A 45,770-nucleotide genomic window follows, 5' to 3' on the forward strand; every position below is an offset into this window, starting at 1 on the left:
ACTGGGGGCGAGCCAGCAGGTGGCGCAGAGGGTGGCCAGTAACTCTCATCGCTGGTGGCGTAATAGCCGTTTTGAGTTGAATCGTGTGCTGAATATTGCGTGGTTCGACAGGCTGGGATTGGCGCGCCTCTCATAACCTCAATCTCTCGAACCGCCCGGTGCGGACCCGCATGCCGGGTGGTGTGGCAGGGGAGCGGCCTATGAAGGCCGTCCCCTATGCCGATGCCTGCCCAGAAGTGCGCGGTGCATCTCTGGAAGCCATCGCGAGCAGGCTCGCTCCCACATTTGGCTGCGATCCCTTGTAGGAGCGAGCCTGCTCGCGATGAGGCCAGTCGATTCGCTGAAGAGCTCACGGCGTAGCCACCACCCGGTTCCGCCCACGCTCCTTGGCCTGATACAACGCTTTGTCCGCTGCAAACAGCAACTGCTCCAGACTCACATCATTGGCAGTCGTCCACGTGCCCAGCCCGATACTGACCGTCACTGGTGACTCCACCCCCGCTGCAAACGGCAGCTGCTCCACCGCCACCCGAATATGTTCGGCAATCAGTTGCGCCCCCGCGCTGTCGGTTTCGGCCAATACCACCGAAAATTCTTCCCCGCCGTAGCGGGCGACCATGTCGGCCGGCCTTCGCACATTATCGGAAATCACCTTGGCGATCGCGCGCAAGGCATCGTCGCCGGCCTGATGGCCGTGCTGATCGTTAAAGGCCTTGAAGTGATCGGCGTCAATCATCAGCAGTGACAACGGCTGGCCGGAGCGCTGCGCCCGGAACCACTCGTGACGCAGGGTCAGGTCGAGGATTCGCCGATTTGCCACACCGGTCAGCGCATCGGTGGCCGCCAGTTGCGCCAGCTCCTTCTCGGCATGGCGGCGCAAGCGTAGCTCCCGGCAGAGCAAGCCGCTCAGCCACAGCAGACCGATACAGAGCACGCCAGTGGCGCCGCTGATGACGATCGCTGTGCGCTTCCAGGTGCCAAACACTTCGTCGCCGGACAGGGCGACGATCACGGTCAGCGGCAGATTGCCTACCCTGGCAAAGGTGTACAGACGCCGCTGGGCATCGATGCTGGAAACGCTGTCGAAACTGCCATTGCCGTCGCGCAGGATGCGCTCGACGTTGGGCCGCTTGGCGAAGCTCTTGCCAATGGCATCGTTCTCCAGGTCAGGCTTTTGCGCGAGCAGAATACCGTCGGCATTGATGATGCTCAGCGTGCTGCCAGTGCCGATGTCGAGGCTGTTGAAGAGCTGATCGAAGTAGCTCAATCGCATCGAGGCTACGGCCACACCGAGAAATCCTCCCGTGGAAGTGGAGATACGGCGGCTGAAGGTGATCCGCCATTCACCGTTGAGCTCACACTCGCACTGCAGCTTGAACGGTGGGCTGATGAACATGCGGGTGTCTGGCCTGGCGGCATGCTCAAGGAAAAAGTCCCGCTCGGCGTAGCTGCCCGTTCCGGGCTCGATGGCCGACGAGTCCGCGAGCACCTGGCCGTGCGGGTCCAGCAGGAGAACGTCGCCCTTGAAACGGGCCGTCGTCGAACGGTCGAACAACGCCATATGGCGGATCTGCGGGAATACCTGTTTGAGGTCATCACGCCGGGCAGCAGCGATCAGACCCTGCAGAGTGAGGTCATAGAGCTCGATCGTGCGCAGGACATCGGCGTTGATCAGCTGGACGATTGTGGTAGCGCTGCGGGTAGCCGCCTGCTGGGCGTTGGCATGTTCACGGATCAACAGGAAAGTGACGATGCACAGAATCGCAATCACGGTCAGCGTGCTAACGAGCATCACCATCAACTCAGGAAGCCGGGTCTTGCCTGAAACGTAGGTAGGGTGATGTGCGGTCATCGGGACACTGTCTGCATGAGCGATCAACGACAAAAAGCCAGCAAACGCGCTGGCCTTTCACTGATTGAAGCGTAGAAGACGTTCGGCGGGTAGTCAGATTTTCGGGACCGCTTCGCGGCCCAGCGGGAGCAAGCTCCCTCGCCACAACGGCGCGTGGGCCTCACACAGGCAAATGAATCCCGAAAGTATTCATGCCCCGATCACTGCGCACAAACACATCGCCGCCATGCATCAGCGCGATGGCCTTCACAATCGCCAACCCCAGACCGTGGTTGTTGCCGCTGTTGCTGCGCGATGCATCCACCCGGTAAAACCGTTCGAACAGGCGTGGCAAATGCTCGTTGGCAATCGGCGAGCCGGGGTTGGCAACGCCAATGCTCACCTGGAACTCGTCCACCTCGATCCGCACCTCGATAACCTGGCCGGGCTCGGTGTGCTGGACCGCGTTATTCAGCAGATTGATCAACGCCCGGCGCAAATGCGCGATTTCGATGTGCACTTGCGCATCACCACTGACCTGCACTTGAACGTGCGCGTCCTCAAGAATGAAATCCAGATACTCCAGGGTCGTCGCCACTTCATCGGCGAGGGAGGCAGAGGTCAGTTTAGTGGCCTTGCTGCCTTGGTCGGCGCTGGCGAGGAACAGCATGTCGTTGATGATCGAGCGCAGTCGCTCCAGCTCTTCGAGGTTCGATTGCAGCACCTCGAAATAATGCTCGGCCGAGCGGCCACGGGTCAACGCCACTTGGGTCTGACCGATCAGGTTGGTCAGCGGCGAACGCAGTTCGTGGGCGACATCGGCATTGAAGGATTCCAGCCGCGAGTAAGCCTGCTCGACCCGCTCTAGGGTTGAATTGAACGAGTTGACGAACTGATTGAGCTCCGGCGGCAGCGAGGCCAGGCGCAAACGCCCGGAGCGTAGCGGCGGTGCCAGTCGCTGGGCTTCCTGAGACAACTTTATCAGCGGCTTGAGGCCGATCCGCGCCACCCAATAACCCAGCGCCGAGGCCAGCAGCACGCCAACAATTGCCAGGCTGATCAGGGCAATCAGCAAATGATGCTGAGTCTGGTAGAACGTCTCGGTGTCGATGCCGATCATGAAGCGCAACGGCGGGCGCTGATCCTTGGCCGGGAACTGGCTGACCAGCACTTTCAGCGGGTAGGGCTGGCCGGGCAGGTCGAGGTCGCGCATGCCCAGCGGCCCTTCAGCGAACGCACGAATCTGCGTGGTGGCGTTGCCGTATTCGTACTGCGGGTCGCCGCTGATGACCCAGAAGCGGATGCGCTTGTCTTCCTCGCTCAGCAGCTTGAGCTTGTTGTTGATCTTCACCCAATGCTCGGGCGTGCCGAAACGGCCGACGGTGGATTCGAGCACGCTGTAGCGCGCGTCCAGTTCCGCTTCCGGCAGCAGGCCAAGGCCTTTGTCGACTTGTTGATACAACGCGCCGCCGATCAGCAGAAACACCACCAGGGCCACCAGCGTGAACATCCCGCTGAGGCGCAGCGCAATCGAATGGCTAAACACTGCGGCTCTCCAGCACATAACCCATGCCTCGGATCGTGTGCAGCAATTTCTCTTCGAAAGGCCCGTCGAGCTTGGCACGCAGTCGTTTGATCGCCACCTCGACGACATTGGCGTCACTGTCGAAATTGATGTCCCAGACCATTTCCGCAATCGACGTTTTCGAGAGGATTTCCCCTTGTCGACGGGCCAGCACGCTGAGCAACGAGAACTCCTTGGCGGTCAGGTCCAGGCGGGTGCCGGCGCGGGTGGCCTTGCGGCTGATCAAGTCGATCCACAGGTCTGCAACGCTGACCTGCACCGGTTCATGGCCGCCGCTGCGCCGGGTCAGCGCCTGCAGACGCGCGACCAGTTCAAGGAAGGAAAACGGTTTGCCGAGGTAATCGTCGGCGCCGTCGCGCAAGCCTTTGATGCGGTCTTCAACGCGCTCGCGAGCGGTCAGCATGATCACCGGCGTCTGCTTGCGCGCACGCAGCGCACGCAACACGCCAAAGCCGTCGAGGCCCGGCAGCATCACGTCGAGGACGATCACTGCGTGGTCGTTCTCCAATGCCATATGCAGGCCCTCGACGCCGTCACGCGCCAAGTCCACGGTGTAACCCTGTTCGGTGAGGCCGCGGTGCAAATAGTCCGCGGTTTTTTCCTCGTCTTCGATAATCAGAACGCGCATGACCCCGCCTCAGTCTATGGTCGCCAACACCGGCATCTGTGCTGGCGCGGGTTTAGGTCGATGGAATAGCCGCTCAAGCCACAAGTATATGACCGGAGTGGTAAACAGCGTCAGCGCCTGACTCACCAGCAGCCCGCCCACGACCGCGATGCCCAGCGGCTGACGCAATTCGGCGCCGGGGCCGTACCCGAACATCAGCGGCAGGGCGCCGAGCAGGGCGGCGAGGGTAGTCATGATGATCGGCCGGAACCGTGTGATGCACGCCTCGTAGATCGCCTCTTCGGGCGGCAAACCACGATTGCGCTGAGCATCCAGCGCAAAGTCGATCATCAGGATGCCGTTTTTCTTGACGATCCCGATCAGCAGCACCAGCCCGATCAGCGCCATGATCGAGAAATCCTGGCCACAGATCCACAGCATGATCACCGCCCCGAGCCCCGCCGAGGGCAAGGTCGAGATGATCGTCAATGGGTGCACGAAACTTTCGTAGAGCACGCCGAGAATGATGTACACCGCCACCAGCGCCGCCAGAATCAGCCACGGCTGGCTGGCCAGCGAACTCTGGAATGCCTGTGCCGCGCCTTGGAAATTGCCGCTCATGGCCGCCGGCATGCCGATCTCGGCCTTGGCCTGATCGAGCATGATCACCGCGTCGCCCAACGCCACGCCGGACGCGAGGTTAAAGGACAGGTTGGCGGCCGGAAACATACCGTCATGAGCGATGGACAACGGGCCAACGGTTGGCGCATCGAATCGCGCCAGTGCCGACAGCGGTACCATTTCCCCGCTCAACGGCGAGCGCAGGTAGAAATAGTTGAGACTTTCAGCCTTGCCGCGTTGTTTTGTGTCCAGCTCCAGAATCACGTTGTACTGGTTGGTCTGGGTCTGGAATTCGTTGATTTGGCGCTGGCCAAAAGCGTCGTACAGCGCTTCGTCGACATCGCTGGCGGTCAGGCCGAAACGCGCCGCTGCGCTGCGGTCGATGTTGATGTGAGTGATGCTGCCGCCCAGTTGCAGGTCATTGGAAATGTCGCGGAACGCCGGGTTGCTGCGCAGTTTTTCCGTGAGCCGTTGGGTCCAGGTGCTGAGGGTCGCGCCGTCGTTGCTCTTGAGTACGTATTGATATTGCGCGCGGCTCGGGCCGGAGCTGAGGTTGATGTCCTGACCGGCGCGCAGGTACAAGACAATGCCCGGGACTTTCATCAGTTGCGGGCGAATCCGGTCGATGAATTCACTGGCGGAGACGTCGCGGTCACCGCGTTTTTTCAGCGAGATCCAGAAGCGGCCGTTAGCAATGGTCTGGTTGCTGCCGGAGACGCCTACCGAGTGGGAGAACACATCGACGGCGGGGTCTGCCGCGACAATTTCTGCCATGGCCAGGTGTTTTTTCACCATGTCGCCGTAGGAAATATCGGCAGCGGCTTCGGTGGTGCCGAGGACAAAACCGGTGTCCTGCACCGGGAAGAAGCCTTTGGGTATGAAGATGTAACCGGTCACCGCTAACACCACCGACAGACCGAACACGCCGATCATCAATGTCTGATGGGCGAGGGCGCGCCGCAGGCCGCGTTCGTACCAGCCAAGCAAGCGATCACCAAAACCGGGTTTATCGTGGGCGCGATGCACCGGCGCTTTCATGAACAGGGCCGCGAGGGTGGGCGCGAGGGTCAACGACACCACCACCGAAATCATGATGGTCGAGGTCGCCGTCAAGGCGAATTCCTTGAACAATCGCCCGACCACGCCTCCCATGAACAGCAGCGGAATAAACGCCGCCACCAGCGAGAAGCTGATCGAGACCACGGTGAATCCGATTTCGCTGGAGCCCTTGATGGCGGCCTCGCGCATGTCGTCGCCGGCCTCCAGATGCCGGTGGATGTTTTCCACCACCACAATCGCATCGTCGACCACAAACCCCACGGCCACCACGATCGCTACCAGCGTCAGGTTGTTCAGACTGAAATCCATGATGTACATCAGAGCGAAACTGGCGACCAGTGACACGCCGAGCACGGCCGTCACAATCAACGTGGCTGACAACTGGCGCAGGAACAGCGCCATCACCGCGACCACCAGCATGATCGCGATGAGCAGGGTGATTTCCACCTCGTGCAGCGAAGCGCGAATGGTCTGGGTGCGGTCGACCAGGGTGCTGACCTGCACCGACGCCGGCAGCATCGCCGTAAGCGTCGGCAGCGCGGCCTGCACCCGGTCGACGGTTTCGACAATGTTGGCGCCGGGTTGGCGGAAGATCACCAGGTTCACGCCTGGGCGGTCGCCTGCCCAGGCCTGCACGTAGGCATCTTCTGCACCGTTGACGACTTTGGCGACATCGCGCAGGTGAACCGGGGCGCCGTCCTTGTAGGAAACGATGAGCTCGCTGTACTCCTCCGGGTGAAACAACTGGTCGTTGGTGGACAGGGTGGAAATGCTCGATTCGCCGTACAACGCACCTTTGGCGAGGTTAAGGCTGGTCTGCTGCAACGCCAGACGAATGTCCGCCAGGGTCAAACCGATGGCGGCGAGTTTGTCCGCCGAAGCCTGAACCCGGATGGCCGGACGTTGTTGACCGGTGATGTTGACCTGGCCTACACCGTCGATCTGACTGATCTGACGGGACAGCAGGGTTTCCACCAGATCGCTGAGTTCGGGGCCGGGCATCAGGGTTGAGTTGATGCTGAGGATAAGCACCGGGCTGTCGGCCGGATTGACCTTGCGCCAGGTCGGCAGGTTCGGCATGTCCCTGGGCAGTTTGCCGGCGGCGGTGTTGATTGCGGCCTGCACCTCCTGCGCGGCGGTGTCGATGCTTTTGTCGAGGGTGAATTGCAGAGTCAGGTTGGTCGAGCCCAAGGCGCTGCTTGAGGTCATTTGCGTCACGCCGGGGATGGCGCTGAATTGCACTTCCAGCGGCGTGGCTACCGACGACGCCATGGTTTCCGGGCTGGCGCCGGGCAACTGCGCGGCGACCTGGATGGTCGGAAATTCCGCCTCCGGCAGCGGCGCTATCGGCAACTTTGGAAAGGCAATCGCGCCCAGCAGCACCAAGGCGAACGTCAGCAGAATCGTCGCCACCGGATGATCGATGCACCAGGCTGAAATCGAACGGTGGCCTTTCATGGCTTCGGCTCCGCCTGCACCACTTGCGGCGGCTCGGTGAGAATCTGCACCGTCGCGCCGGGTTTGAGCCGCGACTGACCGTCACTGACCAGCACATCGCCCGATTTGACGCCTTTGACGATGTTCTGGTCGGCGTCCTGATACACCATCTGCACGTCGACGATCTCGACTTTGTCGCCGTTGATTCGATAGACGAAATGTTGATCGAGCCCACGTTGCACGACGGTGGGCGGCACCACCAGGGCGTCTTTCTCCAGAGCTGTCTGAATTTGTACCGTCACCAGCAAGCCAGGCCAGAGTTTTTGCTCGGCGTTATCGAATTCGGCCTTGGCGCGGATGGTCCCGGTGTTGGCGCTGATCTGGTTGTCGATCAGAGTCAAATGGCCTTCGCCAAGCAGGTTGCCGGTTTCGCCATCGGTGTCGGCGCCGATGTAAGCCTTGACCCGGGCCCGCTGCGGGTCACCAATCAAACTTTGCAAGGTCGGCAGCATCTGTTGCGGCAGGGAGAACTCCACGGCGATCGGGTCGATCTGGGTGACGGTGAAAAGACCCTGGGTATCGGTCATGCGCAGGAAATTGCCTTCGTCCACCGTACGAATCCCGACTCGTCCGGTCACCGGTGAGCGAATCTGCGTGTAGGAAAGTTGCACCTGAGCGGCGTCAATCGATGCCTGATTGCCTTGGGCGGTGGCCTTGAGTTGATTGACCAACGCCTGTTGCTGGTCAAACGTCTGCCTGGACACACCGTCATCGACACTCAGCAATTTATAGCGCTTGAGGTTGACCGTTGCTACTTGCAGCTGCGCCTGGCTTTCGCCCAATTGCGCACGGGTCTGATCGAGGCTGGCGCGAATTGAACGGTCATCGATGGTCGCGAGCAGATCGCCCTTCTTCACCAATTGACCTTCCTTGACCAGGATTTTAGTGAGGACCCCATCGATCTGTGGCCGCACCACCACGCTGTGCAGAGACAGCGCCGAGCCGATCCCGGTGACATAACGGGGCACGTCTTTTTCGGCAACGCTGACCACACGCACGGGAATAGCGGTCGGGGTCGCCAGTTTCGCCGTGGCAGGTTTGCTCACGTACCAGATGCCCAACGCAACCAGCACGGCCAGCAGGCTGGCAATCAGGGCGGTTTTTTTCTGTATTCGCATGCGATTGGGGCGCCGGTCTGGTGGGTCGGAGAAAGGTCAGGATATCGTCCTTTATAAACCTGTTTGGCGGTCGCCAAGGTGACGGCTAGCTGACGGCGCTGTCAGTTTGGCGCTGGGTGAATATCAGGATCCATGCAGTGGCGATTGGAGAGGTATACTGCCGCCTTTCGTGGCTCGCTGACCGGGCCCGACTTTACGCATCACCCGGAGCTTTCATGACTTCCCCGACACAACCGCCGGTTGCCGACGCTTTGAGCGACGACCAGGCAGACCTGCCAGACAGCGTAGACTCCAGCGCAGACAGCGAAGCCAAAGCCGCTATCCCGGCATTCAAGTTCCCGTTCAAGCCGGGCGACCTGGCCGCAGCGAAGAACGCCAGCCAGCCTTGGTACAAGAATGGCGCCAAGAACGGCCATACCAAAACCCCCGGTGCAGCGCCTCCCGGCACTCGTCGTTCGATGGGTAAACGCTGACTGTCAGGCGTATTGTTGACCGGTAATTGTTCCTCTTGTCATTGAGAGCGTTCCTACAAGGATGAGCGATTCGTCCTCTGGGAAATAAAGCGGCCTCTCGTCAAAGATTCATCCCCCTGAATTCTTGATGAAGGCCGCTGAAATGACTCTGGTAAAAACCCTCTCTCTACTGTCGCTGGTGGCCCTGACCACTGGCTGCATGTCGTCTGCGTCCGATCCACAGATCCGTATGGGTGTCGAAGCACTGGTTCCGCCATTTGAGAGCAGAAACGACAAGGGCGAGCTGGTTGGATTGAACATCGAGTTGGGCAACGCGTTGTGTGCCGAACTCAAATCCCGCTGTGTCTGGGTCGACCAGGATTACGCCACCAACATTCATGCCCTTGAAACCAATCGTTTCGACGTGATCATGCCCATGACCGCCACATCTGCACGTCGCGACCGGGTCGATTTCACCGATGATCTTTACCCCCTGAGCAGCCGACTGGTGGCGCGCAAAGGGGCGAATCTGCAACCGAATGTGCAATCGCTCAAGGGCAAGAGTGTCGGCGTCCTGACAGGCACCCACCGTGAAGCGTTCGCCAGGTCCCGTTGGGCCCCGGCGGGAGTGACGGTGCGCAGTTTCGCGCTCAATAATCAACTGGTTGAAAGCCTGCTGTCGGGGGAAATCGATGCAACCCTGCAAGACTCCATTGAAATTACCCACGCATTATTAAGCCTGCCACAAGGTCAGGCTTTCGATTTCGCCGGCCCCTCTATCAAGGACCCCATGCTGGGCAGTGGTGTGGCAATGGCTGTACGGAAAACCGACACCCAGCTGCGCGATAACCTGAATGCAGCGCTTGAGCGTCTCAAGAAAAATGGCCAGCACCAGGCGATTACCCAACGCTACTTGCCACTGGCTGCGCCCATCTCACCCCGCTACGTTCCTAACGACGAAGGCTTGCCATTTTCCGATGCGGTGCAGGTCGGCGAGACGATTTACTTTTCCGGCTTGGTCGGCTTGGGAGGTGATGGTGAACTGGTGAAGGGCGGCATTGGCCCGCAGACGACTCAGGCCATGGAGAACTTGCGTACCGCGCTGCAACGCAACGGTTCGTCTATGGCGCAAGTGGCTAAATGCACGGTCATCCTCGCCGACATCAAGGATTTTTCCGCCATGAGTACCGTGTATCGCAGTTATTTCCCGGTAGACCGTCTGCCCGCTCGTACAACGTTTGCCGGCAAGTTGATAGGCGACGCGCGGGTAGAAGTGGATTGTCTGGCAGTGAAGGCCAGCTGACGCTGTCGACGACGAACTACTGCGCAACGCAATTGCGCAGTGATTTTTTTGGGTCTGTCACCTGGTGTTTCAGGCTCCTCGCAACGAAATAAACGCATAGGTTCCGGGTACATTTGTCGCCACCAGCGCTCCAGCCTCTATCACTTGCGCGGCAATGTCCTCACCGGAAACATGAAACAACCATTCACTGCCGGTGCCGGCCAGCCGTTGTTGCGCAATCTGTTCGATCGCGGCGGCGAACGCGGTCATGTCCGGCAAGTACGCGGTGAACCCATCGCCTTTCAGCGCCGTCGTGCGAATCCCCAGTAGTGCGCAGATCGCATCTTTGCTGCGAATGTCATCTCGGTCCGCCTGACGCGAGCGCTGAATAAGCCCTGCGAGTTCCTGATCGACCAGCTCGCCACCGATGATCAGTGCCGGTCCTTGTTCCCACGACTCGGGCGGACATTCCTTCACGGCGGTATTCAAGGGAATGTGCGGATTGATTTCCATAGGATAGATTCGGCACACCAATGGCCGACGTTCGTAAATCCGGCAGAGGTTTTCTTCGTCAAGATTCCGGCAGCGGCCGGCATTGAAGGCGGCGAAGGTGATGGCGACGTAAACGTTCGATTCGCCGCTGGACACTCGTGCTGACCGGCGTTCGGCGTGTTCGCGCTGAAGTAGCGGCAAGCCAAGTCCGTTGTCGAGGAACGCCTCCACCAGCACGATCACCTGACCGCCGTCAGCCGCCCACATTCGCGCTTCCGCCAGGGTCAGGGGCACGTGATGGTCACTGCAGCATTTGCCACAGCCTACGCAGGAAAAGGTCGTATTCATTGAGCGGTTAGTCGACTCTCAGCGTTAGAAACGGCGACAGAATGTCACCGCCAAAGACTGCGTCGAAGCAAGTTGTGCGCCACTCAGCGGGTTTTGCCGGGCGTACGGATCGAATCCCACTCGTTGACGTAGGCGGTTTTGCTCTTCTTGTTGTACAGGCACAGCTCGGTGCCCTGCTGGCCTTTCATGTGTTTCTGCGGGTATTGGCCTTGTAGCAGGACGGCGACGTAGCCTACCCGATCATCGAACTGCGCCGCGTTGCCGACGGGTTTGGCATCTTTCAGGCCGCTGGCCTTGGTGCAACTGGCGAGCACTGCTTTGTCGAAGGCTGCCCAGGCGTCGGGGCTGGAGGCGTGGGCCTGAGTGGCGAGGGCGGTGAGGCAGAGGAAGGTCAGGGTGGTGGCTTTCATGGTTCAAGCATCCTTGGGCGTTGGGTTGGCCGAGGGTTGGAGTATGCCTGAGGGTTTTAGTTTGAATGTGTCGGCCTCATCGCGAGCGAGCTTTGCTCCCACAGACGGTGATCCAGTGTGGGAGCACAGCTTGCTCGCGATGTCGGTTTGTCAGCCTGGAACTTGCTCGCGCCGGACGACATACATCCCAACATTTTCATACAAGCGCTGCGCCCGCAGGTTGTCTTCCTTCACCTTCAAATCGACAAATCCTTCGCGCCGTTGCTGAAAAACCCTGAACGCGTGCAGCAAAAATGCGCGGCCGAGGCCCAGACCTCGCGCGCGAGGATGCACCACCAGATTCTTGATGTAGGCGCTGGTCCAGCACTGACAAACGCCGACGATGCCTTCAGCATCCAGGGCGATGAAACACAGTGAAGGATCGTACTCGGGATCGGTTTCAAACCTTTGCTGCCAGACGTCCAGTGACGGCACGCGGCCGCCGCCGTCGACATAGCCCAGGTCCATCAGGCCATGCACGGCCTCCGCAAGCTCCGGACGGTATTCGCTGAGGACGATGGACGACGGCCACACCACCGCTGCGCAAACCTCCATCAGGTTGCGCCGCATCAGAAAGCAGAAATCGTCGGCCACTGCTTAGTGACCCTGTTCGGCGACGGCCTTCGCCGCTTCGATCAGGCACTTGGTCAGTTCCGGCGAAGAGAACTTGGTCAGTACGCCGTTGGCGCCGGCAAGTCGAGCTTTTTCGCTGTTCATTGCGCTGTCCAGAGAGGTGTGCAGCAGCACGTACAGGTGCGCGAAGTCGGGGGTTTCGCGCAGGGTCCGGGTTAAAGCGTAGCCATCCATTTCGGACATTTCGATGTCCGAGACGATCAGATTGATTTGCTGCGCCGTGCCTTGCAGGTCCAGCAGGCAGTCGATGGCCTCCCTCGCGCTGCGGGCGGTGTGACATTGCAGGCCGAGATTACGCAGTGTGTGCACCGACTGCTGCAGCGCGACCTGACTGTCGTCGACCACCAGAATGCGCGCATTGCCCAGCACTTCGGCGTCTTCCATGCTCAGCTCGGTCGGGGCCATTTCGATTTGCGCCGGGGCGATGCCGTGGATGACTTTTTCGATATCCAGCACCTGGACCAACGTGCCGTCCACCGACGTCACGCCGGTGATGTACGAACGTACGCCGCCGGAACCGAAGGGCGGCGGGCGGATGTCGGTGGTCAGGCAATGCACAATCTTGCTCACAGCCTGGACGTGCAGGCCCTGTTTGGAACGGCTGACATCCGTGACGATCAGGCAACCGCCATTCGGGTCTTCCAGCGGTCGCTCGCCGATGGCGCGGCTGAGGTCGATCACCGACAGCGACATGCCGCGCAGGGTGGCGATGCCTTTGACGTGTGGATGCGACTCCGGCAGCTTGGTCAGCGGCGGGCAAGGAATGATTTCACTGACTTTAAGCAGGTTGATCGCCATCAGCTTGCCGCTGCGCAAGGTAAACAGCAGAAGCGAAAGGGAATCTGCGCGGGCTTTGGTGGAGGACATAAAAACCTTCTTTGTAGAACGTGATGGGCATCCGTGAAGAGTGCCAACAACTATCGATGCCGGGTTATCGACTTGTTGAGGGCAGGCTTTAACAACATTCCATCGACACCTGGGGGAGCGCGACCTTGTAGCAGCTGCCGAAGGCTGCGTTCGAGGACGAAGTCCTCGCCCGACCCTGCAACGCGCAATGTCCAAGGCACTGAGTTTAGCCATTGACGACTGCTCTGCAGCCGAACGCAGCCTTCGGCAGCTGCTACAGGGAATCGGGGTTATTTCATGCCCAGGCGCTTGGCCATGCGTCCGAGGTTGGCGCGGTCGAGGCCCAGTTCGCGGGCGGCGCTGGCCCAGTTGTTTTGATGGCGTTCAAGACAGGCGCTGATCAACTGGCGCTGATAGTTGTCCGTGGCCTGGCGTAAATCCCCCGTCACTACCGTCATTGGCGCCGCCGCCGGTTGCTCCTGGATGACTTCGACGTTGACGCCGGGCAGGTCAAGGTCCGCTGCGCTCAGGCTGAGGATTTTCGGCCGTTCCTTGCAGTGGCCCAAAGCTTTCAACGCGCTGCGACCGATCAGGTGCTCCAGTTCCCGCACGTTGCCCGGCCAGTCATAGGCCAGCAACGCAGCCTGAGCATCTGCACTCAGGCGCAAGCTGTTGAGGCCCATGCGCGAGCGGTTTTGCTCCAGAAAATAACCGCTGAGCAACAGCACATCGCGACCACGATCGCGCAGCGCCGGCACCAGTAACGGATAAACGCTCAACCGGTGATAGAAGTCGGCGCGGTAACGGCCACTGCGCACTTCTTGCGCCAGGTCGCGGTTGGTGGCGGCGATGAGACGCACATCAACCTGATGCTCTTTGTCCGAACCCAAACGCTGCAGTTGGCCGCTTTGCAACACACGGAGCAATTTCGCCTGCACGGTCAGTGACAGTTCGCCGACTTCATCGAGAAACAGCGTGCCACCGTCGGCCAGTTCAAATTTGCCGCGACGGTCGCTGGTCGCGCCGGTGAAGGCGCCGCGCACATGGCCGAACAGTTCGCTCTCCACCAAGGTGTCTGGCAGTGCGGCGCAGTTGAGACTGATGATCGGCTTGTCTGCCCGCGACGACGCGGCGTGGATCGCCTGCGCGACCAGCTCTTTGCCGACGCCGGTCTCGCCGGTGATGAGCACAGTGAGATCGCTGCCCCCGACCAGATTGATTTCCTCTACCAACCGTTTATGCGCCTTGCTCTGACCGATCATTTCGCGCGTTTGCTGACCGCTGGCCTGGCGATAGACCTCGGCACGCTGGTGTTCGTGTTCTGCACGATTGGCCAGTCGCTGAATGCGCTCGGCGGCATTGACCGTGGCGGCGGCGAGGCTGGCAAAAGCCTGTAAGGCATCCAGTTCGATCGGTTCGAGTCGCTGCGGATCGAGCGCGTCGAGGGTCAGCAATCCCCATGGTCGTTCGTCGATAAACAGTGGGCAGCCCAGGCAATCGTGGACTTCCAGATGATCATCGAGCCCATCGACCAGTCCGTCGTAAGGGTCAGGCAGGTTGCTGTCGGCAGCAAACCGGGTCGGGTCAGGGCTACTCAGCAGGATCTCGAAGCGTGGGTGTTCACTGACCTTGAAACGCCGGCCAAGGGTGTCGGTGCTCAACCCGTCGACGGCCAGCGGCACCAGCCATTCGCCATCCAGGCGCAGGAGGGCGGCGGCGTCGCAGGGGAGCAGGGCGCGCATCGCTTCGAGCAGGCGCCGGTAGCGCTCGCTCTCGGGAAGTTCGCGGGACAGATCGGAGACCAAAGGCAACAAAGCTGTCAGCAGGGATTTCGCAGTCATAGTGACTCCATGTAGTCGAGATGACTATAAGTCACATTGTGTCGATATGACTAAGTAAGTTTCAACTATATGATTCTCAAGGAAAAACTTTCTGGCATGGAAACTGATAGACATAAGCGAACCAGTTAATACTTCAAGTCGCCAGGAGTCCCCTTATGCTTAGCGTTCAAGACCGTGCAATCGTCAAGTCCACCGTGCCGTTGCTGGAAAGCGGTGGCGAAGCGTTGATCACCCATTTTTACCGGATGATGCTCTCTGAATACCCGGAAGTTCGTCCATTGTTCAATCAGGCCCACCAGGCCAGCGGTGATCAGCCCCGCGCTCTGGCGAATGGCGTATTGATGTACGCACGTCATATCGACCAGCTCGATCAACTCGGCGACCTGGTGGCGAAGATCATCAACAAACACGTCGCCCTGCAAATTCTTCCTGAACATTATCCGATTGTCGGCAGCTGCCTGTTGCGCGCGATCTCCGAAGTGCTCGGCGAGGAGATCGCCACACCGCAGGTAATGAGTGCCTGGGGCGCGGCTTACGGCCAGTTGGCTGACATCCTGATCGGTGCGGAAACCAGCATCTACGACCAGAAAGCGCAGGCGCCCGGTGGCTGGCGCGGGGCGCGGGAATTCATTGTTTCGGCCAAAGTGGAGGAGAGCGCGGAAATCACTTCGTTCTACTTCGAACCGGCGGACAAAGGCGCGATCCTGGCGGCGGAACCCGGCCAGTACATCGGCATGAAATTGATCCTCGATGGCGAAGAAATTCGTCGTAACTATTCGTTGTCGGCACTGGCGAACAAAGGGCAGTACCGCATCAGCGTCAAGCGCGAGCACGGTGGCCGTGCGTCTAACCACTTGCATGATCAATTGCACGTCGGCTCAAGCATTCAGCTGTTCCCGCCATCGGGCGAATTCACCCTGACCGCCAGCGACAAACCGCTGGTGCTGATCAGTGGCGGCGTCGGCATCACTCCGACCCTGGCAATGCTCGAAGCGGCGCTGGCCACCGAGCGCCCGGTACATTTTATCCACTGCGCTCGCAACGGTAGCGTCCACGCGTTCCGTGACTGGATCGACGAGTTAGCCGCGCGTCACCCGCAACTCAAGCGTTTTTATTGCTACGCCGAGGACGATGGCGTCAGCCCGGCGGCGGACAAGGTCGGTTTGTTGAGCCAGGAACAGTTGGGCGAGTGGTTGCCGCAGCATCGTGATGTGGACGCTTACTTCCTGGGGCCTAAGGGCTTCATGGCGGCCATCAAGCGTCACCTCAAGGCCTTGGGTGTGCCGGAGAAGCAAAGCCGTTACGAGTTCTTCGGCCCGGCTTCGGCGCTGGAATAACACGGTAACCTTGTAGGAGCCGGCTTGCTGGCGATGGCGATCTCGCGGACGCCATCGCCAGCAAGCCGGCTCCTACAGTTGTGTATTAACCGTCAATCCGGCGGCATTTTTCAGCCCTTGAGTTCCTTCAAATGCTTGTACACCGTTGCCCGTCCCATGTTCAGCACATTAGCCACATAGTTGGAGGCGCTTTTGCCTTTGAAGGCGCCTTCGGCGTGCAGGGCCAGCACCAGTTCACGTTTGTGATCGCGGGTCAGCAGGTTCAGGCTCAACTGCCGCTCACGCAGCCAGGCGTGGAGAAACGTATTGATGCGCTCCTGCCAGTCATCGCGGAACAGTGACTCCGGCTGCGGAATCAGTTTGCTCGGCGACAGAAACAGGTCCAGCGCGGCCTTGGCATTTTCGAACAGCGAAATATTCAGATTGATGCACAGCACGGCCAGCGGGTGACCCGTGCCGTCGCGCAGAACGCTGCTCAGGCTGCGAATCTTCTGACCATCCCAATTGAGCTTTTCGTACGGCCCGATGTTTCGTTCGCTGACGTCGTCGCTGAGCATGTCCTCCAGCGACGAGTCGTCACCGATTTCCCGTTTCGACAGATTGTTGGCGATGTAATCAACCTTCTGCGTGCGCAGATCGTGCAGCACCACCTCGGCGTGGGGGAAAAACAATGTGGCGATCGCATCGGCGATCGCCCGGTAGTTGTCCAGCGCGGCGTCATCCTGGCTTGGGGTTTGTTCAAGTGCATTCATTCAGTGGAGCTCCAGGAGGCTTCTGCGCCGATAAAAAAGCGCGCAGGGAGTTTGCCGCAATCGGGACGACGCGTCACCTGAGCAAGCCTCAACCCAGGCGTGCGGGGGAGAGCATTGATGCGTCCAGCCCGAAGCGTGCGAGTTGCTCGGGTAAGGCTTCGCCACGAACCAGCGCGGCGCTGGCCTGACCCATGGCGGGGGACGTCTGAATGCCATAACCGCCTTGCGCTGCCACCCAGAAAAACCCCGGAACGTGCTGATCGAAACCTGACAGCAAATCACCGTCGTCGACAAAACTGCGCAAGCCGGCCCAGGTGCGGGTCGGGCGGCGGATGGTCAGCGTGGTGGCTTCTTCGATCTGGTAAATGCCCATCGCGATGTCGAGCTCTTCGGGCTGTACGTCATGGGGTTCGACCGGGTCGGCGTTGGCCGGGGAGCCGAGGAACATGCCGGCGTCGGGTTTCATGTAGAACGATTCGTCGAGGCTGACCAGCATTGGCCACTGGTGAATGTCCACACCCTCGGGCCCGGCGAAGATGAACGCGGCGCGGCGTTTGGGCTGCAGGCCTAGCGGTAGAGTGCCGGCCAATGCACCGATCTTGTCGGCCCAGGCGCCAGCGGCATTGATGATGATCGGTGCGCTAAAGGTCTGGCTGGGGGTTTGTAAGTGCCAAATACCCTCGTTATCTCGGGTCAGCCGTGTGACCTCGCTGTCGGTGTGCACTTCGCCTTGATTGCGCCGGATTCCGCGCAGATAGCCCTGGTGCAAGGCATCGGTGTCGATGTCGCAGGCAGTCGGGTCGTAGATAGCGCCGTGGACTTTTTCCCGGCGCAGTATCGGCAGGCGCACGCAGGCCTCTTCGGCGCTGAGCATCTGCATTTCGGCAACGGTGGCCTTCGCGCTCAGGTACTGGTTGTGCAATTCGGCCGGGTCGCCGGTGAAATCCACGGTCATTTCACCGCGCGGGGTCAACAGCGGGTGTTCGCAGAAACCGGCGGGCGGCGCGTCGAAGAAGTCGCGACTGGCCTGGGTCAGCGCCCGCACCTGCGGTGTGCCGTACGCGGCGGTGTAGAGCGCGGCGGAGCGTCCGGTGGAGTGATAACCCGCTTGCGATTCGCGCTCGAGCACGATGACCCGGGCGTGCTGCGAGAGCCAGAAACCGGTGGAAGCGCCGGCTATCCCGCCGCCAATGATGATGAAGTCTGCCTGGCTCATGAACGTCTCCTGTCGAGCGCAAATGCCAATGGTGTCGGTACTCCCGGTGGGAGCGAGCCTGCTCGCGAAGGCGGCATGTCAGGCGACATTGTTCTAAATGTCACTGCGCATTCGCGAGCAGGCTCGCTCCCACAAGGATTCAGGTGTCAGGGTTGCAGGCGATAGAGCGCGTTCGCCAGCGCAATGTCTTCGACGCCCAGGCCGATGGAACGGAAAAACACGTGACGGTCGTAATCGGGGCGCTTCGCTTTCGCGCTGATCAGCTCAGGCAAATCGCCAACGATCAGATTTTTATCCCAGCCGTGCAGCTCAGCGGCAATCAGCATCTCGCCGGCCGACTCCGGAGTCGTCGGCCGATAATCGCAGAACACTTGCATGTCTTTGAGGGTTTGCGGCGGCACTTCGTGGGCGCGCGGGGCATTGGTGCTGATGGAGGTGATCAGTGCTGGTTTGTTGAGGCTGGCCGGGTCCATCACCGGTGCGGCAGACGACGTGCAGAGCATGATCACATCCGCCTCTTGCAGCGCCGCTTCACGGTTGTGAACGATCGTGAGGCGAGGATCGATACGCTGCAACTCGGCCAGAACCTCAGGACTTTTGCCGCCCAGACTCGGCGAATACATGCGAATGCTCTGCCAGTCCCGTAGATTTTTCACGTATTGCAGATGTGCCAGGGCGACCTTGCCGCTGCCAATAATTGCCAGACGTCGAGCATCAGGCGGGGCGAGGGCATCGACGGCTACAGCAGTGGTCGCCGCCGTACGAGCAATGGTCAGTTCACCTGCATCGCAAAGCAGCAGCGGCTGGCCGGTCTGCATCGACATCAGCAGCGTCCACGCTGTCACCAGCGGCCCTTGCTCGCGGACGATGTACGGCGACGTCTTCACGCCATATACGCCGTCCTGCGCCAGCACACCGAGGAAATTGATGAAGTCGCCCGCGCCATGTGGAAACTCGACCAGTTGCTGTGCCGGTTGCACCGCTTGCCCGGCAGCGAGGTCACTGAACAGTTTGCGCAGGATGTGGGGCACATCGATCTGAGCCAGGAGTTCGCGTGCCTGAAGCTGGTTGATTACATTAGGGGGGCTGGACATGTTGGCTCCGGAACCTGCAGATAAACTTATTTGTCCATTATGGACATTTAGTTCCGGCGGGCAATATCCAGGCGAAAAAAAAGCGCAGTCCGATTCCGGCTGCGCCATTTTTTGCTTTGCGCCGGATTACGGGCGCTTGCGCTCAACCGCCCGAAGCAGATGCGTCGGCGGTGTTTCGCAGCTGATCTTGCGACCCAGCAGCGCCTCGATGGACGGTAGCTGATAGGAATCGTCTTCACCGGCAAAACTGATGGACACGCCATCGGCACCGGCACGACCCGTACGACCGATGCGATGCACGTAGTCATCCGGGACTTCCGGCAGGGTAAAGTTGATCACGTGGCTGATGCCGTCGATGTGAATGCCGCGCCCGGCGACATCGGTGGCAACCAGCACGCGAATCTTGCCTTCGCGGAAACCTTCCAGGGTCTTGATGCGCTTGTGCTGCGGCACGTCGCCAGACAGTTGCGCGGCGTTGACGCCATCGCGCACAAGGCGTTCCTCGATGCGTCGCACCTCATCCTTGCGGTTGGCAAACACCATCACCCGTTCCCAGCCGTTGTCGTTGACCAGGTTGTAGAGCAATTTGTACTTGTCGGCACCGGCCACCGCGTAGATGTGCTGCTCGACGTTTTCGCTGGCGACGTTCTGCGACTCGATCTCGACGATCGACGGGTCGGTCGTCCACTGCTTGGCGAGGTTCATCACGTCTTCGGTGAAGGTCGCAGAGAACAGCAGCGTCTGGCGTTCGTCTTTCGGCGGGGTTTGGCGAATAATCTGACGCACTTGCGGGATGAAGCCCATGTCGAGCATGCGGTCGGCTTCGTCCAGCACCATCACTTCGACCATGTCCAGGTGCACGTCGCCGCGCTGGTTGAAATCGAGCAGTCGGCCAGGCGTTGCCACAAGGATGTCGCAGTGACGGGCTTCGAGGTGCTTGAGCTGCTTGTCGAAGTCCATGCCGCCAACAAAGGTCATGACGTTGAGGCCGGTGTACTTGGTCAGGTCGGCAGCGTCTTTGGCGATCTGCACCACCAGCTCGCGGGTTGGCGCAATGATCAGCGCGCGCGGTTCACCCATGTAGCGCTCTTTCGGCGGCGGTGTTTGCAGCAGCTGGGTGATGATCGAGATCAGAAACGCGGCAGTTTTGCCGGTGCCGGTCTGGGCGCGGCCGATGGCGTCTTTGCCGGCGAGGGTAAAACCGAGCACCTGCGCCTGAATCGGCGTGCAATACGGAAAGCCGAGGTCCTGGATGGCATGCATCAGTTCTGGTGAGAGTTTGAAATCGTGGAAGCGGGTTTTGCCTTCCTGGGGTTCAACGGCGAAATCTTCGAGTTTCCAGGGGATCACCGGCGCTTTCGGCTTGGGGTCACGACGCGCTCGCGCGGGTTTCGGTGCTTCGGCGAGCGGCTGTTCAGCGGCAACTGTTTCGACAACCGGCGTCGGCGTTGCTGCCTCTGCGCTTGGGCTGCGGCCCGACGGGATAACGTCGGCGCGGTGGCTGGGGCTGTGAGACGTAGCGGAGACTGGCGCGAGCTGCTCAGTCTCGCTTTTACCGAACATTTTCTTGAGTGCTTTGAGCACGGTCATCTCATCAATAGGTTAAGTGCCGGCCAGTGTAATGCAAGAACCGGGCGCGGCGTAGTGGGAGGGATCAATGGGCGGTTTTCATGCGCTCAGCGCAAATGCTCGCTGAGCCACACGCCGATGTCGCGGATCTCTTCAGGTAACACTTCGTGACCCATTGGGTATTCCTGCCATGTCACGGTGACACCATGGTGCTTCAAGTATTCGTATGCCGTCCGCCCCATGGCGTTCTGCACCACGTCATCGTATTGACCGTGCAAGGAAAGCACCGGAATGCGCTGTTGGCTGGCAGACAATTCTAGCTCTTCACTGAACGTCGGCGCATAAGTGGAGAGGGCAAGTACGCCACCCAACGGCCCCTGCCATTTCAGGAAGGCGGCATGCAAGACCACCGCGCCGCCCTGGGAAAAACCGGCGAGGAAAATCCGCGAGGCGTCTATTCCGCTGGTGCGCTGTTCTTCGATCAATGCCAGTACGCGGTCGGCCGACTCGTCGAGCTGTTCGCGACTGATCGCGCGCGCCGGGCTCATGGCCAATATGTCGTACCAGCTCGGCATCTCGTATCCGCCATTGATGGTCACGGCGCGGGTCGGTGCCTGCGGCAGAACAAAGCGGGTAGTCAGCAGGCTTTCCTGCAGCGCTTCTGCCACCGGGAGGAAGTCATAACGATCCGCGCCCAGGCCGTGCAGCCAGATAACACAGGCATCAGCGGCCTTAACAGGTTGAAGAATCAAGGGCTCGGTCATGGCTGCTCCAAATATGTGCATGCGCTCTTATTGAGTGCGTGATCTGAGTGCGCGTCGGGTTGATCAGTTAAGAAGATGTCGCAAGGTTACAAGTTTAGCTATTGACCTGTCGCGTATCGAGGTCGGCAAGCGGTCTGGTACGGGCTTTGCTATGTAAACACTTGTACGAATATTCCCACGCTTGGCGGTAACACTATCAGGCCATCGTCAGCAGCGGGATAGCAAAAAAATCCGGTGATGGATGTTCGCCAGCGGCCGCAACAGGCTTCGCGAATGTGAAAGGGCTACAGCCTGTTCGGCCGATTGGTGAGAAGCGAGGGCCCATGAAAGTGGAACTCTCCTACTCGACTTATAGCTAAGTCCTACGTCGGTTGACCCCAAAAAAAGCCAACACGGGTCAACAGCGCCTCATAAGGGTGCGACTGGACTCACGCTCCGACACAACAAGAGCAAAACTGGAGGTTTGAATGAAGATGTTGAAATCCACCCTGGCCGTCGTGACTGCAGCCGCAGTGCTTGGCGTCAGTGGGTTCGCTCAGGCGGGCGCGACCCTGGATGCAGTGCAGAAAAAAGGTTTCGTACAGTGCGGCGTCAGCGATGGTTTGCCGGGTTTTTCGGTACCGGACGCTACCGGCAAGATCCTCGGCATCGATGCTGACTTCTGCCGCGCAGTGGCCGCTGCCGTTTTCGGCGACGCAAACAAAGTGAAATTCAGCCAGTTGAACGCCAAAGAGCGTTTCACCGCGCTGCAGTCCGGCGAAATCGACATTCTGTCGCGCAACACCACCATGACCAGTTCGCGTGATGCGGGCATGGGCCTGAAATTTCCAGGCTTCATTACCTACTATGACGGCATCGGCTTCCTGGTGAACAACAAGCTGGGCGTGAAAAGTGCCAAGGAACTGGACGGTGCAACCATCTGCATCCAGGCCGGTACCACGACCGAGCTGAACGTTTCCGACTACTTCCGCGGCAACGGTCTGAAATACACCCCGATCACGTTCGACACCTCCGATGAAAGCGCCAAGTCGCTGGAATCCGGTCGTTGCGACGTACTGACCTCCGACAAGTCCCAACTGTTCGCCCAGCGCAGCAAGCTGGCCGCGCCGAAGGACTACGTGGTTCTGCCGGAGACCATTTCCAAGGAGCCATTGGGCCCGGTCGTGCGTAATGGTGATGACGAGTGGCTGGCCGTCGTGCGCTGGACTGGCTACGCCATGCTCAACGCTGAAGAAGCCGGCATCACTTCGAAGAACGTCGAAGCCGAAGCCAAAGCCACCAAGAACCCGGACGTGGCTCGTATGCTCGGCGCTGACGGCGAATACGGCAAAGACCTGAAGTTGCCGAAAGACTGGGTGGTTCAGATCATCAAGCAAGTGGGCAACTACGGCGAAGTGTTCGAGAAGAACCTTGGCAAGGGCACTCCGCTTGAAATCGACCGCGGGCTGAACGCTCTGTGGAACAACGGCGGCATTCAATACGCACCACCAGTGCGCTGATGGTTCTATCACCCGGTGGGCCAACCGCCGGGTGATGTTCTGTTCCATTACATCCGGGGCACTTCATGCAAAATTCAATCGGCGCACCAAAGCAGAGGTTCAGCCTCAGCGATCCTAAAGTGCGTGCGTGGGTATTTCAGATCGTCACCATTATTGGTGTGGTCTCGCTGGGCTGGTTTCTGTTCGATAACACGCAAACCAACCTTGAACACCGGGGCATTACCTCCGGCTTCAGTTTTCTGGAGCGCAGTGCCGGTTTCGGCATCGCTCAAACCCTGATCGACTACACCGAATCGGACAGCTACGCGCGAGTCTTTGTCATTGGTCTGCTGAATACGCTGCTGGTGACATTTATAGGTGTGATTCTGGCGACGCTGCTCGGCTTCATTGTCGGCGTGGCACGGCTGTCGAAGAACTGGATCATTGCCAAACTGGCGACGGTGTACGTGGAGGTTTTCCGTAACATTCCGCCGTTGCTGCAGATCCTGTTCTGGTACTTCGCGGTGTTCCTGACCATGCCGGGGCCGCGCGCCAGCCACAACTTCGGTGACACGTTCTTCGTCAGCAGCCGTGGCCTGAACATGCCGGCCGCGTTGGCGTCGGAAGGTTTCTGGCCGTTTGTGGTCAGCGTCGTTATTGCCATCGTCGCCATCGTGATGATGTGCCGCTGGGCTAATAAACGTTTTGAAGCGACCGGCGTACCCTTCCACAAATTCTGGGTCGGCCTGGCGCTGTTGCTGGTGATTCCAGCGCTGTGCGCATTGCTCTTCGGCGCGCCGGTGCACTGGGAAATGCCCGAGCTCAAAGGCTTCAACTTCGTCGGTGGCTGGGTGCTGATTCCGGAACTGCTGGCGCTCACGCTGGCGTTGACGGTGTACACCGCGGCGTTCATCGCCGAGATCGTACGTTCGGGCATCAAGTCGGTCAGCCACGGCCAGACCGAAGCGGCGCACTCGCTGGGCCTGCGCAACGGTCCGACCCTGCGCAAGGTCATCATCCCGCAAGCCATGCGCGTGATCATCCCGCCGCTGACCAGCCAATACCTGAACCTGGCGAAAAACTCTTCGCTGGCGGCCGGTATCGGTTATCCGGAAATGGTCTCGCTGTTTGCCGGCACGGTGCTGAACCAGACCGGACAGGCGATCGAAGTGATTGCCATCACCATGAGCGTGTACCTGGCGATCAGTATCAGCATTTCCCTGCTGATGAACTGGTACAACAAGCGCATTGCGCTGATCGAGCGGTAAGGAAAAGCGCATGAGTACTCATATTTTCAAACCGGACATGCCGCCACCGAACCGCAGTATCGGGGCAGTGGCGTGGATGCGCGCGAACATGTTCTCCAGCTGGCTCAACACGCTGCTGACCCTGTTTGCGTTTTACCTGATCTACCTGGTGGTTCCACCGATCCTCGGCTGGGCCGTCATCGACGCCAACTGGGTCGGTACCACCCAAGCGGACTGCACCAAGGAAGGCGCCTGCTGGGTGTTCATCCAGCAGCGGTTCGGCCAGTTCATGTACGGCTATTACCCGGTGGACATGCGCTGGCGCGTGGACCTGACCGTGTGGCTGGCGGTGATCGGCGTGGCGCCGTTGTTCATTTCGCGCTTCCCACGTAAAGCGGTGTACGGCCTGAGCTTCCTCGTGCTGTACCCGATCATTGCCTGGTGCCTGCTGCACGGCGGCGTATTCGGTCTGAGCACCGTGTCGACCAGCCAATGGGGCGGCTTGATGCTGACCCTGGTGATCGCAACTGTCGGCATCGCCGGTGCGTTGCCGCTGGGGATTGTTCTGGCGCTGGGGCGTCGTTCGAACATGCCGGCGATTCGGGTGGTCTGCGTGACCTTCATTGAATTCTGGCGCGGCGTGCCGTTGATCACAGTGCTGTTCATGTCCTCGGTGATGCTGCCGCTGTTCCTGCCCGAGGGTATGAACTTCGACAAATTGCTGCGGGCGTTGATCGGCGTGATCCTGTTCCAGTCGGCGTACGTCGCCGAAGTGGTGCGCGGTGGTCTGCAAGCGATTCCCAAAGGTCAGTACGAAGCCGCTGCAGCGATGGGCCTCGGCTACTGGCGCAGCATGGGCCTGGTGATCCTGCCACAAGCCCTGAAGATGGTGATTCCGGGCATCGTCAACACTTTCATCGCGCTGTTCAAGGACACCAGTCTGGTGATCATCATCGGCCTGTTCGACTTGCTCAACAGCGTCAAACAAGCCGCCGCCGACCCGAAATGGCTGGGTATGGCCACTGAAGGCTACGTGTTTGCGGCCCTGGTGTTCTGGATTTTCTGTTTTGGTATGTCGCGCTATTCCATGCATTTGGAACGCAAGCTCGACACTGGCCACAAGCGTTAGGAGCGTAGTTTATGAGTGAAGCGATCAAACAGCCTGTGAGCCCTGAAGGCATTATTCAGATGCAGGGCGTGAACAAGTGGTATGGCCAGTTCCACGTGTTGAAAGACATCAACCTGAACGTCAAGCAGGGCGAACGTATCGTCCTGTGCGGCCCGTCGGGTTCCGGCAAGTCCACCACCATCCGCTGCCTCAACCGCTTGGAAGAACACCAGCAAGGCCGGATCGTGGTCGATGGCGTCGAGCTGACCAACGATCTTAAACAGATCGAAACGGTGCGTCGCGAAGTGGGCATGGTGTTCCAGCACTTCAATCTGTTCCCGCACCTGACCATCTTGCAGAACTGCACGCTGGCGCCGATGTGGGTGCGCAAGATGCCCAAGCGCAAGGCCGAAGAAATCGCCATGCATTACCTGGAGCGCGTACGCATTCCGGAGCAGGCGCATAAATTTCCGGGGCAGTTGTCCGGTGGTCAGCAGCAGCGCGTGGCGATTGCCCGCGCCCTGTGCATGAAGCCGAAAATCATGCTGTTCGACGAACCGACTTCAGCACTCGATCCGGAGATGGTGAAAGAGGTTCTGGACACCATGATCGGCCTCGCCGAAGACGGCATGACCATGCTGTGCGTCACCCACGAAATGGGCTTCGCGCGTACCGTGGCCAATCGCGTGATCTTCATGGACAAAGGTGAAATCGTCGAACAGGCGTCGCCGAATGACTTCTTCGATAACCCGCAGAATGATCGGACCAAGTTGTTCTTGAGCCAGATTTTGCATTGATGCCGGGCTGACTCGGATAGACAAACCCGGCCACGTGCCGGGTTTTGCTTTTTCTCGCTCAGGAAACCGTGAGGGTTTGGTGCTCTTTATGCTCTATATGTTTGAACCCTCTTAAGTCCGCACCTTCACCCAGTGATCTTACGTCAGTAAGCAAATGCGGATAGCGGTCGAGCAGGCGCATCAGCAACACCAACGTTTTTGGGGGAAGTATTTCGCCACGCTCGTATCGAGAAAACGCGTTGTGCCCGCCACCCGACAGTACTTGTACCGTTTCTTTTTGCGTCAGATGCAGCTTGCGGCGGATTCGCTTCATCTCGTCGCCAATCATCTTTCTTGCTGCCATAACCAGCTCGTCGCCCGCGTCTGAATGGCGCTCAGAACAACTGTCGTCTAACTCCACCTCTCCACACATCTGGCATTCCCAGCCAGATAAATCGTCTACGCGTCGCTCTAGACCTTTGACGCTCATGGTTTCGCCACGACCCTCGAAATGGCGCATTCCTTCTTGAGCTCCACAGCTAAAGCATTGCTGAGTTTTCATTGGGATTTCTCCTTGAAGGAGATCACGGGTGGGCCACCGCCGGGGCGATATGTCACCTTGATGTAAATCTCCAGGCCGAATGAGTTGATGTGATAAACGTCCTGCCAGACGCGGTGATCGTCATAAGTGGTCATCGACTTGTACAGCATCTTGCCCTGTAGCTCGAAAATGACCGTCTGCATCTCGTCGATGTTTAAACCGAGCACCTTGCCGCCGTTTTTAGCGGTATTGGTGAATGCTTTGCCTCCAAGTCGCCGGACATCTGCCTTGATCACCAGCAGGTTGTAATGAGGCGTGTTCTTCTCCATAAGAAATCTTGAACCTGTCCCTGAAATTACCCTTAAAGGGTAATTTTGACTAATCGAAAATCCCGCTCCTTCTGCTACTCAGTGACCCTAGACAGTTGCCGTCCTACGCGAAGCTGACTAACATGTCAGAAAATTCATCCTATGATTGGATGAAAGGCGGATTCCATGTCAGACATTTCTCCACTCGTTAAACGCTCCTTGGTAGACCAGGCGCTGGATCAGCTTCGCCTGAGAATCAACCAAGGTGCCTGGGTCGTCGGCCAGCGTTTGCCCACCGAACCCGAGCTGTCTGCCGAGCTGGGCATCAGCCGCAACACCGTTCGCGAAGCGATGCGCGTGCTGGCGTTTAGCGGTTTGATCGAGATCCGCCAGGGAGATGGCAGTTACCTGCGGGCGGTGGTTGACCCGCTCGACACCGTAAAGGCCTTGTCGCGCTGTACGGCTGAACAAGCGCGCGAGACGCGGCACATCCTTGAAGTCGAGGCGATCGGTCTCGCTGCACTGCGCCGCACGGATGAAGATCTGCAAGCGCTGCGCGAGGCGCTCGGCGTCAGCGGCAGCCATTATCACGGCGACCTCGACACCTATATCGCCTGCGATCTGGTGTTTCATCGCCGGTTGGTCGCCGCCGCGCATAACCCGGCGCTCAGCGAACTGTATGGTTATTTTTCCAGCATTGTCGGTGCGCAATTGCGCCACTGCCTGAACATCACACCGCGACGCCAGGAACTGTTCGATTTGCATATCGAACTGCTTGATGCCGTCGAGCAACGCGACCCCGAACGGGCCAAAGCCCTGTCGAGGCGGTTGATCAATGAACCTTGAAACCGAGAAATCCATGTCCAGTAACACGCAACAAAACAAGCGCACGGCTGAGCTAGAAGAGCTGCTGATCGACGCCGAAGCTGATGACGACGAAGTCCAGCAACGCCCCCCGTTACTGCGCCGTCCGTGGCTGCTGCTGCTGGGCCTGATCCTGGTGGCACTGAACCTGCGCCCGGCGCTGTCGAGCATGGCGCCGATGCTCAGCGATATCTCCAGAGCCCTCGGGCTATCCGCCGCGCAGGCCGGTCTTCTGACTACGCTGCCGGTACTTTGCCTCGGCTTGTTTGCACCGCTGGCACCGATCCTCGCACGTCGTTTCGGCGCCGAGCGGGTGGTGCTGGGGATTCTGCTGACGCTGGCCGCCGGGATCATCGTGCGCAGCTCGTTTGGTCAGATCGGCCTGTTTGCTGGCAGCGTAATGGCCGGGGCGAGTATCGGCGTGATTGGCGTGTTACTGCCGGGCATCGTCAAACGTGACTTCGCCAAACATGCCGGCACCATGACCGGGGTGTACACCATGGCCCTGTGTCTGGGCGCCGCCATGGCAGCGGGCGCGACCGTGCCATTGAGCGAGCATTTTGACCATAGCTGGGCAGTAGGTCTCGGCATTTGGGTCATTCCGGCGGTGGTCGCGGCGATCTTCTGGTTACCCCAGGTCGGACCGAAACACGGTGCGCCTCAAGTGGCGTATCGCGTTCGCGGACTGTTGCGCGATCGACTGGCCTGGCAAGTGACCCTGTACATGGGCCTGCAATCGTCGCTGGCGTACATCGTTTTCGGCTGGTTGCCGTCAATCCTGATCGGCCGCGGACTGACGCCGACACAGGCCGGCCTGGTGCTCTCGGGCTCAGTGATCGTGCAACTGGCGAGTTCTCTGGCCGCACCGTGGCTGGCCACGCGCGGCAAGGACCAGCGACTGGCGATTGTGGTGGTCATGGCGCTGGTTCTCGGCGGCTTGTTCGGTTGCCTGTACGCACCAATCGAAGGCCTGTGGGGCTGGGCAATTATTCTGGGCCTGGGCCAGGGCGGCGCATTCAGCCTGGCGCTGACGTTGATCGTGCTGCGCTCGCGCGATTCCCACGTCGCCGCCAACCTGTCGGGCATGGCTCAGGGTTTCGGCTACACGCTCGCCTCGATGGGACCATTCGCGGTCGGGGTTGTGCACGACTGGACCGGTGGGTGGTCGGCCGTCGGCTGGATTTTCGGCGTGATTGGCCTGGGAGCAATTGTCGCCGGCCTCGGTGCCGGGCGATCGCTCTACGTTCAAGCGGTCAGCGAAAAGGTCTGAGTTACACAACGTCCAGCGTCGCTGAGCCGTCGAGTTGCACGTCGCCACTCACGTCCAGCCCGGCGGTCGGTGCGATAACGGTCTGCAAGTGTCAGCGGGCTCAATATGCAGCGGATAGAGCCCGACCTTTGAAGCTGTCACGGCGCTGTGCTGAACCGTTCGCTGGTCAGCGAGCGGCTCAGCGATTGGCGCTTACAGGTACTTCATTTCAAATGTTACAGACCCATTGATAACGACATCGTCTATCAGGGTCAGTCCGTTGGTCGGAGCAATGTGGGTAGTGACCAGCAGATCAATCCCCGTATCCTGCGCTGCCAGCGGGGTGGTCGGATCGGCACTGGAAGCCACGGAAAGGAGGCGCCCAGGTCTCATGTGATGATGGGCATGCCAGGTGCTGCCGTTGTTGGTCGAGATAATTGTCTGCGCGGGTTGTCCGTCGGCCAGCGTATTACTCATGGTCGTGACGATAAATCCCAGCCGTTCTGCCGCGTTCGTCAGCCCAAGGCCCCACCAGTCCCCGTTCGATGCGGTCCCGGGATTGTTATCGACGGGCGCGAGGGCGAACTGGACCGGCGCCACACAGTTCACAGTCAATTGCAGCGTGTCCCTGCCTATGATTGTGTTTGTCGTCTCATTGAGGTCTTTCGCGGCGATCTTGCCGTAGTCCACAACTCCGCCGTTCGACAAAAGCGGTGTGCATGCCGTCGGGGTAATGGTGCCGGTGACCGTCAAGTCGGTGCTGGAAGCGGCCCATGCAAGGGGCATGGCGCCCAGAAGGACGGTGGTAGCGAATGCTGTAAGGGTTTTTTTCATCTTGTTACTCTCTTTTATTGAAGTTGTCCCACTAACCAAAAGTGCAACATGCACCGCGGATTCGGCAGGGCTCGTTTGGGTGTTACAGGTAAATGATTTCGAGGGTTCCCGAGCCATCGAGCTCAACGGCAGTGCTCAGATCAAGGCTATTCAGGGGCGCTATGACGGCATCAACGGTCACGGTGCTCGTGAGGTTCTGGATGGCCACCGGCCCGGCCGTGCTGCCAGCGCTGTCGGTGAAACCCAGGTAGCTCTTCTGGCCTATCGAAATCGGCTTCGATTGGGCGGTGCTCCAGGCGTTGCCATTGGTGGTGGAGTCGGTTCGGTAGAGACGGGAAAAGCTGTCGGCGCTGGCGTCGGTTGGGTCGATGCTCAGTGAATAGAGGCCGATCCTGTTGACGCGACTGTCTGTGCCGAGTCCATAGTAAATTTCGCTGTTGACCGTGGCCGAGCCGAGGCGGTTGTCCTGCATGGTGAGGGCGAATATCGTGGGTGCATCGCAGGTCACGCGCAGCGTTAACGACCTGGCCGCCAGTCGTGTGCTTTTGTCGTTGTTCAGGTCGTTTTTTGACAGGGTCCCAAAGTCGACCAGGCCACCGCTGGACAGTGATGGTTCACACGCCGCCGGGGCAAAACGGGCCCGCAGGTTGAGGTCTTGGCTGCGGCCGGCGGATACGGCGTCGAACACACCGGAAGCCTCCCAGGTCACCGCATCGCGCACCCGCATCCCTTGCTCCTCGACCGAGGCGCTTACTTCCAGGTGCGCTGAGAAACGATGGCCTTGCGTCGGCACGCCAGCCTGTACGGGTATGACTGCGTGGTGAGGTCGCCAGATCAGGCTCGCTGCGCTTTCCACTGGCGCTTGACCGACGCCGGCAATCAGCCCGACGTCCACCGATCGGCCGTCCAGTTGCGCATCGCGAATCCGAATCCGGTAACTGCCGCGTTCGGCGAAGTGAAAACGCTCGGCCGTGGACGCCATGGCTCGATAGAACACGCTCATGTCGACAGCTTGCGAACAGCTGAGCGTAAGGTTCACCGGGCGCTCGCCAAGCAGGCGTTCAGCGGCAGATTCAGGCTGTATCGCCCGGTTCATGAGTCCGAAGTCGAGCACTGACTGGTTCACGCTCAACTGACAGTCATCCGCGGCTGCCATCGCCAGTGGGGTGAACCCGCCCAGGGCAAACGGGATGAGGGGCAACAGTAAGTAGCGGGACAGATTCATGCAGTCATCCTCAAAGTGCCCGGCACTTGGCGGTGGTGGTCTCGTAGTACGCCTCGGCGTCGGCGTCGGCCGGCAGTTCGAAAAGCAGTTCGCAACGCTCCAGGCCGGGTGCGGTGACCCACAACGCGGATCGGTCGAGTACGTTGGGCAAAAACACCAGGCCACCGTCCTGCACCAGGGTGACGAATTCACCCGCTTGGGTATTCACCGCAGCCCCGCGCGGTAGCGGTGCGCCATTGGCGGTGACGACTTTGAGCAGCGCACGGCGGGTGGTGCTGACGCCGAATTCGACGGTGTCGACGGCTCCTCGGCCAGCCGAAATCACCGCCAGCCCGTTATGAATGTCGGCATTGCGCGGCAGGGTTTTGGTATCGACTTCCACGAGGCTGCGCCCGTAAGCGCTGACGTTCGCGACCACGGCCTGACCTTGCCAGTCGGTCCAGACCGGGCCGCTTGGCGTGGTCACTTTGATGGCGCCCATGTCGCCGACGGACAGCAGAGCAAAGGTGTCGCTGATCGGATAAGGCGAGAAGGTCAAGCCGCCACCGTGCAACACCGCGCCACCCCGCGCACTGGCCTGATAGCTCGATTGTTCGGCATCGGCGCGGGTGTAATTGAGGTCCAGTTGGCTGTAGCGCGGCAGCAGCGAAACGCCGAGCGAAGATTGCGCCTGCCTGTTGCGAGTGTCGTGTTCAACGCCGACCCGATAAGCGAATTGGTCGTTGAACTGTTCGCTCACGCCGATGCCGCTGCGGTGTTCGCCCGCCGAACTGCGCACCCAGGAGCGCCCCCGCCGGTTCTGTCCCAATGGCATGCTCAGGTTCAGGTAAACGCTGTCTTCGCTGCGCGCCGCCCCGCTAAGCTGCCATTCGGCCGTTGCTGAAACCGACACACCGCCGATGTGGGTGCCCCACGACGCCAGGGCGCGGCTGCTGCTGAGGCCGTCGAATGAGGCGGACCGACTGAACCCGCTGCTGAAAGCGCCCAGCCACGGGTGTGACCACGACAGGCCCAGACTTTGCTGGTCGCGGTAGCGGGATTTGTTGCCGTCGGAGCTCTCGCCGAACACCGCATCTTCCAGCTCCCGATAGCCGAACGTGCGATAAGAACTGCCGGCGCTCAGCGCCCAACGCTCGCTCAAACGGTGCGAGGCGGTGAGATCGGCCTGCAAACCTGTGCTGTGCTGTTTGCCGCTGGCTTCAGCGCCGGTCAGCGCGGTTTGCAGCTGGGTATCGGGTGAGAGCAACAGACCGACACTGGCACCCGCAGCATGGTAATCGGCGGCACCGGTGAGCCCTGCACCCAGCAGCACTTGCGGGTGAAGTGCACCGCTCCAGCCGGCGCTGATCACCCAGGGATTACCGGCTTGCTCGTCGCTGCTGTTGCGCAATTGACCCGCCGCCAGCGAGTAGCCGGGCGCAGGCAAACCGACGCCGAGCATCGCGGCGGGCACGATGAAGCTGCGCTCGCTGCCATCGCTTTCCTTGACGGTCACTTCCACATCGGTGCGACTGTTGAGGCGGCGCACATCGTTAAGCGTAAACGGCCCGGCAGGCACCACGGTGGAATGAATCAGTGCGCCGTTCTGCCGCACTTCGATCTGCGCCTGGCTGTGAGCAATCCCTTCGATGACGGCCTTCTGACCTTCACCCTGCAACGCTTGCTCGGTCAGGACCTGCACGCCGGTTATCTGGGCTCCGGCCAGCACCGGATTGTAGAGACTGATCTGGCCCGCTTGCAGCACCGCTTCCTGACGGGCGAAGGTGCGCTGGGCATACGCAGCAATGTGGTTGGTACGCGACAGGTCGTCCTGCCAGGTATGCACCTGACGGCTGCGGACGATCCAGTCGCCGGCGTTGAAACCCAGCTCGGTGTTGGCCGATGCGTACCGACTGGTTTGGTCGCCGGAACGGTTGTGCAGACCTGTCACGTTGTAATTGAGCAAGCCGGCCACGCCGCCTGTTTGATAACCGGAAAAATCCCGGGCCGCGATACGAATCGCGTCAGTGGGCACCAGCAATGACACTGCAAGGTTCGGCGGATCCGTCTCAACCACGGCTTGCGGCGAGGTGCTGAGGAAGTCAACACAGCGTCCGTCGTCGAGTACACGCTCGGGCACCTTCAGGTTGCCCGCGTCAAGCAGTGCGCGGTCGAAGCACAGTGCGCCTTCACGATCAAACGTGACGTCGACCCGGCCGTGGCGCCGGCCGTTGACGGTCAGGGTCACCGGGTGGGTGCCCGGTGTGAATTGCGGCGCTTGCATCAGCAAGGTGGCCAGCGCCGGGTCGATGCCTCGTTGTATCAGCGTGTGCTGGTCGAACGACGTCGGCAACGCACCTTGAGCATTGGCCATCACCGCAGCGTTGCTCAGCAGCACGGACACGAGCGCCGCTCGCCGCAGCCGTGCTCGCGCAGCGGACGCTTGAGTAACGGGCATGGCTTCGCCATCACGGTAAATCCTCACAGTGTTCATTGGGTTTCACTTGGGTTATTTCAGCGTGCCGGCCAGTTTCGCCATGGCGTCATGCAGCCGCGTGGCGATGGTTAAAGTGCCGTCGCTGGAAGCATCTGCGCTCACGGTGCCTTCGGTGCGCGGTGAAAGTGCTGCGGCTTCAGATCTTGATGTCCGCCTCATAGTGCGGCACGGCAAAACCGTAGACAGTTGCGGGTTGAAACCGCACTTGCGTGGCCGCCGACTCAGGTACTGGAATGCGGATGTGTTCGCCAGGCAGTACGTAGGATCTGGGCAACATTGCGGTGGCGGCGGACGGCAACAATTGCACCTCCTGGCCTAGCCGCACCACGTATGGCGTGTCATTGCCTACGGTCAGTTGGCCGTCTTTGAGTGACCATTGCAGATCCGTCCAGGGCGTACGGTTGGGTGCCAGGCCTTTGGGGTGCAGAATCACCGGCAGGTTCTGCCGCACCGTCACGCCGACGCGGGCGTGGCCTGGCGCTGCGGCAGCCTTGCCTTGCGGGATGCCCTCGAAAATCACCCGTTTGAGGCGCTGGGTCTGCAGAGGTTTTTCGGTTTGCAAGATGAACCGCACCAGTTGCGTTTGCGAGGCCTCGACGCGTGCCAGCGGCGGCGTCACGAACACCAGCGACTCGGTGTCCTCTGGAATGTTTTCAACGGTGACGTGCATCAACGCCACGCTGCTGTCGGTGTTGGTCACCGAGATCGAAGCTTCGCCGTCAGCTTCGTTGACTATCACAACCGACGTGTTCGGGACCATGCCGTCGGCATGCACCTGAAGGGACGACAGCAGCGTCGCTGCGACCAAGGCGACAGGAATCAAGGGTCGTGCGAATGTGCAAAAAATCGTCATGACGTGACTCGTTTCATCTCTGGAAATGGGTGCGATAGGTAAACGCGCAGGTTGATCAAGCTGGCAGCGCGGCAGATTGCCTGCCACCCGCTTGTTGGCCACGCGTTACAGGTACTTCACTTCGAGAGTTGCCGAGCCGTCGATCGACACTTCATCCGTAAGAGTCAGGCTGTCGGCGCGCGCGATAAATGCGCCAACGTTCATATTCATCGTGAGATTTTTGGTGGCGACGGGTAGCCAGCTTCCGGTGGATTTATCTCCCGCAGCCGTCCACATGGTGGGAGGCGTTCCATCTCCCTCGTCATGTCTATCCCATGTTGTTCCTTGATCGACCGAGGCGACCATCGACGTCGCACCGTTTTCGGTGACTGCGTCGGAATAGGACAAATCGAACGCGCCCAGTTTTTCACTGGAGTTGGTCATGCCCAGACCGTACATGGCGCCAGGAAACAGCGTCGAACTTGCGCGGTTGTCTACGAGGTGCAATGCGAACCGGGTTGCTGCGTCGCACTCGACATTTACTTGCAGTGGTGTTCGGCCCAAAAACGTCGTTTGGGTTTGATTAAGGTCCTTCGCTGCAATCTTCCCGTAATCAATATTGCCGTTATTGGCCAGGCCAGGTGTGCACGCCGCTGGGGTAATAATGCCGGTGACAGTCAGGTCGGTGGTAGACGCGGCAAATACTGACGAAGTGCCGGTTAGAAAAATTGCGGCTGTCAGGACGGACAAGTGTTTGAGCATTTTTGGCTCTTCCATGATTGGTTGTTAGTTGTCCCGTTTGCGGGAAAGCGCAAGATAGCGATCATGTCAGTCCAGTGAAATGCAACTAGTACGAAAGTCGGGTGTTCGCTGTATGAAAGTTTATTTGGGCGGCAGCGCTGTCATCCGTTTTACCTTTCTATGTAGTCTATCTGCGCGGGATATAGAGTTCACATGTAAGGCAATTCGTTTTCTTTCATAGGATAAAGTCCTACGCCCGAATTTTCAGGGTCCAGCGTTTTTTTTTGTTGCAATGGGGCGTTGTAGTGGGCAGATGAACGGCGTTACTTTCCGCGCATTCAGTGACCTCAAAGGAAAAGTCCGACAATGCGAGTAATTATTGCTGACGACCATCCTGTCGTACGAATCGGTTTGCGAATGCTCGTCGATGTCACCCGCACGTGCGTGGTAGTGGGGGAGGCAGAGGGGCCTGACAGTTTATTGAGACTTCTCTCCCATACGCCTTGCGATCTTCTGATCACGGACTTCTGCATGCCGGGGGATTTGCAGGCCGATGGGTTGAAGTTGATCTGTACTTTGCATCGTCGCTACCCGAGATTACCGATCATTCTGGTCACGATGTTGGCTAATGCCCCGACACTCAGGTCTGCCATCGATCAGGGGGCAATGGCGATTGTCGCCAAAGGCGCCTCGGCAAAAGAGTTGCCCTTGGCGATCAAGTCGGTGAGCGAGGGCAGGGGGTTCATCAGCGAACTATTCCGCGTGCCCTTGGCGCACTGCGGCACAGAGGCACAGTCGCTCTCTGCAACGCTGTCGGTCAAAGAGCGTGAGGTTGTCAGAATGCTCGCCAGCGGTATGACCGTGAGCGAAATTGCCGCCTGTTTCCAACGTAGCGTTTCTACCATCAGCAAACAGAAAAATATGGCCATGCAACGACTGGGTGTGTCCACGGATGTGGACCTTTTTGCCTATGCGCGCGAGAGCGGTATGGTGCATTGATTTCTTTCTGCAGTCGCCCCATCAGATAACAGTTGGTTGTTCAATAAAATGTGTGGCTGGCCTTTGTTGGTTACAGATGCCGAGCCTGACAGGCCAGATTCGTATTAGTTGTATTTCTGTTGGGGAGTTGCCGGCTTACATTGTTGTCGAAGCTTGCGCGGTCGGTTCATACGAGTTTGTCTTTGTAGGAATATTTGCGCGCATAGATTTCGCATTCAATGAAATATCTTAAGGACTGAGTAAATGAATAAAAAGTTAAGCTTGATGGCTGCCTCATTACTCCTGGCCGGTGCATCGAACGCATTTGCCGCACCAAGTGCGGATTTGACCGTTACAGGTCTTATCACGCCCTCCGCCTGTACGCCGGAGTTGTCGAATGGTGGAGTGGTGGATCATGGGAAGATTTCAATAAAGGATCTGGCCCATTACACCAAGCTCGAAAAAGTGACGCTGCAGTTAAAGGTCGATTGCGCTGCATCTACGTTTTTCGCACTAAAAAGTACCGATAATAGAGAAGGTACCGACATCAGTAATGGGCCCGATACTCTATCCCTCTATGGCCTGGGTCTAAGTGCCGATAACCAGAAGCTTGGCAATTATGAGCTGACGATGGAAAACGTGCTTGCTGATGGCACGGAGCGCCTGCTTATTGAATCTGTTAATGGCAATACGTGGTTCCATGCTTCGCCAGATACAGTCTGGCAACCCGGTTGGATGAGGTCGGTCAGCGCTCCGGGCTATATACCAGCCGCTGTACAAAACCTGCTGACTGACCTGGTGGTTGCAACGGCGATAAAAAAACCCATCATGACTACGGATGAAATTCGCCTCGACGGTAGCGCGACTCTGGATGTCGTGTACCTGTAATCCGCTTGGGGCATCATTCACGCGAAAACCTCTGCGACCGTATTCCTGCGCTGAATAACCGTGGTCTTTAACGGCGCTGCGAATTATTGTGCTGGGCTACTGACCTGCGTGCGAAGTATTCCAATGAGTGATGCCCACAACGCGTTAATTACCCGCTTCTACCAGGCTTTCCAACGCCTGGATGCCGAGGCCATGAGCGCCTGCTACACCGACGACGTGGTGTTCAGCGATCCGGCCTTCGGCGAATTGCGCGGGCGTGATGCCGGCGACATGTGGCGCATGTTAACCACCCGCGCCAAAGACTTCTCGCTGACGTTCGACAACGTAGGTAGCGATGAGCGCACGGGCGGCGCCCATTGGGTGGCGACTTATTTGTTCAGCCAGACGGGCAACACCGTGGTCAATGACATACAGGCGCGGTTCGTCTTTCGCGAGGGCAAGATCTGCGAGCACCATGACCATTTCGATCTGTGGGCCTGGTCGCGTCAAGCGCTTGGCCTCAAGGGCTTGCTGCTGGGCTGGACGCCATTGGTCAGAAACGCTGTCCGCACTCAAGCGTTGAAGGGGCTGAGGGCATTTCAGGCCGGTCGCTGATAAGATCGCCACTTGTCCTGATCAAACCTCAATCGTCACGTGAAAACCCCAACCCAATCGTCCACCCTTGCCGTCGAGCCGCCACCGGTGAGCAAACCCTGGTTTGTGTACCTCGTTCGCGCAGCCAATGGCTCACTGTATTGCGGGATCAGCGATGATCCCGTACGTCGCTTTGCCACGCATCAAAGTGGCAAGGGCGCACGATTTTTTCTCTCCAGCCCGGCGGTAGCGCTGGTCTACACCGAAGCTTGCTGCGACAGAAGCGAAGCGCTGCGCCAGGAACGTCTGATCAAAAAACTCAAGAAAAGCGCCAAGGAATGCCTTGTGGCGAGCGCCGCTGGCGTTTTATCAATCTGACTGATCAGTTCCCATCAGGCAGATCTGTAGGCTGCTACCGATTTGCGCGCTAAGCTGCGGGTTCCTATTCCAGCGGCGGAGCCGAGCATGTCCGAGTTGATCCTTCATCATTACCCGACGTCCCCGTTCGCCGAAAAGGCCCGTCTGCTGCTGGGCTTCAAAGGCTTGTCCTGGCGCTCGGTCAAAATTTCCCCGGTGATGCCAAAACCCGATCTGACAGCGTTGACCGGCGGCTATCGCAAGACGCCGGTGTTGCAGATTGGCGCCGATATTTACTGCGACACGGCGTTGATCGCGCGTCGGCTTGAGCAAGAGAAAGCTTTGCCGGCGTTCTTCCCCGAAGGCCAGGAAATGATCGCCACGTCTTTCGCGGCGTGGGTCGATTCGGTGGTGTTCCAGCATGCTGTCAGCCTGGTGTTCCAGCCGGAATCAGTGGCCGTGCGTTTCGCCAGTTTGCCACCGGAAGCGATCAAGGCGTTTTTGGCGGATCGCGCCGGTCTGTTCAGCGGTGGCAGTGCCACCCGGTTGTCGGCCGAGCAGGCGCGGCATCAGTGGCCAACGATCATGGCGCGTCTGGAGCAGCAGCTTCAGCGCGAGCAGGGTGATTTCCTGTTCGGCGCGCCGTCGATTGCCGACATCGCGCTGGCTCATCCGCTGTGGTTCCTCAAGGCAACGCCGGTGACTGCACCGTTGGTTGATGCTTATCCCGCGGTTTCAGCATGGTTCGCCAGGGTGATGGGTTTCGGCCATGGCGCTTCGAGCGAGATGACAGCCGAGGAGGCGCTGCAAGTGGCGCGCGATGCGACCCCGGCGCCCTTGCCGGATGAGCAGTTCGAAGAGCCGAACGGCTTTGAACCTGGCCAGCAGGTGACGATTGCCGCTACCGATTACGGTGTTGATCCGGTGGCCGGCGAATTGCTGTTTGCGGGGAGCGAAGAATTGATTCTGCGTCGCGAAGACGCGCGCGGCGGTGTGGTGCATGTGCACTTTCCGCGGTTCGGGTTTCGTATCGAGGCTTGCTGATTCACACACCTGTGGTGAGGGGATTTATCCCCGTTGGGCTGCGAAGCGGCCCCATAGAAAGGGACGGCTGCGCAGTCCAACGGGGATAAATCCCCTCGCCACAAGGAATGTGTGAGGCAAACGGATTATTTCAGTGCCCCAAGTATGGCGTCGGGGTCATACCCGCGAATCAGTGTGCCATTCACATCAATGATCGGAATTCCGCCCCCGCCCAAGGCCTCATAGGCCTTGCGCGCTTCGGCATTCTTTTCGATATCGAATTCCTGGTACGGAATACCTTTCTGATCAAGAAAACGCCGGGTCAGTTTGCAGTAGCCGCACCATTCAGTGGCGTACAGCACGACATTGGCTTTGGCTTGAGTCTGTTCCGACACCACCTGCGAGGGGTTGAGCACCCGCTCGATCTTGCCCCAATTCTGGTAAACCACCACCACCAGTAAAATCAGCAGGAATTTTTTCAGGATCCCGGCCAGCATCAGTTGCGTCGCTTGAGCTGATCGGTCAGCTGCGTTGGCAGGCCCTTGATAATCAGCGTGCCGGCTTCTTCGTCGTATTCGATCTTCGAGCCCAGCAGGTGCGCTTCAAAGCTAATCGACAGGCCTTCGGCGCGACCGGTGAAGCGGCGGAACTGGTTAAGGGTGCGCTTGTCCGCCGGAATCTCCGGGGACAGGCCGTAATCCTTGTTGCGAATGTGGTCGTAAAAGGCCTTCGGACGTTCTTCGTCGATCAGCTCCGACAACTCCTCCAGACCCATGGGTTCGCCCATCTTTGCCTGACTGCTGGCATAATCGACCAAGGTCTTGGTTTTCTCGCGGGCGGATTCCTCCGGCAGGTCTTCGCTTTCGACGAAGTCACTGAAAGCCTTGAGCAACGTACGGGTTTCGCCGGGTCCGTCGACGCCTTCCTGGCAGCCAATGAAATCGCGGAAATACTCCGAAACCTTTTTGCCGTTCTTGCCTTTGATAAACGAAATGTATTGCTTGGACTGCTTGTTGTTCTGCCACTCCGAGACGTTAATCCGTGCAGCGAGGTGCAACTGGCCCAGGTCAAGATGGCGCGATGGCGTGACATCGAGCTGATCGGTCACTGCAACGCCTTCGCTGTGGTGCAGCAGGGCGATCGCCAGGTAATCGGTCATGCCCTGCTGGTAATGGGCGAAGAGCACGTGGCCGCCCACTGACAGGTTCGACTCTTCCATCAACTTCTGCAGGTGTTCCACTGCCACACGGCTGAACACGGTGAAATCCTTGCCACCGTCGAAATATTCCTTCAGCCAGCCGCTGAACGGATGCGCGCCAGACTCGGCATGGAAGAAACCCCAGGCCTTGCCTTGTTTCGCGTTGTAGCTTTCATTGAGGTCGGCGAGCATATTTTCGATGGCGCTCGACTCGGCCAGTTCGGAGTCGCGGGCATGAAGAACTGCAGGTGTGCCGTCGGGTTTTTTGTCGATCAGGTGGACGATGCAATGACGGATCGGCATGGGCTTCTCGGCTGATTGAAGAGAGGAGGGCGTGCTCCCCGAAAAAGCGCTCAGTGTACCGCAATCTTTGGGCATGACAGGCCAACGGATTGGCGCGCTCAAGGTAGGAGCTGCCGAAGGCTGCGATCTTTTGATGTTATAACCAGATCAACAGATCGCAGCTTTCGGCAGCTCCTACAGGGCGCGCTTAGTCCAATTCCGGCTCGTGCGGCACTGCTTATGCAGTTTTTTCCCGGTTTAGAGCAATAAAGCTGACCAAATGGGTAGCTAGAGGCGGATATTTCCCCGTCTCTGTGCTAGTTTTGCCCGGTCTTACGCGAAGTCACTGCGTTAAGCGTGCATTCAGCATTTGTCAGGTCGAACCAAACCCTGATTTCGGCATCTATAACCCCGATCCCGTGGTTATTGGCTGAGGGTGCCAGATCCAGAAGATCCGGCTCGATGGCTGACACTGCACTCTGCAATCCATATGAATTTGATAGGGAAGGAACACTACATGGCTCTTACTAAAGACCAACTGATCGCCGACATCGCTGAAGCTATCGACGCGCCAAAAACCACCGCGCGTAACGCTCTGGACCAACTGGGCCAAATCGTTGCTGATCAGCTGGAAAACGGCGGCGAAATCACTCTGCCAGGTATCGGCAAACTGAAAGTGACTGAGCGTCCTGCCCGTACTGGCCGTAACCCTTCGACTGGCGCTGCCATCGAAATCGCTGCCAAAAAAGTTATCAAGCTGGTTGTGGCCAAAGGCCTGACCGACGCTGTTAACAAGTAAGACGCATTAGAAAAAACCGTGCACCGGAGTGATCCGGGCACGGTTTTTTTGTGTCTCGGGTTTAGAACTAACCCGCCGACACCACGAATCCCCTGTAGGAGCGAGCCTGCTCGCGATAGCGTCGCATCAGTCGACATCATCGTTAACTGACACGCAGCCATCGCGAGCAGGCTCACTCCTACAGTTGATCTGCTGCGGTCAATAACTCAGCCTTTTTTAACCCAGCGCTCGCGCCAGACCTGCTGCTCGGATTTGGTCTGGAACGTCCACGCCACAAACCGACTCTTCTTCTGCCCCTGAGACATTTCCACGACCTGGCTTTCCAGCACGCCGGCCTTTTTCAGGGCCGTCTCGATCGTCGGCAGATTCGAGGCTTTCGACACGAGTGTGCTGAACCACAACACCTTGTGCTGGAAGTGCGCGCTCTCGGCAATCAGTTGCGTAACGAAGCGCGCTTCGCCGCCTTCACACCACAACTCGGCGGACTGCCCGCCGAAGTTCAGCACTGGCAGTTTGCGCTTGGGATCGGCGCGGCCCAGGGCGCGCCATTTACGCTCGCTGCCCTTGGTCGCCTCGTCCATCGACGCGTGGAACGGCGGGTTGCACATGGTCAGGTCAAAACGCTCGCCCGGTTCCAGCAGGCCCAGCAGAATGTGCTTGGGATTGCTTTGCAGGCGCAGCTGGATGGCTTTATTCAGCCCGTTCGATTGGACGATGGCTTTTGCTGCAGCTACGGCAGTCGGATCGATTTCCGAGCCGAGGAACTGCCAGCGGTAATCGCTATAGCCGATCAACGGATAGACGCAGTTGGCGCCCATGCCGATGTCGAGCACCTTGACCGGTGCACCGCGCGGGATCTCGCCATCGTTGACGCTGGCCAGCAGGTCTGCCAGGAAGTGCACGTAATCAGCACGGCCCGGCACCGGTGGGCAGAGGTAGTCCGCCGGAATGTCCCAATGGGCAATGCCGTAAAACGACTTCAGCAGCGCCCGGTTGAACACGCGCACGGCGTCCGGGCTGGCGAAGTCGATGCTTTCCTTGCCGTACGGGTTGATGATCACGAACTTCGCCAGTTCCGGCGTGGTTTTGATCAACGCCGGGAAGTCGTAACGACCCTGATGGCGATTGCGCGGGTGCAGGCTGGCCTTTTCGCGGGGCTCGGCGGCATTGGCCGGGGTCGCGGAGTCGGGCTTCTTGCGCGCAGGGCGGGGAGTGCGGGGGGCGTTCATGGGCGTGGTCGATTCGGGTATGGCTGAAAGTGGCGGGCATTGTCCCACATATGAAGGCGACACCGTTCAAACTGTAGGAGTGAGCCTGCTCGCGATTGCGGTGTATCAGTCACCATTGTCGTCGTCTGGACTGCCGCTATCGCGAGCAGGCTCACTCCTACAAGGGATTAGTGGTGTCTAAAGGAATAAAAAAGGGAGGCCACTCGTGGGCCTCCCTTTTTCATTGCGATTTGCCGTTACAGACTGGCAATCCGCGCATGTTGCTCCGCCAGCTTGCCCAAAGCCTGTTCGGCTTCGGCCAGTTTGGCGCGTTCTTTTTCGATGACTTCAGCCGGGGCCTTGTCGACGAAACCGGCGTTGGACAGCTTGCCGCCCACGCGCTGAACTTCGCCTTGCAGACGTAGCATTTCCTTGTCCAGGCGTGCCAGTTCGGCGTCCTTGTCTATCAGGCCGGCCATCGGCACCAGCACTTCCATCTCGCCAACCAGGGCGGTGGCGGACAGCGGTGCTTCTTCGCCAGCCTTCAGCACGGTGATCGATTCCAGACGTGCAAGCTTCTTCAGCAGCGCCTCGTTCTCGGTCAAGCGACGCTGATCTTCAGCGCTGACGTTTTTCAGATAGATCGGCAGCGGCTTGCCCGGACCGATGTTCATTTCGCCACGAATGTTGCGTGTGCCGAGCATCAGTTCCTTCAGCCATTCGATGTCGCTCTCGGCGGCCGGATCGATGCGCTCTTCATTGGCCACAGGCCAAGGTTGCAGCATGATCGTCTTGCCTTGAATACCGGCGAGCGGCGCGATGCGCTGCCAGATTTCTTCGGTGATGAACGGCATGAACGGATGCGCCAGACGCAGCGCGACTTCCAGCACGCGAACCAGCGTGCGACGCGTGCCGCGCTGACGTTCAACCGGCGCATTCTCGTCCCACAGCACAGGTTTGGAGAGTTCCAGGTACCAGTCGCAATACTGGTTCCAGATGAACTCGTACAAGGCTTGCGCCGCCAGGTCGAAACGGAATTGATCCAGTTGACGGGTCACTTCGGCTTCGGTGCGTTGCAGCTGGGAAATGATCCAGCGATCCGCCAGCGACAGCTCGTAGGTTTCGCCGTTCTGCCCGCAGTCTTCGCCCTTGTCCAGAACATAACGCGCGGCGTTCCAGATCTTGTTGCAGAAGTTGCGATAGCCTTCGACGCGGCCCATGTCGAACTTGATGTCGCGACCGGTGGACGCCAGCGAGCAGAACGTGAAACGCAGGGCGTCGGTGCCATAGCTGGCGATGCCCTCGGCGAACTCGTCGCGGGTCTGCTTCTCGATCTTCTTCGCCAGCTTCGGCTGCATCAGGCCCGAGGTGCGTTTCTGCACCAGTGCCTCCAGCTCGATACCGTCAATGATGTCCAGCGGGTCCAGGACGTTGCCCTTGGACTTGGACATCTTCTGACCTTGCCCGTCCCTTACCAGACCGTGCACATAAACAGTCTTGAACGGTACCTGAGGCGTGCCGTCTTCGTTTTTCATCAGGTGCATGGTCATCATGATCATCCGGGCAACCCAGAAGAAGATGATGTCGAAACCGGTGACCAGCACGTCGGTGGAGTGGAATTTCTTCAGGAATTCGGTCTGCTCAGGCCAGCCGAGTGTCGAGAATGTCCACAGTCCGGAACTGAACCAGGTGTCGAGAACGTCGTTGTCCTGTTGCAGCGCTACGTCCGGGCCGAGGTTGTGCTTGGCACGCACTTCGGCTTCGTCGCGGCCGACATAAACCTTGCCGGACTCGTCGTACCAGGCCGGTATCCGGTGGCCCCACCACAGCTGACGGCTGATGCACCAATCCTGGATGTCGCGCATCCACGAGAAGTACATGTTTTCGTATTGCTTGGGCACAAATTGAATGCGGCCGTCTTCAACGGCGGCAATCGCAGGCTCGGCCAATGGTTTGGTCGACACGTACCATTGATCGGTCAGCCACGGCTCGATGACGGTGCCGGAGCGGTCGCCTTTCGGCACTTTCAGGTTGTGATCGTCGACGCTGACCAGCAGGCCGGCGGCATCGAACGCGGCCACGATCTGCTTGCGCGCTTCGAAACGGTCGAGGCCGGCGTATTCGGCCGGGATTTTGCCGTCGATGCTTTCGTTCAGCGTGCCGTCAAGGTTGAACACCTGGCAGGCCGACAACACCGCAGCGTTCTTGTCGAAGATGTTCAGCAGCGGCAAATTGTGGCGCTTGCCGACTTCGTAGTCGTTGAAATCGTGTGCCGGCGTGATTTTCACGCAACCGGTGCCGAATTCGGGATCGCAGTAATCGTCGGCGATGATCGGGATGCGGCGGGCCACCAGAGGCAGCTCGACAAACTGGCCGATCAGGGCCTTGTAGCGTTCATCGTTCGGATTTACGGCCACGGCGGCGTCGCCGAGCATGGTCTCCGGACGAGTGGTCGCGACGATCAGGTAATCCTTTCCTTCGGCGGTTTTCGCGCCGTCAGCCAGCGGGTATTTCAGGTTCCACAGGAAACCTTTCTCGTCGTGATTTTCCACTTCGAGGTCGGAAATCGCCGTGTGCAACTTGGTGTCCCAGTTGACCAGGCGCTTGCCGCGATAGATCAGGCCGTCTTCGTGCAGACGCACAAAGGCTTCCTTGACCGCTTCCGAGAGACCGTCGTCCATGGTGAAGCGCTCGCGGCTCCAGTCAACGGACGAGCCGAGGCGGCGGATCTGACGGCTGATGTTGCCGCCGGACTGATCCTTCCACTCCCAGACTTTCTCGAGGAATTTTTCGCGGCCCAGGTCGTGGCGATTCTGGCCCTGGGCTTCAAGCTGACGTTCCACCAGCATTTGCGTGGCGATACCAGCGTGGTCGGTGCCCGGCTGCCACAGGGTGTTGCGACCCTGCATGCGGCGGAAACGGATCAGTGCGTCCATGATCGCGTTATTGAAGCCGTGACCCATGTGCAGGCTGCCGGTGACGTTCGGCGGCGGGATCATGATGGTGTAGGACTCGCCCGCGCCTTGCGGGGCGAAGTAATTCTCGGACTCCCAGGTGTTGTACCAGGAAGTTTCAATGGCGTGCGGCTGGTAGGTCTTGTCCATGCGCGGCGGGACCCTATTGGCAGTAATTCAGGAAAAGCCGACGAGTATAGCGGGGCATGGTGGATAGGGCGAGCGGGTGGGGAGGGGGTGCGAAGCGAATTGTGAAATTGGTTTTTGTGGCGAGGGGGTTTATCTGTGGGAAGGGCATTTATCTGTGAGAAGGGCACTTATCTGTGGCGAGGGGATTTATCCCCGTTCGGCTGCGCAGCAGTCGTCAATCCTCAGATGAGTATTGTCGATGGAGTGCTGGGGCCGCTTTGCAGCCCAACGGGGATAAATCCCCTCGCC

At 59.3% G+C, this 45,770-nt stretch carries 41 protein-coding genes and 1 pseudogene; 16 read left to right on the forward strand and 26 right to left on the reverse strand.

What is annotated here, in order from left to right; genetic code table 11:
• A pseudogene (locus DU29_RS1000000133150) lies at window positions 1–136 on the forward strand (group II intron reverse transcriptase/maturase); the annotation flags it as partial.
• 213 nt (window positions 137–349) lie between these two features.
• On the opposite strand, the gene DU29_RS0105540 reads toward DU29_RS1000000133150, so the two are convergent.
• The 5 genes from DU29_RS0105540 to DU29_RS0105560 form a co-directional block, all read right to left on the reverse strand.
• Complete coding sequence (locus DU29_RS0105540; RefSeq protein WP_028620823.1) at window positions 350–1,852, reverse strand: sensor domain-containing diguanylate cyclase; 1,503 nt, start codon at window positions 1,850–1,852, stop codon at window positions 350–352.
• Between the two features lie 160 nt (window positions 1,853–2,012).
• Window positions 2,013–3,377 carry a heavy metal sensor histidine kinase gene (locus DU29_RS0105545; RefSeq protein WP_028620824.1) on the reverse strand — a complete coding sequence of 455 codons (1,365 nt, stop codon included), beginning with the start codon at window positions 3,375–3,377 and terminating at the stop codon, window positions 2,013–2,015.
• Window positions 3,370–4,044, reverse strand: a complete 675-nt coding sequence (locus DU29_RS0105550) for a heavy metal response regulator transcription factor (protein WP_028620825.1) — start codon at window positions 4,042–4,044, stop codon at window positions 3,370–3,372. The genes DU29_RS0105545 and DU29_RS0105550 overlap by 8 nt, the downstream gene beginning before the upstream one ends.
• A gap of 9 nt (window positions 4,045–4,053) precedes the next feature.
• Complete coding sequence (locus tag DU29_RS0105555; RefSeq protein WP_028620826.1) at window positions 4,054–7,161, reverse strand: multidrug efflux RND transporter permease subunit; 3,108 nt, start codon at window positions 7,159–7,161, stop codon at window positions 4,054–4,056.
• Complete coding sequence (locus DU29_RS0105560) at window positions 7,158–8,318, reverse strand: efflux RND transporter periplasmic adaptor subunit (RefSeq protein WP_028620827.1); 1,161 nt, start codon at window positions 8,316–8,318, stop codon at window positions 7,158–7,160. Before DU29_RS0105560 ends, DU29_RS0105555 begins: the two co-directional genes overlap by 4 nt.
• Window positions 8,319–8,533: 215 nt before the next feature.
• Between DU29_RS0105560 and DU29_RS0105565 the strand changes: the two genes are divergently transcribed.
• Entirely contained in the window at window positions 8,534–8,791 is a 258-nt protein-coding gene (locus DU29_RS0105565; protein WP_028620828.1) for a hypothetical protein, read from the forward strand.
• 142 nt (window positions 8,792–8,933) lie between these two features.
• Window positions 8,934–10,073, forward strand: a complete 1,140-nt coding sequence (locus DU29_RS0105570) for a transporter substrate-binding domain-containing protein (RefSeq protein WP_028620829.1) — start codon at window positions 8,934–8,936, stop codon at window positions 10,071–10,073.
• A 69-nt stretch (window positions 10,074–10,142) separates the two neighbouring features.
• On the opposite strand, the gene DU29_RS0105575 is transcribed toward DU29_RS0105570, so the two are convergent.
• The 5 genes from DU29_RS0105575 to norR all read right to left on the reverse strand — a co-directional run bounded on the left by DU29_RS0105575 (window position 10,143) and on the right by norR (window position 14,661).
• Window positions 10,143–10,892, reverse strand: coding sequence for a YkgJ family cysteine cluster protein (locus DU29_RS0105575; RefSeq protein ID WP_028620830.1), 750 nt, complete (start codon window positions 10,890–10,892; stop codon window positions 10,143–10,145).
• Between the two features lie 83 nt (window positions 10,893–10,975).
• Window positions 10,976–11,302 carry a hypothetical protein gene (locus DU29_RS0105580; RefSeq protein ID WP_028620831.1) on the reverse strand — a complete coding sequence of 109 codons (327 nt, stop codon included), beginning with the start codon at window positions 11,300–11,302 and terminating at the stop codon, window positions 10,976–10,978.
• 150 nt (window positions 11,303–11,452) lie between these two features.
• The gene (locus DU29_RS0105585) at window positions 11,453–11,911 is read right to left on the reverse strand and encodes a GNAT family N-acetyltransferase (protein WP_028620832.1); all 459 of its coding nucleotides are present in this window, start codon (window positions 11,909–11,911) and stop codon (window positions 11,453–11,455) included.
• Window positions 11,912–11,938: 27 nt separating this feature from the next.
• A complete protein-coding gene (locus DU29_RS0105590; RefSeq protein ID WP_028620833.1) occupies window positions 11,939–12,841 on the reverse strand; it encodes a chemotaxis protein CheV in 903 nt (300 codons plus the stop codon).
• 269 nt (window positions 12,842–13,110) lie between these two features.
• Window positions 13,111–14,661: a nitric oxide reductase transcriptional regulator NorR gene (gene norR / locus DU29_RS0105595; RefSeq protein WP_028620834.1), complete on the reverse strand. Its 1,551-nt coding sequence runs from the start codon at window positions 14,659–14,661 to the stop codon at window positions 13,111–13,113.
• A gap of 155 nt (window positions 14,662–14,816) precedes the next feature.
• Here norR and hmpA point away from each other — a divergent pair, with 155 nt between their 5' ends.
• A complete protein-coding gene (gene hmpA, locus DU29_RS0105600; RefSeq protein ID WP_028620835.1) occupies window positions 14,817–15,998 on the forward strand; it encodes an NO-inducible flavohemoprotein in 1,182 nt (393 codons plus the stop codon).
• A 110-nt stretch (window positions 15,999–16,108) separates the two neighbouring features.
• On the opposite strand, the gene DU29_RS0105605 is transcribed toward hmpA, so the two are convergent.
• The 5 genes from DU29_RS0105605 to DU29_RS0105625 form a co-directional block, all read right to left on the reverse strand.
• The gene (locus tag DU29_RS0105605; protein ID WP_028620836.1) at window positions 16,109–16,750 is read right to left on the reverse strand and encodes a helix-turn-helix transcriptional regulator; all 642 of its coding nucleotides are present in this window, start codon (window positions 16,748–16,750) and stop codon (window positions 16,109–16,111) included.
• Window positions 16,751–16,838: 88 nt separating this feature from the next.
• Window positions 16,839–17,966: an NAD(P)/FAD-dependent oxidoreductase gene (locus DU29_RS0105610; protein WP_028620837.1), complete on the reverse strand. Its 1,128-nt coding sequence runs from the start codon at window positions 17,964–17,966 to the stop codon at window positions 16,839–16,841.
• Window positions 17,967–18,112: 146 nt separating this feature from the next.
• Entirely contained in the window at window positions 18,113–19,060 is a 948-nt protein-coding gene (locus DU29_RS0105615; protein WP_028620838.1) for an ornithine cyclodeaminase family protein, read from the reverse strand.
• A 126-nt stretch (window positions 19,061–19,186) separates the two neighbouring features.
• Window positions 19,187–20,650, reverse strand: a complete 1,464-nt coding sequence (gene rhlB / locus DU29_RS0105620) for an ATP-dependent RNA helicase RhlB (protein WP_028620839.1) — start codon at window positions 20,648–20,650, stop codon at window positions 19,187–19,189.
• Window positions 20,651–20,736: 86 nt separating this feature from the next.
• Window positions 20,737–21,393 carry an alpha/beta hydrolase gene (locus DU29_RS0105625; RefSeq protein WP_028620840.1) on the reverse strand — a complete coding sequence of 219 codons (657 nt, stop codon included), beginning with the start codon at window positions 21,391–21,393 and terminating at the stop codon, window positions 20,737–20,739.
• Window positions 21,394–21,860: 467 nt separating this feature from the next.
• Between DU29_RS0105625 and DU29_RS0105630 the strand changes: the two genes are divergently transcribed.
• The 4 genes from DU29_RS0105630 to DU29_RS0105645 all read left to right on the forward strand — a co-directional run bounded on the left by DU29_RS0105630 (window position 21,861) and on the right by DU29_RS0105645 (window position 26,023).
• Window positions 21,861–22,892 (forward strand): amino acid ABC transporter substrate-binding protein, encoded by a 1,032-nt coding sequence (locus tag DU29_RS0105630; RefSeq protein ID WP_028620841.1) that lies wholly within the window; start codon window positions 21,861–21,863, stop codon window positions 22,890–22,892.
• Between the two features lie 65 nt (window positions 22,893–22,957).
• Window positions 22,958–24,139, forward strand: coding sequence for an amino acid ABC transporter permease (locus DU29_RS0105635; RefSeq protein WP_028620842.1), 1,182 nt, complete (start codon window positions 22,958–22,960; stop codon window positions 24,137–24,139).
• 10 nt (window positions 24,140–24,149) lie between these two features.
• The gene (locus DU29_RS0105640) at window positions 24,150–25,247 is read left to right on the forward strand and encodes an amino acid ABC transporter permease (protein ID WP_028620843.1); all 1,098 of its coding nucleotides are present in this window, start codon (window positions 24,150–24,152) and stop codon (window positions 25,245–25,247) included.
• Between the two features lie 11 nt (window positions 25,248–25,258).
• Window positions 25,259–26,023 (forward strand): amino acid ABC transporter ATP-binding protein, encoded by a 765-nt coding sequence (locus tag DU29_RS0105645; protein ID WP_028620844.1) that lies wholly within the window; start codon window positions 25,259–25,261, stop codon window positions 26,021–26,023.
• Between the two features lie 58 nt (window positions 26,024–26,081).
• Here the strand turns inward: DU29_RS0105645 and DU29_RS0105650 are convergent, their stop codons facing one another.
• Both DU29_RS0105650 and DU29_RS0105655 read right to left on the reverse strand, forming a co-directional pair.
• The gene (locus DU29_RS0105650; RefSeq protein ID WP_028620845.1) at window positions 26,082–26,564 is read right to left on the reverse strand and encodes a type II toxin-antitoxin system MqsA family antitoxin; all 483 of its coding nucleotides are present in this window, start codon (window positions 26,562–26,564) and stop codon (window positions 26,082–26,084) included.
• Window positions 26,561–26,872, reverse strand: coding sequence for a type II toxin-antitoxin system MqsR family toxin (locus DU29_RS0105655; RefSeq protein WP_028620846.1), 312 nt, complete (start codon window positions 26,870–26,872; stop codon window positions 26,561–26,563). The genes DU29_RS0105650 and DU29_RS0105655 overlap by 4 nt, the downstream gene beginning before the upstream one ends.
• Window positions 26,873–27,037: 165 nt before the next feature.
• On the opposite strand from DU29_RS0105655, the gene DU29_RS0105660 reads away from it, so the two are divergent.
• Both DU29_RS0105660 and DU29_RS0105665 read left to right on the forward strand, forming a co-directional pair.
• On the forward strand, window positions 27,038–27,697 hold the full coding sequence (locus DU29_RS0105660) for a FadR/GntR family transcriptional regulator (RefSeq protein ID WP_028620847.1): 660 nt from the start codon (window positions 27,038–27,040) through the stop codon (window positions 27,695–27,697).
• Window positions 27,687–28,985: a CynX/NimT family MFS transporter gene (locus DU29_RS0105665; RefSeq protein WP_028620848.1), complete on the forward strand. Its 1,299-nt coding sequence runs from the start codon at window positions 27,687–27,689 to the stop codon at window positions 28,983–28,985. The genes DU29_RS0105660 and DU29_RS0105665 overlap by 11 nt, the downstream gene beginning before the upstream one ends.
• A 192-nt stretch (window positions 28,986–29,177) precedes the next feature.
• On the opposite strand, the gene DU29_RS0105670 is transcribed toward DU29_RS0105665, so the two are convergent.
• The 5 genes from DU29_RS0105670 to DU29_RS0105695 form a co-directional block, all read right to left on the reverse strand.
• Window positions 29,178–29,798 carry a DUF1120 domain-containing protein gene (locus tag DU29_RS0105670; protein WP_028620849.1) on the reverse strand — a complete coding sequence of 207 codons (621 nt, stop codon included), beginning with the start codon at window positions 29,796–29,798 and terminating at the stop codon, window positions 29,178–29,180.
• A gap of 82 nt (window positions 29,799–29,880) precedes the next feature.
• Window positions 29,881–31,023, reverse strand: a complete 1,143-nt coding sequence (locus DU29_RS0105675; protein WP_028620850.1) for a DUF1120 domain-containing protein — start codon at window positions 31,021–31,023, stop codon at window positions 29,881–29,883.
• Between the two features lie 10 nt (window positions 31,024–31,033).
• Window positions 31,034–33,496: a fimbria/pilus outer membrane usher protein gene (locus DU29_RS0105680; RefSeq protein WP_028620851.1), complete on the reverse strand. Its 2,463-nt coding sequence runs from the start codon at window positions 33,494–33,496 to the stop codon at window positions 31,034–31,036.
• Window positions 33,497–33,635: 139 nt separating this feature from the next.
• Window positions 33,636–34,352, reverse strand: a complete 717-nt coding sequence (locus DU29_RS0105690; protein ID WP_028620852.1) for a fimbria/pilus chaperone family protein — start codon at window positions 34,350–34,352, stop codon at window positions 33,636–33,638.
• A gap of 105 nt (window positions 34,353–34,457) precedes the next feature.
• The gene (locus tag DU29_RS0105695) at window positions 34,458–35,093 is read right to left on the reverse strand and encodes a DUF1120 domain-containing protein (protein ID WP_028620853.1); all 636 of its coding nucleotides are present in this window, start codon (window positions 35,091–35,093) and stop codon (window positions 34,458–34,460) included.
• Window positions 35,094–35,438: 345 nt separating this feature from the next.
• On the opposite strand from DU29_RS0105695, the gene DU29_RS0105700 reads away from it, so the two are divergent.
• The 5 genes from DU29_RS0105700 (at window position 35,439) to DU29_RS0105720 (ending at window position 38,912) form a co-directional block, all read left to right on the forward strand.
• Window positions 35,439–36,071 (forward strand): response regulator transcription factor, encoded by a 633-nt coding sequence (locus tag DU29_RS0105700; RefSeq protein ID WP_028620854.1) that lies wholly within the window; start codon window positions 35,439–35,441, stop codon window positions 36,069–36,071.
• Window positions 36,072–36,314: 243 nt separating this feature from the next.
• Complete coding sequence (locus DU29_RS0105705; protein WP_028620855.1) at window positions 36,315–36,938, forward strand: DUF1120 domain-containing protein; 624 nt, start codon at window positions 36,315–36,317, stop codon at window positions 36,936–36,938.
• A gap of 123 nt (window positions 36,939–37,061) precedes the next feature.
• Window positions 37,062–37,532: a nuclear transport factor 2 family protein gene (locus tag DU29_RS0105710; protein ID WP_028620856.1), complete on the forward strand. Its 471-nt coding sequence runs from the start codon at window positions 37,062–37,064 to the stop codon at window positions 37,530–37,532.
• Window positions 37,533–37,571: 39 nt separating this feature from the next.
• Window positions 37,572–37,889 (forward strand): GIY-YIG nuclease family protein, encoded by a 318-nt coding sequence (locus DU29_RS0105715; protein WP_028620857.1) that lies wholly within the window; start codon window positions 37,572–37,574, stop codon window positions 37,887–37,889.
• 87 nt (window positions 37,890–37,976) lie between these two features.
• Entirely contained in the window at window positions 37,977–38,912 is a 936-nt protein-coding gene (locus DU29_RS0105720; protein ID WP_028620858.1) for a glutathione S-transferase family protein, read from the forward strand.
• A gap of 125 nt (window positions 38,913–39,037) precedes the next feature.
• Here DU29_RS0105720 and DU29_RS0105725 read toward each other — a convergent pair whose 3' ends face one another.
• Window positions 39,038–39,388 carry a glutaredoxin family protein gene (locus tag DU29_RS0105725; RefSeq protein WP_028620859.1) on the reverse strand — a complete coding sequence of 117 codons (351 nt, stop codon included), beginning with the start codon at window positions 39,386–39,388 and terminating at the stop codon, window positions 39,038–39,040.
• On the reverse strand, window positions 39,388–40,392 hold the full coding sequence (gene yejK, locus DU29_RS0105730) for a nucleoid-associated protein YejK (protein WP_028620860.1): 1,005 nt from the start codon (window positions 40,390–40,392) through the stop codon (window positions 39,388–39,390). The genes DU29_RS0105725 and yejK overlap by 1 nt, the downstream gene beginning before the upstream one ends.
• 496 nt (window positions 40,393–40,888) lie before the next feature.
• Between yejK and DU29_RS0105735 the strand changes: the two genes are divergently transcribed.
• Window positions 40,889–41,170 carry an HU family DNA-binding protein gene (locus DU29_RS0105735; RefSeq protein ID WP_007905514.1) on the forward strand — a complete coding sequence of 94 codons (282 nt, stop codon included), beginning with the start codon at window positions 40,889–40,891 and terminating at the stop codon, window positions 41,168–41,170.
• A gap of 206 nt (window positions 41,171–41,376) precedes the next feature.
• Here DU29_RS0105735 and rlmF read toward each other — a convergent pair whose 3' ends face one another.
• Complete coding sequence (rlmF, locus tag DU29_RS0105740) at window positions 41,377–42,399, reverse strand: 23S rRNA (adenine(1618)-N(6))-methyltransferase RlmF (protein WP_028620861.1); 1,023 nt, start codon at window positions 42,397–42,399, stop codon at window positions 41,377–41,379.
• A gap of 236 nt (window positions 42,400–42,635) precedes the next feature.
• On the reverse strand, window positions 42,636–45,482 hold the full coding sequence (locus DU29_RS0105745) for a valine--tRNA ligase (RefSeq protein WP_028620862.1): 2,847 nt from the start codon (window positions 45,480–45,482) through the stop codon (window positions 42,636–42,638).
• Window positions 45,483–45,770 lie beyond the last annotated feature (288 nt).

The organism is Pseudomonas sp. Ant30-3 (assembly GCF_000690905.1).
GTDB lineage: Bacteria > Pseudomonadota > Gammaproteobacteria > Pseudomonadales > Pseudomonadaceae > Aquipseudomonas.

Excerpts from the sequence above, each read along its gene's own strand:
- DU29_RS0105540 (WP_028620823.1), bottom strand. The coding sequence starts at position 1,852 with ATGACCGCACATCACCCTACCTACGTTTCAGGCAAGACCCGGCTTCCT.
- DU29_RS0105550 (WP_028620825.1), bottom strand. The coding sequence starts at position 4,044 with ATGCGCGTTCTGATTATCGAAGACGAGGAAAAAACCGCGGACTATTTG.
- DU29_RS0105555 (WP_028620826.1), bottom strand. The coding sequence starts at position 7,161 with ATGAAAGGCCACCGTTCGATTTCAGCCTGGTGCATCGATCATCCGGTG.
- DU29_RS0105560 (WP_028620827.1), bottom strand. The coding sequence starts at position 8,318 with ATGCGAATACAGAAAAAAACCGCCCTGATTGCCAGCCTGCTGGCCGTG.
- DU29_RS0105565 (WP_028620828.1), top strand. The coding sequence starts at position 8,534 with ATGACTTCCCCGACACAACCGCCGGTTGCCGACGCTTTGAGCGACGAC.
- DU29_RS0105570 (WP_028620829.1), top strand. The coding sequence starts at position 8,934 with ATGACTCTGGTAAAAACCCTCTCTCTACTGTCGCTGGTGGCCCTGACC.
- DU29_RS0105575 (WP_028620830.1), bottom strand. The coding sequence starts at position 10,892 with ATGAATACGACCTTTTCCTGCGTAGGCTGTGGCAAATGCTGCAGTGAC.
- DU29_RS0105580 (WP_028620831.1), bottom strand. The coding sequence starts at position 11,302 with ATGAAAGCCACCACCCTGACCTTCCTCTGCCTCACCGCCCTCGCCACT.
- DU29_RS0105585 (WP_028620832.1), bottom strand. The coding sequence starts at position 11,911 with ATGCGGCGCAACCTGATGGAGGTTTGCGCAGCGGTGGTGTGGCCGTCG.
- DU29_RS0105590 (WP_028620833.1), bottom strand. The coding sequence starts at position 12,841 with ATGTCCTCCACCAAAGCCCGCGCAGATTCCCTTTCGCTTCTGCTGTTT.
- norR (WP_028620834.1), bottom strand. The coding sequence starts at position 14,661 with ATGACTGCGAAATCCCTGCTGACAGCTTTGTTGCCTTTGGTCTCCGAT.
- hmpA (WP_028620835.1), top strand. The coding sequence starts at position 14,817 with ATGCTTAGCGTTCAAGACCGTGCAATCGTCAAGTCCACCGTGCCGTTG.
- DU29_RS0105605 (WP_028620836.1), bottom strand. The coding sequence starts at position 16,750 with ATGAATGCACTTGAACAAACCCCAAGCCAGGATGACGCCGCGCTGGAC.
- DU29_RS0105610 (WP_028620837.1), bottom strand. The coding sequence starts at position 17,966 with ATGAGCCAGGCAGACTTCATCATCATTGGCGGCGGGATAGCCGGCGCT.
- DU29_RS0105615 (WP_028620838.1), bottom strand. The coding sequence starts at position 19,060 with ATGTCCAGCCCCCCTAATGTAATCAACCAGCTTCAGGCACGCGAACTC.
- rhlB (WP_028620839.1), bottom strand. The coding sequence starts at position 20,650 with ATGACCGTGCTCAAAGCACTCAAGAAAATGTTCGGTAAAAGCGAGACT.
- DU29_RS0105625 (WP_028620840.1), bottom strand. The coding sequence starts at position 21,393 with ATGACCGAGCCCTTGATTCTTCAACCTGTTAAGGCCGCTGATGCCTGT.
- DU29_RS0105630 (WP_028620841.1), top strand. The coding sequence starts at position 21,861 with ATGAAGATGTTGAAATCCACCCTGGCCGTCGTGACTGCAGCCGCAGTG.
- DU29_RS0105635 (WP_028620842.1), top strand. The coding sequence starts at position 22,958 with ATGCAAAATTCAATCGGCGCACCAAAGCAGAGGTTCAGCCTCAGCGAT.
- DU29_RS0105640 (WP_028620843.1), top strand. The coding sequence starts at position 24,150 with ATGAGTACTCATATTTTCAAACCGGACATGCCGCCACCGAACCGCAGT.
- DU29_RS0105645 (WP_028620844.1), top strand. The coding sequence starts at position 25,259 with ATGAGTGAAGCGATCAAACAGCCTGTGAGCCCTGAAGGCATTATTCAG.
- DU29_RS0105650 (WP_028620845.1), bottom strand. The coding sequence starts at position 26,564 with ATGAAAACTCAGCAATGCTTTAGCTGTGGAGCTCAAGAAGGAATGCGC.
- DU29_RS0105655 (WP_028620846.1), bottom strand. The coding sequence starts at position 26,872 with ATGGAGAAGAACACGCCTCATTACAACCTGCTGGTGATCAAGGCAGAT.
- DU29_RS0105660 (WP_028620847.1), top strand. The coding sequence starts at position 27,038 with ATGTCAGACATTTCTCCACTCGTTAAACGCTCCTTGGTAGACCAGGCG.
- DU29_RS0105665 (WP_028620848.1), top strand. The coding sequence starts at position 27,687 with ATGAACCTTGAAACCGAGAAATCCATGTCCAGTAACACGCAACAAAAC.
- DU29_RS0105670 (WP_028620849.1), bottom strand. The coding sequence starts at position 29,798 with ATGAAAAAAACCCTTACAGCATTCGCTACCACCGTCCTTCTGGGCGCC.
- DU29_RS0105675 (WP_028620850.1), bottom strand. The coding sequence starts at position 31,023 with ATGAATCTGTCCCGCTACTTACTGTTGCCCCTCATCCCGTTTGCCCTG.
- DU29_RS0105680 (WP_028620851.1), bottom strand. The coding sequence starts at position 33,496 with ATGAACACTGTGAGGATTTACCGTGATGGCGAAGCCATGCCCGTTACT.
- DU29_RS0105690 (WP_028620852.1), bottom strand. The coding sequence starts at position 34,352 with ATGACGATTTTTTGCACATTCGCACGACCCTTGATTCCTGTCGCCTTG.
- DU29_RS0105695 (WP_028620853.1), bottom strand. The coding sequence starts at position 35,093 with ATGCTCAAACACTTGTCCGTCCTGACAGCCGCAATTTTTCTAACCGGC.
- DU29_RS0105700 (WP_028620854.1), top strand. The coding sequence starts at position 35,439 with ATGCGAGTAATTATTGCTGACGACCATCCTGTCGTACGAATCGGTTTG.
- DU29_RS0105705 (WP_028620855.1), top strand. The coding sequence starts at position 36,315 with ATGAATAAAAAGTTAAGCTTGATGGCTGCCTCATTACTCCTGGCCGGT.
- DU29_RS0105710 (WP_028620856.1), top strand. The coding sequence starts at position 37,062 with ATGAGTGATGCCCACAACGCGTTAATTACCCGCTTCTACCAGGCTTTC.
- DU29_RS0105720 (WP_028620858.1), top strand. The coding sequence starts at position 37,977 with ATGTCCGAGTTGATCCTTCATCATTACCCGACGTCCCCGTTCGCCGAA.
- DU29_RS0105725 (WP_028620859.1), bottom strand. The coding sequence starts at position 39,388 with ATGCTGGCCGGGATCCTGAAAAAATTCCTGCTGATTTTACTGGTGGTG.
- yejK (WP_028620860.1), bottom strand. The coding sequence starts at position 40,392 with ATGCCGATCCGTCATTGCATCGTCCACCTGATCGACAAAAAACCCGAC.
- DU29_RS0105735 (WP_007905514.1), top strand. The coding sequence starts at position 40,889 with ATGGCTCTTACTAAAGACCAACTGATCGCCGACATCGCTGAAGCTATC.
- rlmF (WP_028620861.1), bottom strand. The coding sequence starts at position 42,399 with ATGAACGCCCCCCGCACTCCCCGCCCTGCGCGCAAGAAGCCCGACTCC.
- DU29_RS0105745 (WP_028620862.1), bottom strand. The coding sequence starts at position 45,482 with ATGGACAAGACCTACCAGCCGCACGCCATTGAAACTTCCTGGTACAAC.